51 protein-coding genes, 4 tRNA genes and 1 pseudogene (2 of these 56 running past the window's edge) are annotated in these 56,150 nt (G+C 67.4%); 38 read left to right on the plus strand and 18 right to left on the minus strand.

What is annotated here, in order from left to right; translation table 11 throughout:
• The 9 genes from AC6R2M_RS06860 to AC6R2M_RS06900 all read left to right on the plus strand — a co-directional run.
• Positions 1–175: the final stretch of a phage tail tape measure protein gene (locus AC6R2M_RS06860; RefSeq protein WP_500486773.1), read on the plus strand. The gene continues 2,087 nt to the left of window position 1, outside the view; the window shows 175 of its 2,262 coding nt (coding positions 2,088–2,262); its start codon lies beyond the left edge, outside the window; the stop codon is at positions 173–175.
• Between the two features lie 50 nt (positions 176–225).
• A complete protein-coding gene (locus AC6R2M_RS06865) occupies positions 226–852 on the plus strand; it encodes a hypothetical protein (RefSeq protein WP_500486775.1) in 627 nt (208 codons plus the stop codon).
• Entirely contained in the window at positions 852–1,385 is a 534-nt protein-coding gene (locus AC6R2M_RS06870; protein ID WP_500486777.1) for a hypothetical protein, read from the plus strand. Before AC6R2M_RS06865 ends, AC6R2M_RS06870 begins: the two co-directional genes overlap by 1 nt.
• Before the next feature lie 188 nt (positions 1,386–1,573).
• Positions 1,574–1,963, plus strand: coding sequence for a DUF6950 family protein (locus AC6R2M_RS06875; RefSeq protein ID WP_500486779.1), 390 nt, complete (start codon positions 1,574–1,576; stop codon positions 1,961–1,963).
• The gene (locus tag AC6R2M_RS06880; RefSeq protein ID WP_500486781.1) at positions 1,963–3,990 is read left to right on the plus strand and encodes a phage tail protein; all 2,028 of its coding nucleotides are present in this window, start codon (positions 1,963–1,965) and stop codon (positions 3,988–3,990) included. The genes AC6R2M_RS06875 and AC6R2M_RS06880 overlap by 1 nt, the downstream gene beginning before the upstream one ends.
• The gene (locus AC6R2M_RS06885; protein ID WP_500486783.1) at positions 3,987–4,415 is read left to right on the plus strand and encodes a hypothetical protein; all 429 of its coding nucleotides are present in this window, start codon (positions 3,987–3,989) and stop codon (positions 4,413–4,415) included. Before AC6R2M_RS06880 ends, AC6R2M_RS06885 begins: the two co-directional genes overlap by 4 nt.
• Positions 4,412–4,813, plus strand: coding sequence for a hypothetical protein (locus AC6R2M_RS06890; RefSeq protein WP_500486785.1), 402 nt, complete (start codon positions 4,412–4,414; stop codon positions 4,811–4,813). The genes AC6R2M_RS06885 and AC6R2M_RS06890 overlap by 4 nt, the downstream gene beginning before the upstream one ends.
• A gap of 75 nt (positions 4,814–4,888) precedes the next feature.
• Positions 4,889–7,168: a hypothetical protein gene (locus AC6R2M_RS06895; RefSeq protein ID WP_500486787.1), complete on the plus strand. Its 2,280-nt coding sequence runs from the start codon at positions 4,889–4,891 to the stop codon at positions 7,166–7,168.
• Positions 7,168–7,968, plus strand: coding sequence for a hypothetical protein (locus AC6R2M_RS06900; RefSeq protein ID WP_500486789.1), 801 nt, complete (start codon positions 7,168–7,170; stop codon positions 7,966–7,968). Before AC6R2M_RS06895 ends, AC6R2M_RS06900 begins: the two co-directional genes overlap by 1 nt.
• 8 nt (positions 7,969–7,976) lie before the next feature.
• Here the strand turns inward: AC6R2M_RS06900 and AC6R2M_RS06905 are convergent, their stop codons facing one another.
• On the minus strand, positions 7,977–8,162 hold the full coding sequence (locus AC6R2M_RS06905) for a hypothetical protein (RefSeq protein ID WP_500486791.1): 186 nt from the start codon (positions 8,160–8,162) through the stop codon (positions 7,977–7,979).
• Positions 8,163–8,478: 316 nt separating this feature from the next.
• On the opposite strand from AC6R2M_RS06905, the gene AC6R2M_RS06910 reads away from it, so the two are divergent.
• The 3 genes from AC6R2M_RS06910 to AC6R2M_RS06920 are packed head-to-tail and all read left to right on the plus strand — an operon-like array spanning position 8,479 to position 10,134.
• A complete protein-coding gene (locus AC6R2M_RS06910; RefSeq protein WP_500486793.1) occupies positions 8,479–9,363 on the plus strand; it encodes a lysozyme family protein in 885 nt (294 codons plus the stop codon).
• Positions 9,360–9,809: a hypothetical protein gene (locus AC6R2M_RS06915; protein ID WP_500486795.1), complete on the plus strand. Its 450-nt coding sequence runs from the start codon at positions 9,360–9,362 to the stop codon at positions 9,807–9,809. Before AC6R2M_RS06910 ends, AC6R2M_RS06915 begins: the two co-directional genes overlap by 4 nt.
• On the plus strand, positions 9,787–10,134 hold the full coding sequence (locus tag AC6R2M_RS06920) for a hypothetical protein (RefSeq protein ID WP_500486797.1): 348 nt from the start codon (positions 9,787–9,789) through the stop codon (positions 10,132–10,134). The genes AC6R2M_RS06915 and AC6R2M_RS06920 overlap by 23 nt, the downstream gene beginning before the upstream one ends.
• On the opposite strand, the gene AC6R2M_RS06925 is transcribed toward AC6R2M_RS06920, so the two are convergent.
• On the minus strand, positions 10,097–10,666 hold the full coding sequence (locus tag AC6R2M_RS06925) for a hypothetical protein (RefSeq protein WP_500486799.1): 570 nt from the start codon (positions 10,664–10,666) through the stop codon (positions 10,097–10,099). The two genes, AC6R2M_RS06920 and AC6R2M_RS06925, sit on opposite strands and share 38 nt — an antisense overlap.
• A 72-nt stretch (positions 10,667–10,738) precedes the next feature.
• Here AC6R2M_RS06925 and AC6R2M_RS06930 point away from each other — a divergent pair, with 72 nt between their 5' ends.
• Both AC6R2M_RS06930 and AC6R2M_RS06935 read left to right on the plus strand, forming a co-directional pair.
• Complete coding sequence (locus tag AC6R2M_RS06930; protein WP_500486801.1) at positions 10,739–10,978, plus strand: hypothetical protein; 240 nt, start codon at positions 10,739–10,741, stop codon at positions 10,976–10,978.
• Positions 10,979–11,073: 95 nt separating this feature from the next.
• Positions 11,074–11,601, plus strand: a complete 528-nt coding sequence (locus AC6R2M_RS06935) for a hypothetical protein (RefSeq protein WP_500486803.1) — start codon at positions 11,074–11,076, stop codon at positions 11,599–11,601.
• Between the two features lie 64 nt (positions 11,602–11,665).
• Here AC6R2M_RS06935 and AC6R2M_RS06940 read toward each other — a convergent pair.
• A tRNA-Pro gene (locus AC6R2M_RS06940) sits at positions 11,666–11,742 on the minus strand.
• Between the two features lie 217 nt (positions 11,743–11,959).
• On the opposite strand from AC6R2M_RS06940, the gene AC6R2M_RS06945 reads away from it, so the two are divergent.
• From AC6R2M_RS06945 to AC6R2M_RS06955, 3 genes are all read left to right on the plus strand, one after another.
• Positions 11,960–12,034, plus strand: a tRNA-Gln gene (locus AC6R2M_RS06945).
• Between the two features lie 215 nt (positions 12,035–12,249).
• Complete coding sequence (locus AC6R2M_RS06950; protein WP_500486804.1) at positions 12,250–13,203, plus strand: YqiA/YcfP family alpha/beta fold hydrolase; 954 nt, start codon at positions 12,250–12,252, stop codon at positions 13,201–13,203.
• A 152-nt stretch (positions 13,204–13,355) separates the two neighbouring features.
• Positions 13,356–15,278: a potassium/proton antiporter gene (locus AC6R2M_RS06955; protein ID WP_500486806.1), complete on the plus strand. Its 1,923-nt coding sequence runs from the start codon at positions 13,356–13,358 to the stop codon at positions 15,276–15,278.
• Positions 15,279–15,565: 287 nt separating this feature from the next.
• Here AC6R2M_RS06955 and AC6R2M_RS06960 read toward each other — a convergent pair.
• Positions 15,566–15,640, minus strand: a tRNA-Gly gene (locus AC6R2M_RS06960).
• A 310-nt stretch (positions 15,641–15,950) separates the two neighbouring features.
• Here AC6R2M_RS06960 and AC6R2M_RS06965 point away from each other — a divergent pair.
• A complete protein-coding gene (locus tag AC6R2M_RS06965) occupies positions 15,951–17,672 on the plus strand; it encodes a methyl-accepting chemotaxis protein (protein WP_500486808.1) in 1,722 nt (573 codons plus the stop codon).
• Between the two features lie 419 nt (positions 17,673–18,091).
• On the opposite strand, the gene AC6R2M_RS06970 is transcribed toward AC6R2M_RS06965, so the two are convergent.
• The 9 genes and pseudogenes from AC6R2M_RS06970 to AC6R2M_RS07010 form a co-directional block, all read right to left on the minus strand.
• On the minus strand, positions 18,092–18,823 hold the full coding sequence (locus AC6R2M_RS06970) for an SH3 domain-containing protein (RefSeq protein WP_500486810.1): 732 nt from the start codon (positions 18,821–18,823) through the stop codon (positions 18,092–18,094).
• Between the two features lie 44 nt (positions 18,824–18,867).
• Positions 18,868–19,065 (minus strand): annotated as a pseudogene (gene csgH, locus AC6R2M_RS06975) (curli-like amyloid fiber formation chaperone CsgH); the annotation flags it as partial.
• A gap of 174 nt (positions 19,066–19,239) precedes the next feature.
• Positions 19,240–19,983 (minus strand): hypothetical protein, encoded by a 744-nt coding sequence (locus AC6R2M_RS06980; RefSeq protein ID WP_500486812.1) that lies wholly within the window; start codon positions 19,981–19,983, stop codon positions 19,240–19,242.
• 40 nt (positions 19,984–20,023) lie between these two features.
• Positions 20,024–20,533 carry a hypothetical protein gene (locus tag AC6R2M_RS06985; RefSeq protein ID WP_500486814.1) on the minus strand — a complete coding sequence of 170 codons (510 nt, stop codon included), beginning with the start codon at positions 20,531–20,533 and terminating at the stop codon, positions 20,024–20,026.
• A 78-nt stretch (positions 20,534–20,611) separates the two neighbouring features.
• Positions 20,612–22,174 (minus strand): hypothetical protein, encoded by a 1,563-nt coding sequence (locus AC6R2M_RS06990; RefSeq protein ID WP_500486816.1) that lies wholly within the window; start codon positions 22,172–22,174, stop codon positions 20,612–20,614.
• A 93-nt stretch (positions 22,175–22,267) separates the two neighbouring features.
• A complete protein-coding gene (locus AC6R2M_RS06995; protein WP_500486818.1) occupies positions 22,268–23,587 on the minus strand; it encodes a beta strand repeat-containing protein in 1,320 nt (439 codons plus the stop codon).
• Between the two features lie 740 nt (positions 23,588–24,327).
• Positions 24,328–25,085, minus strand: a protein-coding gene (locus AC6R2M_RS07000) for an IS5 family transposase (RefSeq protein ID WP_500486820.1) whose coding sequence is annotated in 2 segments (ribosomal slippage) — positions 24,328–24,752 and positions 24,752–25,085 — 759 coding nt in all. Because the reading frame shifts where the segments join, the coding sequence is not laid out codon by codon here.
• A gap of 75 nt (positions 25,086–25,160) precedes the next feature.
• A complete protein-coding gene (locus AC6R2M_RS07005) occupies positions 25,161–26,342 on the minus strand; it encodes a CsgG/HfaB family protein (RefSeq protein ID WP_500486822.1) in 1,182 nt (393 codons plus the stop codon).
• Positions 26,343–26,395: 53 nt separating this feature from the next.
• On the minus strand, positions 26,396–26,929 hold the full coding sequence (locus AC6R2M_RS07010) for a curli assembly protein CsgF (RefSeq protein WP_500486824.1): 534 nt from the start codon (positions 26,927–26,929) through the stop codon (positions 26,396–26,398).
• A gap of 376 nt (positions 26,930–27,305) precedes the next feature.
• On the opposite strand from AC6R2M_RS07010, the gene AC6R2M_RS07015 reads away from it, so the two are divergent.
• Positions 27,306–27,381 (plus strand) — tRNA-Val (locus AC6R2M_RS07015).
• Positions 27,382–27,631: 250 nt separating this feature from the next.
• Here the strand turns inward: AC6R2M_RS07015 and AC6R2M_RS07020 are convergent.
• Entirely contained in the window at positions 27,632–28,639 is a 1,008-nt protein-coding gene (locus AC6R2M_RS07020; RefSeq protein WP_500486826.1) for a zinc-dependent alcohol dehydrogenase family protein, read from the minus strand.
• Between the two features lie 160 nt (positions 28,640–28,799).
• Between AC6R2M_RS07020 and AC6R2M_RS07025 the strand changes: the two genes are divergently transcribed.
• Positions 28,800–29,753, plus strand: coding sequence for a DMT family transporter (locus tag AC6R2M_RS07025; protein WP_500486828.1), 954 nt, complete (start codon positions 28,800–28,802; stop codon positions 29,751–29,753).
• 25 nt (positions 29,754–29,778) lie between these two features.
• Here the strand turns inward: AC6R2M_RS07025 and AC6R2M_RS07030 are convergent, their stop codons facing one another.
• The 3 genes from AC6R2M_RS07030 to AC6R2M_RS07040 form a co-directional block, all read right to left on the minus strand.
• Complete coding sequence (locus AC6R2M_RS07030) at positions 29,779–30,600, minus strand: ABC transporter ATP-binding protein (RefSeq protein ID WP_500486830.1); 822 nt, start codon at positions 30,598–30,600, stop codon at positions 29,779–29,781.
• On the minus strand, positions 30,597–31,649 hold the full coding sequence (locus AC6R2M_RS07035; RefSeq protein WP_500486832.1) for a FecCD family ABC transporter permease: 1,053 nt from the start codon (positions 31,647–31,649) through the stop codon (positions 30,597–30,599). Before AC6R2M_RS07035 ends, AC6R2M_RS07030 begins: the two co-directional genes overlap by 4 nt.
• 63 nt (positions 31,650–31,712) lie before the next feature.
• A complete protein-coding gene (locus AC6R2M_RS07040) occupies positions 31,713–32,831 on the minus strand; it encodes an ABC transporter substrate-binding protein (protein WP_500486834.1) in 1,119 nt (372 codons plus the stop codon).
• 431 nt (positions 32,832–33,262) lie between these two features.
• Here AC6R2M_RS07040 and AC6R2M_RS07045 point away from each other — a divergent pair, with 431 nt between their 5' ends.
• The 9 genes from AC6R2M_RS07045 to AC6R2M_RS07085 all read left to right on the plus strand — a co-directional run bounded on the left by AC6R2M_RS07045 (position 33,263) and on the right by AC6R2M_RS07085 (position 46,008).
• Positions 33,263–34,219, plus strand: coding sequence for a Bug family tripartite tricarboxylate transporter substrate binding protein (locus AC6R2M_RS07045; protein WP_500486836.1), 957 nt, complete (start codon positions 33,263–33,265; stop codon positions 34,217–34,219).
• Entirely contained in the window at positions 34,216–34,776 is a 561-nt protein-coding gene (locus tag AC6R2M_RS07050) for a tripartite tricarboxylate transporter TctB family protein (protein WP_500486838.1), read from the plus strand. The genes AC6R2M_RS07045 and AC6R2M_RS07050 overlap by 4 nt, the downstream gene beginning before the upstream one ends.
• A gap of 9 nt (positions 34,777–34,785) precedes the next feature.
• Entirely contained in the window at positions 34,786–36,315 is a 1,530-nt protein-coding gene (locus AC6R2M_RS07055; RefSeq protein ID WP_500486840.1) for a tripartite tricarboxylate transporter permease, read from the plus strand.
• A 68-nt stretch (positions 36,316–36,383) separates the two neighbouring features.
• Complete coding sequence (locus tag AC6R2M_RS07060) at positions 36,384–37,043, plus strand: response regulator transcription factor (protein ID WP_500486842.1); 660 nt, start codon at positions 36,384–36,386, stop codon at positions 37,041–37,043.
• A gap of 17 nt (positions 37,044–37,060) precedes the next feature.
• The gene (locus AC6R2M_RS07065) at positions 37,061–39,568 is read left to right on the plus strand and encodes an extracellular solute-binding protein (RefSeq protein WP_500486844.1); all 2,508 of its coding nucleotides are present in this window, start codon (positions 37,061–37,063) and stop codon (positions 39,566–39,568) included.
• Positions 39,569–39,724: 156 nt separating this feature from the next.
• On the plus strand, positions 39,725–41,773 hold the full coding sequence (locus tag AC6R2M_RS07070; RefSeq protein ID WP_500486846.1) for a GAF domain-containing protein: 2,049 nt from the start codon (positions 39,725–39,727) through the stop codon (positions 41,771–41,773).
• Between the two features lie 16 nt (positions 41,774–41,789).
• Complete coding sequence (locus AC6R2M_RS07075; protein WP_500486848.1) at positions 41,790–42,179, plus strand: response regulator; 390 nt, start codon at positions 41,790–41,792, stop codon at positions 42,177–42,179.
• A gap of 295 nt (positions 42,180–42,474) precedes the next feature.
• The gene (locus AC6R2M_RS07080; protein WP_500486850.1) at positions 42,475–43,971 is read left to right on the plus strand and encodes an ATPase domain-containing protein; all 1,497 of its coding nucleotides are present in this window, start codon (positions 42,475–42,477) and stop codon (positions 43,969–43,971) included.
• A gap of 3 nt (positions 43,972–43,974) precedes the next feature.
• Complete coding sequence (locus AC6R2M_RS07085) at positions 43,975–46,008, plus strand: ATP-binding protein (protein WP_500486852.1); 2,034 nt, start codon at positions 43,975–43,977, stop codon at positions 46,006–46,008.
• Between the two features lie 77 nt (positions 46,009–46,085).
• Here AC6R2M_RS07085 and AC6R2M_RS07090 read toward each other — a convergent pair whose 3' ends face one another.
• Complete coding sequence (locus tag AC6R2M_RS07090; protein ID WP_500486854.1) at positions 46,086–46,769, minus strand: TetR/AcrR family transcriptional regulator; 684 nt, start codon at positions 46,767–46,769, stop codon at positions 46,086–46,088.
• Positions 46,770–46,841: 72 nt separating this feature from the next.
• Between AC6R2M_RS07090 and AC6R2M_RS07095 the strand changes: the two genes are divergently transcribed.
• The 9 genes from AC6R2M_RS07095 to AC6R2M_RS07135 all read left to right on the plus strand — a co-directional run.
• A complete protein-coding gene (locus AC6R2M_RS07095; protein WP_500486855.1) occupies positions 46,842–48,053 on the plus strand; it encodes an HlyD family secretion protein in 1,212 nt (403 codons plus the stop codon).
• Positions 48,054–48,125: 72 nt separating this feature from the next.
• Positions 48,126–49,718, plus strand: coding sequence for a DHA2 family efflux MFS transporter permease subunit (locus tag AC6R2M_RS07100; RefSeq protein ID WP_500486857.1), 1,593 nt, complete (start codon positions 48,126–48,128; stop codon positions 49,716–49,718).
• Between the two features lie 188 nt (positions 49,719–49,906).
• Positions 49,907–50,692: a DUF3100 domain-containing protein gene (locus AC6R2M_RS07105; protein ID WP_500486859.1), complete on the plus strand. Its 786-nt coding sequence runs from the start codon at positions 49,907–49,909 to the stop codon at positions 50,690–50,692.
• Positions 50,693–50,703: 11 nt separating this feature from the next.
• The gene (locus AC6R2M_RS07110) at positions 50,704–51,216 is read left to right on the plus strand and encodes a hypothetical protein (protein WP_500486861.1); all 513 of its coding nucleotides are present in this window, start codon (positions 50,704–50,706) and stop codon (positions 51,214–51,216) included.
• 11 nt (positions 51,217–51,227) lie between these two features.
• Positions 51,228–52,373: an amidohydrolase gene (locus AC6R2M_RS07115; protein WP_500486863.1), complete on the plus strand. Its 1,146-nt coding sequence runs from the start codon at positions 51,228–51,230 to the stop codon at positions 52,371–52,373.
• 14 nt (positions 52,374–52,387) lie between these two features.
• A complete protein-coding gene (locus AC6R2M_RS07120) occupies positions 52,388–53,296 on the plus strand; it encodes a LysR family transcriptional regulator (RefSeq protein ID WP_500486865.1) in 909 nt (302 codons plus the stop codon).
• A gap of 111 nt (positions 53,297–53,407) precedes the next feature.
• Positions 53,408–54,301 (plus strand): NAD(P)-dependent oxidoreductase, encoded by an 894-nt coding sequence (locus tag AC6R2M_RS07125; protein WP_500486868.1) that lies wholly within the window; start codon positions 53,408–53,410, stop codon positions 54,299–54,301.
• A 5-nt stretch (positions 54,302–54,306) separates the two neighbouring features.
• Positions 54,307–55,836: an aldehyde dehydrogenase family protein gene (locus tag AC6R2M_RS07130; protein WP_500487520.1), complete on the plus strand. Its 1,530-nt coding sequence runs from the start codon at positions 54,307–54,309 to the stop codon at positions 55,834–55,836.
• A 36-nt stretch (positions 55,837–55,872) separates the two neighbouring features.
• Positions 55,873–56,150, plus strand: the 5' end (the start) of a protein-coding gene (locus AC6R2M_RS07135) for an LbetaH domain-containing protein (protein ID WP_500486870.1). It continues 469 nt past the right edge of the window; the window shows 278 of its 747 coding nt (coding positions 1–278); it begins with the start codon at positions 55,873–55,875; its stop codon lies off the right edge, out of view.

Genomic DNA, 56,150 nt, shown 5'->3' on the forward strand with positions numbered 1-56,150 from the left:
GGGCGGCGGGTCCGTCGATGTCCGCGTGTCGGTCGATAGGAACGGCAATCTGCAAGCGTTCGTCGAGCGTGTCTCGGGGGATGTTGCATCCCGCACGACCCAAGCCGGCATCGGCCAGTACGACCGAGCGGCGGCTGCGTCGATGCAGGACAAGCGTGGGCGAGGTATCCGCTGATGGCGTCTGCGCTCCCTTCGGAGTTCTTCCCGCGCGACATCGCCTTCCACTTGGAGAACGTCTCCCGGTCGGGCGGTGTCGCCACCAACGGGCAGGAGCGCGTGGTCGCCTCGGATGCCGGGCGTTGGAAGGCTCGCCTCATTCAGTGCCCGGTCTACACGAACGATCAGATCCTCGCTTTCCGCGCCTTCCTCTTCGGAATGCAGGGCAGGGCGGGAACGTGCCTCGTACCGGTCTTCGGTGAGAACCGCCGCGCCAACTGGCCTCGCGATGAGCTTGGCCGCGTGGTGTCGCCAGAGACGGCCCGCCGCAACCGTCTCGACGGGACGCAGTTCGCGGATCCTGCCATCCCGGCTCAGACGCAGATCAGCGCCCGGTTGCTGACGGCTGCGCCTCGGCGAGCCACGACGCTTCAGATCGAGCTGTTGCAGGGCAGTCCGATCCGTCCAGGTCAGTATTTCTCCTTCAACGGACGGCTGCACGTCATCACCGCCGCGCTCGGGGGCGAGGCCTATGCGATCCGTCCGCCGCTCCGTGAGGCTGCCGGGCAGGGCTGGTTCCTGAACCTCTCCGCTCCCGTCTGCGAGATGCGGCTCGCTTCGGATGACAGTGGTGAGCTGGAGCTTCAGCTTGGCCGCTGGGGGTTCGTCGATCTCGAATTCGTCGAGGCGTTCTGATGGCGTTCGACGCGACCTACTACGCGATGCTGGCGCGCTTCGACTTCGCCGAAGGGCCGATGCACCTCTGGGATGGCGTCGGCGTTCTCGACTTCGAGGGCGTCAGCTGGACCGGCGCGGGACAGATGGCCTCGGTCTCGCCGATGTCGCTCGCCGAGGACGACGTCGCGAAGAAGCTGGAGTTCGCTCTGTCCGGCGTGACGCCAGAGATCGTCGCCAAGGCGGAAGAGGCGGAGAGTGTTCGGGGCCGTGACGTCTGGGTCTGGGGCCTGCCGCTCTCGGCCGAGACGCTGCAGCCGATCGGCGGCCGACAGTTCCTGACACACATGCTGATGGACAGCGTCGGCTATTCGGCCAAGGGGCCGGCGGATCGGTCCATCAAGCTCGTCTGCGAGACCGTCTGGACCGCGCGCAACTCGGCGTCCTTCGCCATGTGGAGCGACCGGGATCAACAGGCTCGGTTCCCCGGCGATCGGGGCTTCGAGTTCGTGCCGACTCTCATCAACAAGCGCTCATTCTGGCCGACGTTCTGATTGGAGACGACGATGCTCTTGAGATTGCGAACCGCTATTGGCCGAACGCTTCGTCGTGTTTTCCCCGACGAGCCGGTGAAGGTGACGATCCATGTGGACGGGCAGTCTCGGCTTGAGGATGTGAGGCGCATCGTCAATCAGGCTGTTGCCGAAAGCGAACGGCGAGGGCTGCCTCGGTCTATTCGCTGATGCCACCGGACGACCTCTCCACATTCCTCAAGGCCGCTTCCGAGCGGCCTTTTTCATGGGGCGAACACGATTGCCTTTCGTGGCTCGGCGCCTGGGTTGCCGTTCGTCATGGGACGAACCCGGCCGACCGCTTCACGCGTCGCTACCGGACCGCGCGCGGGGCGCTCCGCATCATTCGACAGCACGGCAGCATGGGCGGCGTCGTCCGAGCGGCAATCGAGCCCATGGGCCTCGTCGAGACGGACGAGCCGCAGGCGGGGGATATCGCCATCGTGAGCGCGCCGGAAGGACTGATCGGGGGAATCGTGGCCGGCAAGTTCATCGCCAATATCGGGCAGCACGGGCTCTTCATGCGCCGGCTTCCCATCGTGACGGCCTGGAGGGTCTGATGGCGCCCGCAATCGGCCTCGTCTTCTTCAACCTCGGGGCGCCGCTCGGCCTCGTGAACGCGGCTGCCGGCGTCGGTCTGGTCGGGAGCCTTCTGTCCACCGTCGCGCCGCTCGCGCTCTCAGTTGGCGCCTCGTACCTTCTGGCAGAGCGTCCGCGCGCCCCGAAGCCTTCTGACGGCCAAGTGGAAGTTCGCCAGGCGATCCCGGCGCGGGTGTTCCACTATGGCCGGGTGAAGGTCTCGGGGCCGCTCTTCTTCTACGAAGCGCGCAACGGAGCGCTTTGCAAAGGGGTCCTGCTTTCCTGCCGCCAGATCGATGCGATCGAGCACGTCTATCTCGACAACCGGATGGTCTCGGTTCGCTCCGATGGCGCGGTCATGTCGGCGCCCTTCGTCAATGGCAACAGCTCGTTCGGTCATTTTTCCGCTGCCCCGGGCACCCCCGATCAGCCAGCCAACGCCTATCTCCGTTCGATCTTCACCGAATGGACTGAGAACCATCGTCTGGCGGGCAATGCCTATTGCGTGGCCGGTTTCGCCACGCCTGATGCGGCAAAGTTTCAGGAGGTCTATCCGAACGGAGAGCCCAGCGTGGCGGTCCAGCTGCGAGGCTCGCTCCTCTACGATCCGCGCGACGGCGCGACGCGGTGGAGCGAGAACGCCGGCCTCGCCATCCTCGACTACCTCACGCACGAGGATGGCTATGCGATCCCGATGGCGCGCCTGGATCTCGACAGCTTCCGCGCCTTCGCCAACCTCTGCGACGAGCGCGTACCGCTCGCTGCCGGCGGGACCGAGGCCCGTTATCGCGTGGCGATGTCCGTCTCGCTCGGGCAGGCGAGGACCGAGGTTCTGGCGCGGCTCCGCGCAGCCTGCGACGCGCAGCTCTACGCCACCCGCGATGGCCGCATTGCGATCCGCGGTGGGCGCTATGAGCAGCCGCGCGTGACGATCGACACCGACGCCGGCCAGGTGCTGGAGTTCAACTTCGAGCCGCCGGACGCCATGAGCCGCTACAACGAGCTCGCGATCCAGTATCTTGAGCCCGCCCTCGGCTATGTCGAGAACGAGGGCACGCCCTGGGTCGATGTCGCGGACTTCGCGCGGACGGGCGTTCTGAAGACGCAGCAACTCGACCTGACGCACGTCCCGAGCCACAGCCAGGCGCGCCGGCTGGCGAAGATTCTGATGGCTCGCGAGAACTGCGACCGGATGGCCGAAGCTTTGGTCGATATCGACGGCCTGAACTGCTTCGGCGAGCGCATCATCCGGTTCCGCAACCCGGAGATCGACATCGATCAGGACTTCTGGCTGGAGGGCGGGCCGGAGTTCGAAGCCTTCACCGTCACGCGGCTGAAAATGCGATCGGCGAACGCGGCGTCGTACCAGTGGAGCCCAGCCGAGGAAGGCCAGTCCACGACGATCCCGCCGGACACGACGCCGGACCTCAATCTGACGCCGCCGCCCTTGACGCTCTCCGAAGCCGCCGGCCCTCGTGTCGTCGCGACGTGGACGCCGAGCCTGGCGCTCAATCGCAACTACGAGGTCCGTATCCGCCCCGCCAGCTCGCCCGAGGGCTGGAGCGCGATGGAGGTGGCCTCGACCCGCGACCGCGCGACGTCGGCCATATTGGCGGGCGGACAGGGCTATGTCGTGCAAATCCGCGTCAGCGCGGGGCCGCAGGCTGTCGGCGGCTGGTCGCAGGACTACACGATCACCGTCACGGCGCAGAACACCGCGGCGCGGCCGGTGGACTTCGACAGCAGCCGCGACGGGGCCAACGTCCTCCTGACGTGGCGCAATCCGAATGTGCAGGGGATCGTCGGCAACCGGCTCTATCGCGCGTCGGGCGCTTCGTCGTCCTTCGCCTCGGCCACGGACATCACCGGTCTCGTCTTCGGCGGGCCGAACCAGGCGATGACCGTGACCGACGCGCCGGGGACCGGGACATGGCGCTACTGGGCCGTCTCCGAACTGTCGGACGGTTCGCGCTCCGCCCCCGCCGGGCCTGAGACGGTGACGATATGAGTACGAGGATCGGCGACTTCCGGGACTACACGCGCCCCGAAACGCGGCTCATGGCGCAGTTCGACGCCAAGCTCGACGCGATGCGCAAGGATCTCGACGCGTCGCTCGCGGCACAGGCCGCGCTCCTGGCGGACGTCGCGGCTCGACCGTCGCTGGTGGACCTCGGCACGGTTTCGATCACGGTCGGCTCCACGCTCGCGGTCACGACAGCCGGGGCGCAGCGCATGGTCGTGCCGTTCGCCGGGGTCCGCCCGACCGATCGGCTCTGGGCTCTGCCCGACGAGTATCTGCCCGTCGGCTACGGCCTGCCGCAGGTGATCTGCAGAAACGCTGGCCAGCTCGAAATCCGCATCGTCGTGCCGACCCTCGCGCTCGGGACCACGAAGGCCATCGCCCTGGCGATCAGCGCAATGAGGAAAGCATGAGCCAGTTTCAGTCAGTGGCACCCTTCACGCGGGTCAGGGTTGACGTGTCGCGGACGCAGGACTGGGTCGATGAGGCGCCGCAGCTTCTCGACTCGGATGGCGCGCCCCTGAGTCTGGTTGACTGCGATCTTCGTATGTTCATCCGCCCCACATACGACCATCAGGTTTCGGTGTTGGAGCTTTCTCGCGCCGGCGGGATCGTCGTCACCGACGAGGCGAACGGCCTCTTTCAATTCGGCGTCACCCGAGAAGCATTGGCCACCATCCCTCTTCTGCCAAACGGCGGGGCGGCAACCTATGACCAGTTCCTGATTCTGGAGCGCTCCGGCGGCGATCGAACGCAGTTCACTGAAATATGGCGCGGTCCATTCGTCATCCACCCCGGCCGCATCGCCTGATCATCTTCTTTCACGCATCGCACGAGCACCCGCAGCGGCCGCCCTTTGAGGCGGCCTTTTTCATGGGCGAACGACATGGCTCTCACTCTCCTTTCTCAAGCCGATTCCCTTAAACTGTCGAGCCGTGGCCCCGCTGGCCGGGCTGGCCGGGATGGCATCGGCTACCTGGGAGCGCGCGAACGTCCGGGAGACGTGATCGAACTCTTCACAACGTCCCTCTCGGGTAAGGCGGAAGATCTGTCGCCGGTCGCAACCGGATCGCGGGTCGTGAACGCAAACGGCGCAGCTCTGCGGGTCCCGAGCCAGTCGGAGCCAATCATCATCGCCAGTCGGCAAGACTTCGCCGTCGAGGAGGGGCAGGTCTATCTCGCACGGTGGGCAGTGACCCGCTCGCAGAACTCGTCCGACCCGTTCGGAGACGCGGTCGAGTTTCGGATTGCGTGGCTCGACGCGAACAAGGCGTTCATCTCGACCGCACTGGCAGACAAGCGCGCGCTCATCGTCGCGGACGGGCGCTATGCGTTCCAAGCGACATTCAGTCGAGATCAGCCGGCAGACATCACGGCGCCGGCTGGGGCTCGCTACATGCGGCCCTACATCCGCCTTCTCGGTGGCAACGGCGTTACCGATGTGGAGGTGATCGACCGTGGCGAGAGTTCGGGGCTTCCGGGTCCGAAGGGCAACACGGGCGATGTGACGCCGGCGGCGCAAGCTGCGCGTGATGATGCCGTTTTTGCAGCCTTCCAGACAGACGCAATTCGCCAGCAAACGGACGCGATTCGCCAGCAGGCGGCGTCGGATGTGGTCGAAGCGAGGAACGCAGCAACCGACGCTTGGGCGAACGCCGGTGCTGCCTCCTACCGTCTGGCGTCGGACATCCCAGCCTCGTCGGCTCCCGGCACGCGCTTTCGCGTCTGGGGTGATAGCGCAGCGCTGAACGGGTCATGGCACGCGGACGCGACCGGCTCGCCGGTTCGAGACAACCCACAGCTCGCTAATCAGAAGGATGTCAGCGACCTTAAGGACAACGTCGGTAGCTTCGTCAGTAGCCCGTATCTCGGCTTTTACGACATTGACGACTACGTGACCTTGGATCGCGTCGGCAACGTGATGAGCTCGGCGGCGGACGCCGGACGTTTCGTCAGCAGCCCTTATCTCAACTTCTCCGACGCATCACCCTACGAGATCGTTGATCGCTATGGGCGCCTGCTCATCTCGGGCGGGGAGACCATTGTTGCTCCTCCCGCATCCACCGGGACCCTTTTCGTCCAGTACCGAGCTGCTACGAAATCGCTATGGGTGTCCTGGCAGCATTCCGCGGACGTCATGTTCCGCACCCTCTGGTGCCCCAACGGCGCCAACGCGCTGTTCAACTTCCGCTCGATCGCGTGGGCACCTGGGACGGACCCGACAAGTGCCGTCTGGACGACGATTCAGGAAGTCCAGACCGACTACATCCCACCGATCACACACGAGGCGACCAGCGGCGCTGTAACGCCCAACGTCGTGACGACCGGAGGCAATCACGTCGGCGCGGAAGGTCAGACGACGGCCACGATGGCGGCCTGCGACTTCTTCCTCGACGACGCACGAAAGCTCACGTCGGATTTCACTGGCTGGGCTTCGAGCGTCACCGTGCGCTGGCGCAACATGCTGATGGCCGGCAATACGGTTGTCGAGCGTCGCATCACCACGCGACAGGATGTCTCGGCCCGGTTCACTCCTCGTGCCGTCGAGGTTTTGTCCAAGGTGACCGCGCTGGAGCCGATCCAAATCCGCCGCGAGGGTGGAACGCAGATGGTCGGGGCTGGCTGGCAGGACAGCTACCACTTTTGGGGCGGCACCCAGAAGGGAAGCGTAGCCGGCGATAGCGGGACCCAGAACGGTGGGACGAAGACGCAGGCGCCGGACCAGTGGGCTTGCGTCCTGAAGAGCTCTGTTCACGGGTACGCGGCCGCGTGGATTGATCGCGACTACGGCGCCGGGATGGACTTGGTCCAGCCGGGGGACACGCCGTCTACGAAGAACGGTGGATCCTACAAGTTCTATAACTGGACCGTGAAGGCGGAAACCGCGCCGTACCAGATGGCCGCTGGCGAGACCTACTCCTGGCGAGGCGGTTACGCCTATGCCCCGCCGAGTATCGTCGATGGCCTCGACGGCGGGTTCTTGTTCGATCAGGCGGGTCGGCGTCGGCTGGCGCTTGCCAATTCGCAGGACGTCTTGAGTGGATCGGTCCGGCTGCCCCTCGGCCTTATGACGACAGATTTCGAGACGATCGGCGGGCTCGACGAACTCGGCTCGCCCGTCTCCTTCCCCACCTACACCGCCACCGCCTTCAAGGAGCTGACCTGATGAAGCGCCTGCACATCCAGAACATCGATGCCTCGGACGCCCTCTCGGGAGCTATCCAGATCCCCAGCGCGCCCGCTCTGGCGGTGGCTGGGCTCCTGAACAAGCAGGGCAAAAGCCTCGTGGAAGCATGGTTTGAGGGCCGCGCAAGCGCCTTCAGCAGCGCGATGGATCGCACCCGCAATCTGGCGAAAGGGATCGCACAAGGTCAGTACGATCGCGCCGACATCGTCCCCAACTTTCCTGCCGTTCATCAGATCGAGACGATCCAGGGTGTCCCGGCGCTTCGCACGGCCTATGGGCGGTACGATTTCGTGCGCGAGGGTTCGACTGATTGGACCGTCGCAGCCGTGGTGCGCTTGGGCGACATCACCACCAGTCAAAACACGAGCCTGTTCGGAGGCCGCGCCAACTCGACGGGGTGGGTAAACCTCCCCACTTTGAACGTCAGAGGCGACGGTACGATCCGCGTCTTCGGTGGGCCATCCGCGACGAACCTTCTGGCACAGCTGAGCGGGGCGATGCCGGACATCCGGACCCAGCTCTACCGCATCCTCGTCTCGCAGAGCGTGAGAAATGGCGTCACGATCCGCGTGAATGGCCTGCCGGGGACATCTTCGGCTACAACTTCACCAAAGGTGCAGAGCAGCGGGCGTGAGATCACGTTCCTCGGGTCTGACACGGTGAGTGCTGCTTGGAATGGATGGATGCGCGGCGCTCTCTTGCTGAACGACGACATCAGCGACAACGCTGCGGCTCTCACGACCGTCGAACAGTACCTCGCGAGCCTTCTGGTTGCGTGAGCGGCGGACTAACGGATCGCGGCCCACCACTCAGCTTCCGTGCGCTCCTCGGTAGTCATCTCGCGCGACTGCCATTCCCCGGCGTGCCAGCGATGCATCCGCATGTCATTGCCGTGCTGGCGCCAATCTGAGTGGCGCGAGTAGAGCAAGATCGCGAAGAGGTCGCGCAATCGCATATCGATCTCCCAGTTCATATCCGGGAGTTCGAAAGTCCTTCTGCTGAGGGACCGCTCACGCCTTTAAGCCGGGGCTCTGGACATACGCAGAGAGCCTCCCGGACACGAACGGGCAAAGGCGGCTCCCGCGAAGGAGCCGCCTGAATGTAGTACGACCGGCCGGTCGTCAGCAGAAGGGGTTTCGAACTCCCATCAGCCCGGAAACCGAAGCTGACGCTTCATCCCTAAAGTGCAATCCGGATGGGCGCAACTACTGCGCGTAGGCGGCAACGTACCTGATCGCTCACAGGCGCCAGCGGGGCGCCTTTTTCATGTCCACCACCAGGAGACACCGATGGACCCGACCGTTCCGGTTGGCGCCGCGCGCCTGCTCGACTTCATACGCGACACGGAGGTGGGGACCGAGGCCCGCTCCGGCTACGACGTCATCTTCGGCTTCAACCAGAATCGCCTCCCGAAGCCCGTCACGTCCATGACGATCGACGAGGTGCTGGGGAGCCAGGCGTCGTGGTCGAAGCGGTTCGGCTCGTCTGCCACCGGCGGCTACCAGTTCATGCGGGCGACGCTCGCCGGGCTGAAGACCGAGCTCCGTCTTCTTGGCCGACAGATACTCGACCCGAACCTGCAGGATCGCCTCGGCTTCCACCTTCTGAAGCGGCGCGGCTACGAGCGGTTCGTTTCCGGCCAGATCGACCGGACGGAGTTCGGCAGGCGCCTGGCGCAGGAGTGGGCGTCGTTCCCGGTCCTCGTCGCGACGAAGGGCGCGCACCGGCAGCTCTCGCGCGGCCAGAGCTACTATGCCGGCGACGGGCTCAACAAGGCGCTGGTCCCGCCCGAGCGTGTGGAAGCCATCCTCGACGAAGTGCTGGAGCTTGCGAAGGCAAGCGCGGCCGCGCCGATCGCGAAGCCCGAGGCGGAAGAAGCCGCCGATCCCATCATCACCCCGGAGCCCGACATGACCGACAAGCCGCTCACCCCGATCGAGCAAATGAACAAGCCGGTGGCTGGGGCAGTGATCGGCTCGGCCGTCACCATGCCGGCGGGTGCAGTCGTCGCCATCCTGATGTCGTCCGCCGGCTGGCTGCCGGAGGCGTGGATGGAGGGGACGCCGGCGATCGCCTTCGGCATCGCAACGGGCTGGGTCTGCACGCAGGTCGGCAACTTCATCGGCGCCTACCGCGCCCGCGACAAGCGGTTCACGGCGGAGGTTTCGGGATGATCTTCGTCCAGCTCGTCCACCACTTCCGTGTCCGCCGGTTCGAATGGTTCATGGCGCTGGCCCTGTTCTCGATCGGCGTCATGCTCCACGATCCGGCCGACACCTTCGAGCGCTCGCCCTCCTACAGTCTCCTCGCGCATTGGGCTTCCGAGGAGACATGGGCGTGGCTCCTGATGCTGACGGGCCTCGTGCGCGTCTTCGTCCTGATCCTGAACGGCGTCTTCTTCCGCAAGGCGGCAGAGATCCGCGCCGTACTCGGCGTATGGTCGTTCTCGGTCGCGTCCATGATGGCGATCGGCTTCCACTCCGCGCCGGTCGAGGGTTCGGTTCTCGCCTCCCTCATGACGCTTATGGCGATGTTCGAGCTTTCGAACATCTGGACTGCTTCCCTTGATGCTCATGACCGCAGGCAGGCCCAAAAGCATGGTTCCGACGATTCCCGCTGACGCGCCCGCCTGGGTGCCGCACCTCTACTGGATCGTCTTCGCGGTCGTCGCGGCGGTCTTCGCGGTCCTGACGCCCCGTCTGCGCGCCGCGCTCGCGACGGCAGCCCCGCCGCCTGTCGATACGTCCGTTCGCGTTCAGGGGGCGATTCTGGGCGCCGGCCTCGATGGGACGAAGATCGCGCACGAGCTCGACCGGATCGCCGACGCGCTGGAGGGCATCCAGTCCGCCGTCCAGTCGCTTGCGAAGGCGGAAGAGAGCGGACAGGCGCGAACGCTTGAGGCGATCGTCAAGAAGCTGGAGCGGTTGGATCGCGTGGAGCGATGAGCGCCCGCGCCGGAAGGTTCGGCGTCTCCTCCTTCACCGCGCGCGGGTCCTGCCACGCATCGCCGAACCACTCGCGCATTTCCTCCGGGCTGGCCCACTGCCGTTTCCCGCGTCGCCGCTCTTCCGCCAGCCAGCGCCGCCAACCGGCCGCGTCGGTGACCGAGACCGGACGGACATGTTCGCCTCGGGCGACCGCCAGGGCGTGGTCCAGCTCGACTGTGTGCGGCAGCCGCAGGGCGGCCCGGAGGCTCACCTCCCGATCGGTCGGCATGGCGAAGCGAGGCGCCGACTGGACGAAGGCGGGAAAGGCCGCTTCCAGCGCGCGGGCAGCGTCGCGCGGTGACGGAGCTTCGCCCGCCGAGTCGGGTCCGGCGATCGGCGCGAGGAGGATCCTCCAGGCCCAATAGGACAGGCCGGACCCGTGCGTCTGCACCGGCGTGATCTGGCCGACCCGAAACTCTCCCTCGAACGCGTCATAGACCTCGACGCCCCAGTTCTGCCGACGTCGCCAGCGGAAGCGGAAGCCTTCCATGTCGCACCTCGCCGCGCTTGCCGAATCTCTTCATCGTTCTCTATCTGTTCTCAAGCGGAAAGGGGCGAGACGATGGCGAAGCGGACCGAGCATTTTTATCAGATCAGCCGCATCATCCGGCCCGGCGACGTGGTCCGGGCGGAGCTCGCCTACCTCTATAATTTGCCGCTTGCGCACGAGGTCTTCGTCCTCTGCGCCGAGCAGTTTCCCCAGCACGAAATCTATATGACGCACGGCGCCCGCGTGATCCGGCAGCATCCAGAAGGATGCTGGGAGCGCTGGTATGACGAGATGATGGGGCGAATCGACTGACGGCGCCACTGGCCGTTGATCCTCGTTAGCGGTACAGCAATATTCGCGTAGCACTTTAGCGATGCGAATAGCTGCTGAAGCGAGCGAGGAATGCGATGGCTTCGAACGAGAACAAGGCCGTGACGCTGGCGGCGGCCCGGAACGATTTCGCCCGCAAGCTGCAGGCCGCTCTGTCAGCTTTGGGCTGGAGCCAGAACGATCTGGTGGAGCGGTCGAAGAAGATTGCCGAGAGCGACAAGGCCGCACTGCAGGCCTACGACGTGTCCAACTACATCCGGGGCCGCTCGCTGCCGCGACCGGAGAAGCTGGAGACGATCGCGAAGATCCTTCGTACGACGGCTGAAGAGCTCTTGCCGAACCGAGGCGTGTCGCCGGCGCGCAGCCCGTCGCCGATGGAGATGCGCCAAGGCGAGGACGGGAACGTCTGGCTGCGCCTAGAGCGCACCATGAGCTACACGACCGCGCTGGCGATCATGAAGCTGCTGGCAGACGAGGATGGGGCGACGGTCGTCGTCCAGTCGCAGACGAAAGGCGACAGCGGGCCCGATGTCGTGATCGAGGATTCGCGGGGAGGGCGCACGTCGCTCGACTTCAAGCGCGGCCGGAAAATCGACCTCGACTGACCCGTTTCCGGGCGCGTTTCCGGGCGCAGATATTGCGTCCGGTTCGCTAAGTGATTGGAGGGCTTGGTCGGAGTGGCAGGATTCGAACCTGCGACCCCCTCGTCCCGAACGAGGTGCGCTACCAGGCTGCGCTACACTCCGAAGCCGCGGTCCGTATAGCGGCAGTGTTCGGGCGGAGCAAGGGCCTTTGCGCGCATTCCGTAGGATCCGCTTCGAGCGAACGTTCGCGGGGCTCGTTCGCCCTGGCCGGCGTCTGTTCCGGGCACATGCCGCGGCCGAGGCGTCGGCTCGGCGGGTGGGTGCAGTGCGTTGCACGCCCGCCGCCGAGCGGCTATACGAGCGGCCACCTGCACGGCCTTGGGGCGTAGCCAAGCGGTAAGGCAGCGGTTTTTGGTACCGCCATTCCCTGGTTCGAATCCAGGCGCCCCAGCCAATGCGATCCTCGAAGGCCTTCGAGTTCTGCCGCGCCGGCTCGAAGCGGGTCGATGCCCGACCGAGGTCATGGACGGGACGGCGAAGTCTCCGAGCGATCGTCGATTCTTCGGGGCGATGGTCGAAGGCTCGTCGACGTCTGGCTCGTCTCGCTTCCGCAAGCATTCGTCCCGTCATAGGGTGGGGGCGGTAGGGGTGAGTTGGCAGGTCGACGGCGTGAACACGGAAAAGGCTGTGAGCGAAGCATCGCGGCAGAACGATACCATCGTCCCACATGCGGAAGGGCTGGTCGCGGCGGAAGCCGGCATTCTCCCGGGCATCCCGCATTGGCTGGCCCCGGATATCGACGGCCTGCGCGTCCTTCCCGGGAAGAACACCTACAGGACGACGGTGGACGATGTTCCCTTCGATGTCTTTCTGGACAGAAAGGGACGAAGCAGGTTGATCGTCCTTCTGCCCGGAGCGACCAGTCGAGCGAAGGGGCACATCGACTTTCAACGTCACGCATGGTCGCGGGACTTTCCCGAACACGATGTCCTGTCCGTCAGCGACCCCAGCGTGAAGGCAGAGAACGACCTCAAGCTCGGGTGGTTTCAGCACGAGGAGAAGCGGTATGGCCTCCCGGCGCTCGCCAGTCTGATCCGATGCGTTTCGGAGCGGGGGAATTATAGTCCCGAGGAGATCGTTCTGTTCGGCTCGTCGGGCGGCGGTTTCGCCGCCCTTCAACTGTCGAGATTTCTACCGGATGCGACCGCCATCGCGATCAATCCTCAGATCAATCTGGCGAACTACTTTCGTTCCTTCTACGACAAGATGATCGCAAGTTGCTATCCGGGTCGCTCCGCCGCGTCGGTGGTGTCCGATTATCCCGATCGGATATCGGTCGATATCGAGCTCGATCAGCGACGGGCTCCGGTCTACATCTTCCAGAATGTCCACGATCATCTGCATTTGAACAAGCATCTGCGTCCGTTCGTGGGGACCTTCGACGAGGGGGAGGTGGCCAGCTTCCAAGGCGCGCTCGATGCCGCCGCCGCAACCCGGAAGCTCAACGTCATCTACTATGACGACGAGGCGTCGGGCCATTCTCCGCCTTCGAAAGAGCAGACGCTGGCGATGATCGAACCGATCGTGATGGCGGGACCTCCGGCCGGACGCGCGCAAAAGTAGCCCTTCGGCTGCGGTCCGGTCGGCGCGAACTCCGCGGGCGGGCCAAGCGAGCTCCACCGCGACAGAGCGCGCGCGGCGGATGGCCACGGGCGCGTTCCGGCCTATATCGTCCGGTGCGCACCCCACAATCGAAGCCTCCTTCAAGAGACTTGATGTTCGACTGGTTGTTTCCCCTCATTCTGATCGGATCCGGCCTCGTCGTCGCGTCCGTGTTCACCAGCCTGATCGCCTTCCGCTTCGGCGCTCCGGTGCTTCTGGTTCTGCTCGGCCTCGGCCTTCTGGTGGGGGAGGACGGGCTCGGCCTCCAGTTCAGCGACGCGAGCACGGCCTATGCGGTCGGGAGCCTCGCGCTCGCGATCATCCTGTTCGATTCGGGCTTCGGCACCAGCCTGCGCGCCTTTCGCGAGGCGGCCGCGCCTGCGCTGACGCTCGCGACGGTCGGCGTTCTTCTGACGACCGGCCTCGTCGGCGTCGCGGCGAGCGTCCTGTTCGGCTTCACGCTGGCGGAGGGCCTGCTTCTCGGCGCGCTCGTCTCCTCGACGGACGCGGCGGCCGTCTTCTTCCTGCTTCGCGTCGGCGGCGTGCATATCCGCGACCGGGTGCGCTCCACGCTGGAGGTGGAATCGGGGTCCAACGACCCGATGGCGATCTTCCTCACCATCATGCTGCTGGAGGTCGTGGCGGCGGGCGCCCCGCTCGGCTCCATCGGAATGGATCTCGTCGTCGGCTTCGTCATGCAGATGGGCATCGGCCTCGTCGCCGGGCTGATCGGCGGCTGGCTCACCGTGCAGATGGTCAACCGCGTCTCGCTCGAAGGCGCGCTCTATCCGATCGTCGTCACGGCCTTCTCGCTCTGCATCTTCGCGCTGACAGGCATTCTGGGCGGCAGCGGTTTCCTCGCCGTCTACGCGGCGGGCCTCTATGCCGGAAATCGACGGCTGCAAGGCGCGGCCAGCCTTCGCCGTTTCCAGACGGCGCTGACCTGGCTCGCGCAGATCACGATGTTCGTCCTGCTCGGCCTTCTGGCGACGCCCTCCGCCTTCCCGTCGGTGGCGCTTTCGGCGATCGGGCTGGCGCTGTTCCTGATCTTTCTGGCGCGGCCGCTCGCCATCTGGCTCTGTCTTCTGCCCTTCTCCTTCCGGCGGTCGGAGACGGCCTTCGTGTCCTGGGTGGGCCTGCGCGGCGCCGTCTCGATCCTTCTGGCGATCCTGCCGCTGGCGCAGGGGCTCCCGAACGGGGACGTCCTGTTCAACACGGCCTTCATCGTGGTTCTGGTGTCGCTGCTTCTCCAGGGCTCCACCATCGCGCCCGTGGCCCGGCGGCTGGGGTTGATCGTGCCGAAGGCGATCGGGCCGGTGGAGAAGATCGAGCTGGAACTGCCGGGAACGGGCCGCCACGAGATGATCGTCTACCGCGTCGTGCCCGACAGCGCCGTCCTGCAGGGCGAGCGGCTGCCGCGCTGGGCGCGTCCCTCGCTCGTGGTACGCGACGGGCAGTCCATCCGCTATCAGTATGCAGGGCGGCTGCAGGCCGGGGACTATGTCTACATCCTTACGCCGCCGCGCTTCACCAAGCTCCTCGACCGGCTGTTCGCCAGCCCGGTGCGGCTCGATGCCAACGATCACGACTTCTTCGGCGAGTTCGTCATCGACCCAGCCAAGCGGATGGAAAGCCTGGAGAAGACCTACGAGCTGAAATTGTCTCGAACCGAGCGGGCATTGCCGGTTCGCGACTTCATCCTGTCCCGCCTGGGCGACAGCGCGGAGGTGGGGGACCGCGTCGCCATCGGCGACGCCGACCTGATCGTCCGGGAGGTGGACGGAAACGGCATGATCACATCCGTCGGCCTGACGCCCGGAACGCCCGAACCCTACAACCTGCCGATCTTCCTGAACGGTCGCGAGACGCTCGCCATGGTCCGGCGCATGCTGTCCGGGGCGCGGGGCGGCCGGAAGCCGGTGGAGGAGCGGCGGGTGGAGGTCGATGGCGGCGCCGAGGCTCCGGCGGGCGATGCCCCCGAGAGCGATCCGCCTCCGGAAGCCCCGGGAGAGGGGGACCCGAAGGCGACCGGATAGAGCGCCGTGCGTCCGTTCGGACGCACGAAGGTCGCTCTAACTCTTTGAATTGACGCATCAGGCTTTCCGAAAATCAATTCCGATTTTCGGGCCGATGCTGTACGGCGCGACGGCCTGTCGGCCGTTCCGCTCGCCGGGCGCGCGTCGGCCGAACGGCCGAACCGGGTCACCCAGGCCGAAACCTCAGAGCGAGGATGCGGGACGGCTTCGTCTGCCCGAATGGCGGCGAAGAGCCGTCGACGCTCGTCGAATGAACCGAAAGGGGCGGGAACACGACCGGAAGGGACTGGAGCGGACGATGGGATTCGAACCCACGACATTCTGCTTGGAAGGCAGAAGCTCTACCCCTGAGCTACGTCCGCGCCGACGCCGCGAAACATCCGCCGCGCATGATCCGTCTCATATCTCGGTGGACGGATCGAGGCAAGCTCGCGCGTCGGCGAGCGTTGCATACGACCGCCCCGCGCTGTGGCGAATTGCCGCGCGCTTCCGGTCGGCTCCCCCGAACACGCGGAATTGGAGGCCATTCGAAGCGTTTCGAGGAAATACCGGCCCACCGGCCGGGCACGCCGAGATAAGTGTGAGCAATATTATTTATATGATTTTCACGCGCCCCGCGCATGGCTGGCCGACTTTTTCACGCCATCTCTGGCGCCATCGGGAACACCCATCATGCGCAGCCTCTTCGCGACGAGTTCCGATCGGATTCTCTCGGCGCTCGACGCCTCCACGGCCATCATCGAGTTCGAGATCGACGGGACCGTGATCCGGGCCAATCAGAACTTCTGCGGCCTCATGGGCTACACGCCGGAGGAGATCGTCGGCCAGAAGCACCGGATGTTCCTCGATCCCGTTTATGCCGCCTCGCCGGACTACGAGGCGTTCTGGAACAGTCTTCGGGACGGCCAGTTCGTCAGCGACGATCTGCGCCGGATCGCGAAGGGCGGACGGGAAGTCTACATTCGCGGCAACTACAACCCCATCCTGAACCGGCGGGGCGACGTCGTGAAGATCGTCAAATTCGCCAACGACATCACGGCCGCCAAGCAGGCGCAGCTCGTGGACGCTTCGAAGATCGAGGCCATCGACAGGGCGCAGGCGACGATCGAGTTCTCGGTGGACGGGACGATCCTGACCGCCAATCCGAACTTTCTCAACGCCCTCGGATACGAGCTGAGCGACATCGTCGGACGTCACCATCGCATCTTCGTCGATCCCGCCTACGCCGCGTCCCCGGACTATGAGGAGATGTGGAAGCGCCTCAGGGCCGGGGAGTTCGTGGCTGACGAGTTCAAGCGCATCGCCAAGAATGGGCAGGATGTCTACATCCAGGCCTCCTACAACCCGGTCTTCGGCTTCGACGGGCGCGTCCTGAAGATCGTCAAGTTCGCCGTCGACGTCACGGCGCGCGTGAACGCGGTGCGCCGGCTCGGAGACGCGCTGGGGCGGCTCGCGGGCGGCGATCTTTGCAGCGAAATCTCCGAGCCCTTCATTCCGACCCTCGACCAGGTTCGACAGGACTTCAACCGCTCGTCGGAACGGCTCGGCTCGGCCATGCAGACGGTCCGCGTGAACGCGGACTACATTCTGGCGGGCGCCGACCAGATCCGGACGGCTTCGAACGATCTGGCGACCCGAAGCGAGCAGCAGGCCGCCGCCATCGTGCAGACGTCCGCGGCGCTTTCGGAACTGACGGGCAACGTGCAGCAATCCACCCGGCATGCCGAGGAGGCGGGGGAGATCGTCGCGGGAACGAAGCAGGAAGCCGAGGTGTCAGGGACCATCGTGTCGCGAGCGGTCGATGCGATGGGGCGGATCCAGGCCTCCTCCGAGCAGATCGGGAAGATCATCGGCGTCATCGACGAGATCGCCTTCCAGACCAATCTCCTGGCCTTGAACGCGGGCGTCGAGGCGGCGCGGGCGGGCGACGCGGGTCGCGGCTTCGCCGTCGTGGCGCAGGAGGTGCGCGGGCTGGCGCAGCGTTCGGCGGAGGCGGCCAAGGAGATCAAGAACCTCGTCTCGACCTCGCGCGGGCAGGTCCGCGAAGGCGTGGAACTGGTGGACGAAGCCGGCCAGGCGCTTCATCGCATCGTGGACAAGGTGGCCGAGGCCAATCACCGCGTCCTTTCCATCGTCCAGACGGCGCGGTCGCAGGCGAGCGGAATCCAGGAGATCAACGTTGCGGTGGGCACGCTGGAGCAGGGCATCCAGCGCAACGCCGCTCTCGTCGAAGAAACGACGGCCGCGTGCAACGAGCTTTCGGGCGAAGCGCGGGCACTGAACGGCCTGCTGACGCAGTTCAAGGTGCCGCAGGCGAACGCGAGTTCATCGACCGGCGCGCCTGTTGGCGGCGGCGTCCACGATCTCCAGACCCGTCTCGCCCGCTCGCTCTGACGCCCGCGCCGGTCGGAGCTCGAGGCACGGGGCCGACCGTGCGGCACATAGAGCGCCGTGCGTCCGTTCGGACGCACAAAGGTCGCTCCATCTCTTTGAACCTGCGCATCAGGCTTTCCGAAAATCGACGCCGATTTTTGGGGCCGATGCTGGAGGCTTCGATATCGCCCCGGGCTTTGCGGAGTGCGAGGCGTCGAAGCCTCGCCCTTCGTGTTCGACGGGAAGCCGGGCAGGGGAGGAGGCCTTCGTCAGGCGCGGGACGAAGGCCATGGGAGCGCGCGTCGCGCCCATATCGTGCCGATGCGCGAAGACGAACGGCCTTCTCGCGCCGGCGCTCCGCGAACCCCTTACCGGGCTCCTGCTTCGCGGCGCCCACCCGTCCCGCGCGCGGAAGGGGCGGCGCTCTCAAAGAAGCCGTCTCAACGCTCCGAGCAGCCGGGCTTGTAGGTGAGGACGGGCCAGCGATCGGCGCGCACCGCCTGCTGCCGGATCCAGCCCGTGAAGTTGGAGACCGTCGCACGGCACCAATTGCCGTCGGAGGCGGTGGTGCACTCCTGCACGACGACGCAGGTGTTGGCCGGAATCGTCGCCACGACGGGCGCGTCGGGGCGGGCTTCGCCACGGGCGTTCAGGGCGACCAGAACCGCCGCCCGCGCGGTCTCGTCCACCCCTTTGCGCAGCGGCGCCTCCTTGTCGGCCGCGCTGGCGCAGGAGGCGGTGTAGCCGTAGTAGACGCAGCCGTCATTTGCCGTGGCCGAAGCGGCGGATCGCGCCGCCTCGGCGGGCAGGCGCTCGAACACGACCGTTCCGCCGGCGGCGAGCTCTCCGCTCATCCTGTTCTGATTGCCGCCCAGCCGCGCGAGCACGTCGTCACCGCCGCCGATGAGACCCAGCTGATTGTCGACGATGCCCCAACGCTCGACCTCGGCGAGGGCGCCGCCGCAGCGCGTGGCCTCCAGGCGGTAGCCTTTCTCCACCGGATCGGTGCGCAGCGAAAGGCGGCAACTGCCGCCGGCCGAAAGCGCGGGGTCGAGCGTCTGCCAGTCGCCGGAGAAGGCCCGGACGAAATCCGCCTCGCTTTGCGCGGCCGCCGGTGCGGCCAACGCCGTGACGAGCGCGACGGCCGCGCAGATCGATAGCCTGATGGTCATGCTTGCCCCCAAATTTGCTCGGCGAACCCCTCCGCCGCCCGAAACTACTGCCCGACCGAGAGCCGGCTGCGAGCGACTTCCCGGCCATCGGCCGAGAGGACGAGTTCGGCCGCCAGAACGTCCTGCGGGTCGATCGAGAGGCCGACGGTCGCCACCGTCGCGCTCTCGCCTTCGCCGAGTTCGAACGCGCCCCCCTGGCTCGTCGAGCTTCGGCCCGAGGTGCCGCTCTTCTCGATCTTGAGCTGCGCCTCGTAGAGCCCCCCGTGAGGGCGAGGGCCTTCCCGGTCAGCCTGACGGTCGCCGTGTCCCGCTCCACCTCGATCGTCGCGATCGCCGCCGGCGGTCCGTCTGCGGCCATGCCCGCGAAGGGGCTCATGCCGGCGATCACCGCCGCCACCGGGACGAGGCGGCGCATGCTACTGCGCCCCGCCGATGGCGGTCTGCGTGATGGTGACCGTCGCGCCGTTCGAGATCACGCTCGTGCCCGGCCCCCCGACGAAGGCCTGCCCGACACCGTCCTGATACAGCGAGACGCTCGTGCCGGCCCCATCGACGGTCAGATTGGACGTGAGGCCCGATCCGACCTGACTGACCAGTCCGGTCGCGCCCGCGCCCGTGACGCCGAGCGTGGCGTTGTTTCCGGTCCCGTCCTGCAGGATCGTGCCGCCCAGAGCGGCCGGGGCGACGGTGAGGTTCGCGACATTGCCGTTGCCCATCTGGCCGACCAGCGCCTCACCCGCGCCGGCCAGGTTCACCGTCGCGGCGTTTCCGGTTCCGCCTGTCCCCGAATCCTGGAGCAGCCCGACGAACCCGTCCCATCCCGTGATCGTGACGGATGCGGTGTTGTTGTCGCCCCGCTGGCGGGCGGGCGACCCCGGCTGCGCCACGGCGGACAGGGTGTTGACCGTGACGGCTTGCACGGCGTCCTCGTCCCCGCGCGGTTCCTCGACCTGAAGGAAGCTCCGCGACGTCGGCTGCGTGAGCGTCAGTCCGCCGACGGTGCTTCCGCCGGCCTGCGACTGATCCACGGTGATTGTGTTGCCGGTTCCCGGACGCGACGGATCGCCCTGCTGGATGGAGAGCGTGTTGCTCTGCGCCGCTGCCGAACCGACGGTCAGCCCGGCGGCTATGAGGGTTGCGGGGACCAGAAAGCGCATCATGGAATCTCCCGTAACGGCATGTCAGACGGAGGCCGATCCTCTACCAGGATCTTTGCGTAATGGAAACTATATTGCCTTGCCCGACCTGTGAAAAGGCCGCGACGTTGCTCATGCCGGTCTGGCTGACGGCGGCCTGGTTCCGGCTGCCGGCGACCGAGCCGCTGACGCTGTTGGACGAGCCGGACTGCACCGCGGCGAGGAGATTGTCCGACCCGGTCACCGAGAAGGACATCGAGTTGCCTTCGCCCGATTGGGAGAGCGACCCCCATGGCAGGCCGGAGAGGAGGGGCGCCGGCACCAGCGCACCGGCAGCGCCCCCGCCGTTCCGGTCGCCCGAGACCGAGACCGCGATCGTATTTTGCGACGATGCCACGGCCGGTGAGGCCTGGGCGATCGAAAGCGTGTTGTGGGACCCGCCGAACTCCACCGTCGCGAGGTTGGTCGCACGGTCCAGAGTCTGGAGCGTGAGGACGTTTCCGGTGGGATTGGCGTGAACTGCGTGTGGAAGTATCGCTCCGGACAGAACGAGAAGGGCAAGCAGGCTGCGCATGGAACGCTCCAGTCATCTTCGATGAGTGGAGGTTACGCAGGGACAGATTAGCGCAATTCTTACCGGAGGTTTCCATCTCTAGTCTTGTTGAATCGAGCTGTAATTGCCATCGCCAATTTGAATCGATTCCGCGAAATGGCCGGTTCCGATCTGGTCGATCGACGAGCGGTTGGAACTTCCGACCACGGTGATCGACGCCGTATGTCCGAGCCCCGTCTGGGCGAGGGAAAGCCGGTTCAGATCGCCCAGCACGTCGATGTCGGCCCGGTGCCCCTGTCCCGCCTGAGACAGGCCGGCACCCAAGGTCCGGGCGCTCCCTGAGAGGGGGCGGTGGGCCTCGTTGTTGTTGCCCGTGATCCGCACGTCCATGCGGTTGTCGGCACCCTGCTGGGCGATTGCGACGCGATTGATGTCGCCGATCGTGGAGACGAGCGCGGTGTTGCCGGCGGCGGAAACGGCCGCGCCGCGCCGCGCACTGCTCGTCTGGACGATGTCGGCGGTGTTCCCGTCGCCATCCTGACGCAGCGCCATGCGGTTCTCGTCGCCGAGCATGGTGACGGTGGCTCCGTTTCCGAAGCCGCTCTGGGCCGCGGCGAAGCCGTTTCCGTCCGCCCGGCCGTCCGCTTGCGCGCCGATCGTCAGAGTGAAGGAATTGTCGTCGCCGAACTGCTCGACGGAGGCGGCGAAACTGGCGAAGGCGACGCTGTCGCCGCTCATGGCGGCGAAGCCGCCGATCCCTTCGCTGCCATTGTCGTCGCCCGCGATCGTGATGCGCGCGACGTTTCCCTCGCCTTCGACGAGCCCGCCGAGGCCCGCCTGGACGATCTGATCGACGAAGTTCGCGTCGCCGTCGATGCGAAGATCGACCTCGTTGACGCTTCCGCTCTGAACGACGTTGCCGACGGCGTTCAGGGCGCCGGAGAGACGAAGCCTCGCCCGGTTCGCCGCGCCCTGCTGGTCGGCGATGCGCAGCGCGTTCTCCGATCCGTCCTGAGTGAGGACGATATCGTTGCCGGCACCCACCTGCCGCAATTGTTCGACCGCCTGCCGCGCGCCCGTCTGGGTGACGTCGAGCCTGTTCTCATCGCCGGTCGTGTCGCGAACGGAATGGGCCTGGACGATCTCGCTGATCGAATGGAAGCCGGGACCGGTGGAGACCGCTGGCCCTTCGCTGCCTTCGGCGTAGGAGCCGCCGATCTGGGTGATGGTGGCGCGGTTCGTCGGCCCCTGGAGGCCCGACCCGGCGCTCTGGTCGATCGCGCCGACGAGATTGGCGCCTCCCTCGCGCGCGGTTCTTTGCGTGATCTGGAGGACGTTGGCGTCGCCGCGCTGGAAGAGGCCGGTCGCGACGCCGCTTTCCCCGGTCAGAAGGCCGGCCTGACCGATCATGTTAATGCGGCCGATGCCGTTGCTTTCGCCGACCTGCAGGATCTCGACCTGATTGCGGTCGCCGAGCTGGTTCAGGCGGAGGTCCGCGCTGGCGCCGCCGACGAGGTTGTTCGCACCCGTCTGGTCGATGGTGATGACGTTCGTGTCACCGGTCTGGCCAAGGAACACGTCGTTGGACTGGGCATGGGCCGACCCGGCCGCGACACCGGCGCCCAGGAGAAGCGGCCAGAGCGTGGAATGGCGTTTCAGCATCGGTCGTCTCCTTCAGGAGTGACGAGGAGCCTGCGGGCGGGGAGGAAAGACGGTCGGCCGGGCGGAAAGCCCGGCCGACCAGACCGATCGTGATCAGAGCATGGGCAGGGCGACGGAGCCCTGCGTCACCGTCGAGTTGTTGCCGTTGCCGATCTGCGTGACGGTCGCCGTGTTCGAGTTCGAGAGCTGCGAGATGGAGCTCACGTTCGAATTGCCGGTCTGCAGCAGCGTCGCGCTGTTGGAGTCGGCGGTCTGGTTGATCGACGAACGGTTGTTGTTTCCGGACTGGGTCGAGCCCACGGTGTTTCCATCGCCGCTCTGAAGGAACGTGCTGATGTTGCCGTAGCCGGACGAGCTGAACGTCGCGGAATTCAGATCACCGATCTGCACGCCGGCGACGTCGCTGAAGTTTCCGTTCAACGTGCCGAGGATCGAGTTTCCGCTGCCTTCCTGGCTGAAGCCGAAATCGTTCTCGTTGCCGGTGATGGTCACCGCCAAGCCGTTCTGGCTGCCGCGTTGGCTGATGGTGGAAAGCGCCATACCATTCGCGGAGCTGAAGGCCTGCGTTTGGGCGAACCCGCCGAGCAGGCCGTTCCTGTTGCCGTCGATCGTCAGCGTCAGCTGGTTGTTGACGCCGGGCGCCCCGCTCAGCCCGTCCTGGGTGGCGGAGGTCAGGATGTTGTCGTTGCCCGTCTGGCTGACGGACAGGACGTTCGCCGTGCCGTTCTGCCCGACACTCGTGATGTCGGTGTTGAGCGCACCGCCGATGCGGTTGTTCGAGCCGTTCTGGATGATGGTGGCGGTGTTCTCAACGCCCCCGGTGTTGTTCTGGCGGACGACGCGAACAACGTTGGCGCCGCCGTCCTGGTCCACGGTCAGAGCGTTCGTCGTTGCCGACGCGCCGGAAAGGCTGGTCTGCTGCAGCGTGTCGAGACGGTTGGAGGTTCCGGTTTGGTCGATGCTGGCGGTGTTGCGGTCGCCGGTCTGGTCGATTCCGGTGCGCTGGTAGCCGGTCGTATTGAAGCGGCCATCCTGCGTGATCGTCAGGACGTTCCGATCGCCGGTCTGCGTCGCGAAATTGGCTTCGCCGTCCCGGCCGACATTGTTGGCGCCGCGGCCGCGCTGCCGCACGTCGGCGTTGTTGTTGTTGCCGACCTGAAGCAGCCGCGACGTGTTGCCGTTCGTGGTGGAGTCGTGGGACGCCTGATCGACGGTCGCTGCATTGGAGCCACCACGCTGAATGTTGGTGGCGATGTTGCCGACCGACTGAGCGGCGGCCGCGCCGGACAGCATTGCGAGAGCCGTGGCGGCGAGAAGAGCCGTCTTGAAAGTCGTCATGTCATTTCCCCCTTGGGTGTACTGTGCCGCCCCGTCTTCGAGTGCCGGCAAGACTTGGTGAATCCTGTCCCGCACCGAGGCGCAGGCATGCCTTCGGCGGTGCGCTGGAATGCGCGATCCGCGAAACGGAACCCCGGACTGCAACCGCGGTCGATTTCGAGCGCAGAGGGCCGTTCACGCAAAAGACGCGCGTTCTGCCCTGCTGATCGGTGATGTGGATGTCTGGCGCGGCACGACCTCTAGGGCCGACGGACAGGGTCCGTCGTGAGATCGCTCCGCATTTCGCACCTTGGTTGAGCCGGATGAAGGTCCGTTCTCAGAAGTCCGTAGGCTTTACCCCCGCCTCTTCGAACCTCTTAACGAAGGGTTTACTCTTCCGCCTTCCGTTCAGTCAACGAGTTTTGCGCGATGTAGTTCATTTCGGAACACTAGGATTAACGCGGGTTTTGCTTGTACGGAGATAGTAATGGAAGCAAATGTAATTCGTAAGGGCATCTTATAAAAATTCGTCATTCGGGATATTTCTCTCCCGCAGGGGTAGAACTAACACGTCCTCTGATTGCTCAATAATAAGGGCGACGAACGAATCGGAGCGCCTGCCTTGAAGGACTATTCCGCTGCGGAATCCCGTCGCGTATCCTGTGGGGAGCTCCGGCGGCCCGGTCCTGTGCAATCGAGCGATTTTCCAAGGCCACGGGCTGGCTCCGCGAGGTCGCGGAGAGATGCCCAAACGAAAAGGCCGGCGCTTTCGCGGCCGGCCTTTTGTCCGATTCTTCAGTTGCCGTAAGGCGGGGTCGCTTTCCTAGGTAGGGGACTCACCCAAGCCATTGAGTGACCGTCGCGATCAGCGCGATGGCGGCCAGATAGTTGATGGCGAGGCGGTCGTATCGGGTTGCGATGCGCTTCCAGTTCTTCAGCCTGCCGAACATGCGCTCGATGGTGTTGCGACGGCGATAGGCCTTGCGGTTCAGCGGATAGGCGATATCGCGGGCAGCCCGCCCCGGAATGACTGGCTCGATCTCATGTTGGAGGAGCCAGGTCCGCAGCTTGTCGGCATCATAGGCTTTATCTGCGATCAGGCGCTTCATCGGTCTCATGGCCTCCAGAAGCGGAAGAGCCATGGAGATGTCGGCGATGTTGCCGGGCGTCAGGGCAAGGGCGACGATCCGGCCACCAGCATCGGCCAGACAATGGATTTTCGTCGTTCGGCCGCCGCGCGAGACGCCGACCGCTTGCGCAAACTCCCCCCTTTTCCGCCGGATGCTGAGCGGTGTGCTTTGACATGCGTGCTGTCGAGGCAAAGCTCATCGGGGACAGCACCTCCGGCTGCGACCTTGGCGAAGATCCGCTGCCAGACGCCGCGTCGTGCCCAGCGGGTGTAACGGTTGTAGATCGTCTTGGCCGGTCCGTACTCTGGCGGCACATCTCGCCAGCGGCCGCCGGTCTTCAGGATATGAAGGATTCCCGAGATGACCCGCCGGTCATCGACCCGCGGCTTGCCGGGTTGGTTCTTCGGCAGGTGCGGCTCCAACTTCGCCCACGCCTCGTCCGACAGCCAGAACAGATCGCGCATGATCGCCTCCATCCAAGGAACCCAATGCCGAATGGAATCTGCCAATCTTGGCAATATCTTGGTTGGGTCCCCAACCTAAAGGCTTGCGACCGAGTTCGAGCCGCCGATCGCGCCGAGCGAAGGCTCGTCCGGCCCCGGAGCGGGCGGGAGCTGCGGGGGAGCGGCGTCGGCCGGCACCGCGCCGACGCCGGGCACCTGGCGCACGCCCGACTGTCCGGCCGGCTGTGGAGCCGCGCGGGGCGCCGGTTGCGTGTTGGCGGTCACCGGGCCCGGTGCGAGCCGCGACGAGACCGTGACGGGGCGCGGCGCCGCCGGAACCGTCTCGGTGATCGTTGCCGCGTCGCGCGTGCGCGGGGGAGGCGGGAACGCCGCCTCGCTCGTGAGGAAATCGCCGTATTTGGCGGCGCGGTAGGCCGCGACATACCGTGCCCCGGCCTCCGCGTCCGCGAAGTTCCAGAGGTTCAGCTCCGCGCCCTCGACGATGAGGGAGGCGACCGCCTGTTCGAAGGCCGACTGGACCGCGATCTGCTTCGGCTCGTTGTAGGTAACGCCGGCCTCGCCCTCGAGCAGTTCGTCGAGGCGCACGAAGCGGAACGTGCCGCCCTGCAGGGCGTAGGACGCGACGGACTTGCGCGTGGTGACGCTGGTCAGAACCTCGCCGGTCTTGGTGGAAACCGCCCGCAGCGTGACGGTCACGACGTCGTGCATGTACCGCGTGTCGGCGCCGATGCCGAGCAGGCGAGCGCCCACGCCGCCCGTCGCGATATTGGTGTCGTAGCCGATGATGCCGCCTTCGATGATGATGCTGGCATGGAGCAGCGGCGGCAGGATGCGCGCGTCGATCGTGTTCTCGTTGTTGTAGATGCGGCGCATCTCCGTGAGGATCTGGCGCTCGCGCAGGAGGTTCTCCAACTCCTTGCGCTCCAGAACCGTGAACCAGCGACGCTCGCCGGCGTCCTGCAGCGCCTTGATGAGGATCGCGGAGCCGCCCTGCGTGATCGCGCGCGACAGGGACTGGACGTTGTCGCGCTCCTTGAACTGGCCGGTCAGGTCCTCGATCTCGTAGACCGCGACCACCGTCTTCGCCTTCGGCGGCGGAATGCGGCGCAGCTCGTTGTTGGGTTGCGTGACGGGCGCGACCACGGGCGCGGCGTCGAGGACCGACGCCGTCGTCACGCAGCCGGCGAGGGCCGCCGCGCATGCGCCGAGAGCCAGAGCGCGCACCATGTTGCTGCGGAGCGAACGCTTCGCCTTCATCGGTTTTCCCCTCGTTGGGCCGGCATCCCCCCGGATCCGGCCTCAAGCGAACTTCAGTTGATCGTCAGCGGGCTCAGCGGCGAACCGTTCAGCGCGCCGAGGGACGAGGCCCCCGTGGTGGCCGCCGCCGTCGTCGGAGTGACCACGAGCTGCGGGACCACGATGTCCGTGACAGTCCCGTCGGCGGCGTTGGTGATCCGCAGGCGGATGGATCCGACCGTGCGTTCGAAGGTCACGGTCGTATCGCCGAACTGGACCGTGCCGGAATCCTGCGGGTTCTCCCCGAAGATCGCGTCGGTCACCTGTCCGGCGAGGGCCGAAAGCAGCCGCCCCTGGAGCTGGCGGATGAAGAGATCGGCGTCCGAGGTGCCGGGGGTGCCGGGCGATCCGGGCGTGGCCGTCGCCGGCGGCACGAAATCGCTCGCCGTTGCCGTCCGCTGCGCGTTGGCCGTGCCCAGAAGATGGGCCGAATTGAGCGGGTTTCCTCCGAAGGAGGGGTTGACCGGCGTGTAGACGAGGTCGCCCGCCGACGCGACGCGGCCGAGTGCGAGCAGGCCGACCAGGGCGAACGGCGCGATCATCTTCATTTGGCCACAGAGCCTCCTTCTTTCCGCCTTCCCCTATAGTCCAGAGAATTGATGTATAGCAATGCCTTCTAGATATGTTTGACGATGCAAAGGGTCCCGTAGCGTCATTTCGGTCACGATGACTGGTTCTTCCCTCGCGGAATCAGGCTCTTGGTCCTGCGCAGGCCAGTCGTTGCGGCGAGGGATTCGTGCGGTCGAAACGGTCTTTGCTGCGCTGGCCGGCCGCTCCCGGCGATCGTCCGGCTCCATTCGGAGCTCGTGTCTCACGAACCCGAACGCGGGGAGGGGGCGGTCTCGCGACGAGCGCTCCGCTTGCAGAGGTCGGTGCCCTGCGCTCTTGCGGGAAGGCCCTGCAATCGCTAGGAAACCGCCGGTCGGGCGATTAGCTCAGTTGGTAGAGCGCCTCGTTTACACCGAGGATGTCGGCAGTTCGAGCCTGTCATCGCCCACCATTCCAACCCGAGCCCTGGCATCAAAACCGTTCGTCGGTCTCGGCCGCGCGCGGCTTCGGCGTGGCCGATCGGATCGGCGTTGCAGCATCGGGCCGAAGATCGGACGCGATTTTCGGGAGGCCCGATGCGCAGTTGCAAAGAGAAGGAGCGGCCTTCGTGCGTCGGATGGGACGCACGGGGCTCCGGGCGCGGGCGAGGGACGGCGACCGCATGGCCGCCGCCCGCAACGGTTCACCCGGCGCTCACCGCGCTACCATTCGATGCCGATCTTGCCGAAATGGCTCGCGCCCTCCTCGTGCCGGAAGGCGTCGGCGAGATCGTCCAGTGAGAAGCGCCGATCGATCACGGGGCGCACCGCGTTCGCCCCCAGCGCGCGGACGAAGTCCTGCTGCTGGCGCCGGCTTCCCACGATCAGCCCCTGGACGCGCGCCTGCTTGGCCATGAGCACGGCGGTCGGCACCTCTCCGGAAAAGCCCGTCAGCACGCCGATGAGCGAGATATGGCCGCCGATCCGCACCGCCTCGACGGACTGGGCGAGCGTTCCCGGTCCCCCGACTTCCACGACGTGATCGACGCCGGATCCTCCGGTCCAGTCCCGGACCGCGCGTCCCCATTCCGGATCGGCGCGATAGTTCAGGGTGAAGTCCGCGCCGAGCGTTCGCGCACGCTCCAGCTTCTCGTCGGACGAGGAGGTGATGGCGACGCGGGCGCCGAACATCTTCGCGATCTGGAGGGCCCAGATCGAGACGCCGCCCGTGCCGAGCAGGAGCACCGTGTCCCCCGCCTTCAGGCCGCCGTCCGCCACGAGTGCGCGCCATGCGGTGAGCCCGGCGGTCGTGATGGCAGCGGCCTCCACCGCGTCATAGCCCTTCGGAGCATGGGTGAAGGCCGTTGCCGGCAGCACCGCGAACTCGCGGGCAAAGCCGTCGATGCCGTCGCCCGGCGTGCGCGCGAAGTCTCCTGTCGTCGGCGCGCCGTCCTGCCAGTCCGGAAAGAAGCAGGACACGACGCTGTCGCCGGGCGCGAATTCGCGCACGCCCTCGCCGACGCTTTCGACGATGCCCGCCCCGTCGGCCAGAAGGATGCGTCCGTCCGCCGCCTTCATCTTGCCGGTGGCCACCGACAGGTCATGGTAGTTCAGCGATCCTCCATGCAGCGCGACGCGGATTTCGCCGGCCCCGGGCTGGCCCGGATCGGGTCTGTCCTCCCTGACGATCCGCTCCAGTCCGCCGGGCGCTCGCAGTGCCATCGTCTTCATCGTGGTGTCTCCATCTCTTCCGTCCGGTGAGGGACGCCGCGCCGGACATAGGCATAGGCGGGCTCGGCCGCGAGGGCGGGCAGGGGGCGAGATGGAAATGCCCCCGCGCGTGTCCGGGCGGCCTACCGTCACGGTCCAGGAATGGGTATGGCGACGGTCGATGACGATCGGTTCGACCCCCGAAAGCGATTCCGCGCCGAAGGCGCCTCTCTCGGCAGAGGCGGTCGGCGTCGCCCTGCGCATCGGCTCGACGGTCGCCTTCGCCGCGATGGGCGGCTGCATCAAGGCGCTGGGGGACAGCGTGCCGCTCGGGGAGATCGTCTTCTTCCGATCGGCCGTCGCCCTGCTGCCGCTCGTCCTCTTCCTGCACTGGACGGACGCCTTCCCGGCGGGGCTCGCGACGCGCCGTCCGTTCGGACATGTGGCGCGCTCGCTCATGGGCGCCTGCGCCATGTTCACGTCCTTCGCGACGATCCGGTTCCTGCCGCTCGCGGAGGCCACGCTCCTGTCCTACCTCGCGCCCGTCATGCTCGTCCTCTTGAGCTGGATGCTGATCGGCGAGACCCTCACATGGCGCCGGATTCTCGGTGTTGCCTTCGGGCTGGGCGGCGGCGCCGCATTCTGCCTGCCGGCCTTTTCCGGCAATCTGACGGACGGCATGCTGATCGGCTTCGCCATGGGGCTCCTGACGGCGCTTCTGACGGCAGGCGCCCTTCTCCAGGTCCGGCGCCTGACGCTGGCCGGCGAGAAGCCCGGCGCGATCGCCTTCTGGTTCGCCGTCGTCTCCGCTCTGGCCGGCCTGTCCACGCTGCCCTGGGGCTGGGTCTTGCCCGATCCGCATCAAGCCGCGCTGCTCGTCGGCGCAGGGCTTGCCGGCGGCGCCGCCCATATCCTGATGACGCTGTCCTTCCGCCATGCCGAGGCGGCGGCTCTCGCGCCCTTCGAATATCTGTCGATCCTGTGGGCGATGGTCGTCGGAATGGTCTTCTTCGCCGAGATCCCGAACTGGACCTTCCTTCTGGCCGCGCCCCTCATCCTGGCCGGGTCGGTCATCGCTCTGCCGAAAGGCGCGATCAAGCTCGGGCGCAGGCGCGCGCCGGCGGCGGGCGTCTGAAGCGCATTCGGCCTAGAAGGCGGGCCTACTCCGCCGCGATCCGTTCGCTGGAGACGGGCAAGGCGACGCTTCGTCCGACCGGCTGCACGACCGGCGCGCCCCGGCTGTCGTGCAGGACCTCCACCTCGACCCCATAGACCGAGCCGATCAGCTCGGCGGTCACGAGGCTGCGCGGCGGGCCGGCCGCATGCAGCGTTCCGCCTGCGACGACGAGAAGATTGTCGGCATACCGGCAGGCGAGGTTGAGGTCGTGCAGCACCACGATGGTCACCTGATCCTTCGAGCGGGTTTCCCGGCGCACGACGTCGAGAAGGGCGATCTGATGCTTCAGGTCGAGCGCGCTCACCGGCTCGTCGAGGAGCAGGCCGAGGGAGTCGCGCATCAGCACCTGCGCGAACATCGCCAACTGCCGCTGGCCGCCGCTGAGCGAGCCGATGGCGCAGTTGGCCAGATGTGCGATGCCCACGGCGTCCAGCCTCGTCATCGCGGCTTCGAGCGTTTCGTCGTCGATGTGGAACTGCAGGCGCCCCAGGCGCCCGAGCACCACGACCTCCAGAACCGTCATCGCCAGATCCGAGGCATTGTCCTGCGGCATGTAGGCGAGGGCGTCCCGCCATGCCTTCCGGAATTTCGGCGTCGGCCGTAAGGTGTCCATCCGATGGCCGCCGAGCTCGATCGTGCCGGCGCACAGCGCCAGATCGCCGAAGAGCGCGCGCAGGAGCGTCGTCTTGCCCGCGCCGTTCGGGCCGATCACCGCGTGGATCCGGCCCGGCTCGAGAACCGTGCTCACGTCGCGCAGCACCATCGTGTCGCCGCGCGAGACGCAGACGTCGTCGAGCCGGATCATCGCACGGCCCCGCGCGGCGCGAAGATCAGCCAGAGCAGGAACGGCACGCCGACGATGGCCGTCACGATTCCAACGGGGAAGAGCGCCCCCGGCACGATCGACTTCGACAGGACCGAGGCGGCGGACAGGATGAGCGCGCCGCACAGCATGGACAGAGGCAGCAGGAAGCGCTGGTCCTCGCCGACGCTCATGCGGGCCATGTGCGGCGCCACGAGGCCGACGAAGCCGATCACGCCGACGAAGCTCGTGGCGGTCGCGGTCATGATCGCGACGAGGATCAGAACCTTCATGCGCAGGAGCCGCACGTCAACGCCAAGGCTCGTCGCCCGCGTCTCGCCCATGCGCAGGGCCGCCAGCTTCCAGGAATCGCTGAGCAGGATCAGGGAACAGCCGAGCGTCACGACGGTCGTCAGCCAGAAGGTCGGCCAGGTGGCCTTGGTCAGGCTGCCGAAGAGCCAGAACAGGATCTGCTGCGACAGCTCCGGCGAGGAGAGGAACTGGACGAGCGACAGAAGCGACTGGAACAGGAAGAGAAGGGCGATGCCGCCGAGGATGATCGTGTCGCCGCGCATCCGCCGCATGGAGGCGAGCGCGAACAGGAACAGGGCCGACAGCATGGAGAAGACGAAGGCGCCGAGGGGGACCGCGATCATGGCGCTGAGCCCGAAGCCGCCGAACGACAGGACGAGCGCGGCGCCGAAGCCTGCGGCGGCCGCCATGCCGAGCGTGTAGGGACTGGCCATCGGGTTGTCGAGAATGGTCTGCATCTGCGCTCCGCCGGCCCCGAGCGCGGCGCCGACGCTGAGCGCCATCAGAGCCATCGGCAGGCGAAGGTCCCAGACGATCGTGTCGGTCATGGCCCCGCGCTCGCCCAGATGCGTCAGCGAACGCAAAACTTCGGTCAGCGGCAGAAGCGACGGGCCGGTCGCGACGTCCAGCACGAAGCTCCCCGCGGCGACGAGCCCGAAGATCGCGATGGCGCGCCAGCGCCGACGCTCGCGGCGGCGGTGCTCGGCGATGGCCTCGGCGTGGGTCGATACGGCGGTCATGGCGGGTCCGGCGGACGGAGCGGGGAGCGGGGCCGAGACGTCGTCCCGGGCCCCTTCGGATTCTCAGTCGTCGACGGAGATTGCGAAGGTTCCCTCGGGCATTACGGGGAGATACTTCGCGTAGTAGTCGAAGTAGTTGGCGACCGGATCGACGTCCGCGAAGGCGTCCGGATAGAGCTGCTTGGCGATGAACTGGATCATCGCGAAATCCGACAGGGTCCGCGAGGCGCCCTGGTAGACCCCGTAGAGACGCCCGTCGCGGATCGCGGGAAGCTCGGCCCAGCCCGCACGGGTCTCGAACGCCTTCAGCTTCTCGTGCGCCTCGTCGGAGCTCACGCCCTGGCCCATCGCCATCGCGGTCGGGTTGGCGTTATCCTCGCGGCCGGAGATGAAGATCGCCTCGGGCTGGGCGGCCAGAACCTGCTCGGGATTGATGACGCCCCACCATTCGACGAAGGGCGCGGCGATGTTGTCGCCGCCCGCCGCGGTCGCCATCGCGCCCCACATGTTCTTGCCGTAGGTGAAGGAATGCTCCGAGGGGCCCTTGTTGCCGAACTCCATGTAGACCCTCGGCTTGGGCTGGCCGCTCGAAGCGATGCGCTCGTCGATGTCCTTCATCGCGTCCTCGTAGAAGGTCGCGAGCTCCTCGCCGCGCTCTTCCTGGCCGGTGATCGTGCCGAGCACGCGCGTGGACGCCGCGTGGCGCTCGACCGTCTGCGCGTTGTAGTCGACGACCGCGACCGGGATGCCGGCCTGTTCGATGCGTTCGGCGTCGAGGCCGAGCGCCTTGTACTGCCAGTCGGCGAGGACGACCATGTCGGGCTCGAGCGACAGCACCTTCTCGACCGAGAAGGTCTGCTCGTCGATCTCGCCGACATCGGCGATGTCGGCGATCGACGGACGATGGGCGACGTGCATGGCCCAGTTGGCGGGGACCTTTCCGACCCAGGCCTGTCGCGACAGGCCGACCACGTCGTCGAAGGCGTCTTCGCCGCCGACGGCCATGTAGTCCTCGAAATAGAAGCCCAGGACGACGCGCTTGGCCGGCAGATCGGCGGTGACCTCGCGGCCGATCACGTCGGTGAAGGTCCGCGGCTCGGCATGGGCGAGCGCGGACGCCGCCAAGAGAAGGAAGGGCGCAGCGAAGGTCGCGGACGCGATACGCCGGAGGGACTGGCTCACGTGTGTCTCCAGAAGGTCGTCATGGGCGGCGGGACCCATACTGCCGGCGAATACTGGATACAAGAAGTATAGTTTAGAACCATGGTAAGCTGAGCCGCTCCGTGCTCTGCACAGGGCGCGCGGCGGCTGTCGCATGAGGCACGTCCCGCGACGGCGAGAGACGGCGGGACGGGAGGCGTGGGAGGCGTCCGCGTCGTCGCGACGGCCTTTCCGGGCGGCTGACAGGTTTGTGACAGCATAACCCGTCTAGAAATCTCCGACCGGCCGGGCAGGGGCCGGATCGCACGGCGCTTCGGGAGGATGCGCGCTGGCAACGCCGCGAACGGCCGGGAAGCGCATCGGCGCACGGCGGCGGCTCAGCTTCACTCTCCCCTCGCGTCTGCAGCCCCGACCGGGCCGAGACCCTGCATGTTTTGGGAGAGAAAAACCGCATGTCCTTCACACGATCGAGCATTCTCGTCGCAGCGCTCCTCGCCTCGACCAGCGCGTTCGCGCAGATGTCCGAGCTGCGGATCATGGCTCCGGCGGCCCCCGGCGGCGGCTGGGACCAGACGGCGCGCGCCATCCAGGCGACGCTTCAGGCCGACGGCCTCGTCCAGAACATCCAGGTCGAGAACGTCGCGGGCGCGGCCGGCACGATCGGCCTCCAGCAGTTCGTGAACCGCACGGACGGCGACGGCAACGCCGCGATCGTCGGCGGCTACGTGATGGTCGGCGGCATCATCACCAACGAATCCCCGGTCACGCTCGCGGACGTCACGCCGATCGCCCGTCTGACGGGCGAGTATGTCGTCGTGGTCGCTCCGGCCGATTCCGAGATCGACAACGCCGAGGAACTCGCCGCGCTTCTGAAGGAGGATCCGGGCCAGGTGTCCTGGGGCGGCGGTTCGGCGGGCGGCGTCGATCACATCGCGGCCGGTCGCTTCGCGCAGGTCGTCGGTGCCGATCCGGCCGAGATCAACTACATTCCCTATTCGGGCGGCGGCGAGGCCCTGGCGGCTCTTCTCGGCAACCAGGTCGATGTCGGTGTCTCGGGCTATGGCGAGTTCGCCGCGCAGATCGAGTCGGGCGACCTCAAGGTGATCGGCATCACCGCGCCCGAGACCCAGGACTACGCTCCGAACGCCCCGACCTTCGCCGACCAGGGCTATGACCTGACGATCCAGAACTGGCGCATGATCGCCGGCGGCCCGAACCTGTCGGACGAGCAGCGCGAGACGCTGACCTCGACCATCCGTCAGATGGCCGAGTCCGAGCGCTGGCAGCAGGAACTCCAGACCCGCGGCTGGGTCGACACCTATCTCGACGGCGAGGAGTTCCAGACCTACCTGAACCAGGAGATCGAGAACACGACGGCCATCCTGTCCGAGCTCGGTATCACCCAGTGAGCGAGCAGCCGGACACGCGGCTGACGGAAGAGAGCGGGGGCGGGGCAGCCCGCCCCCTCTCGTCCGACGGCCTCCACCACCGCGTCGGGATCGATATCGGCGGGCTCCTCATCGCAGCCTCGCTCGTCCTTCTCGCCTTCCTCATCTTCTCCGACGCCTCGACCTATCCCGTCCGGCGCGCCTCGGCCCATTTCGGCCCGGCCATCTTCCCGATGATCGTCGCCGCCGGGCTCCTGATCCTCGGCGGTCTCACCGTCGTCATGGCGGTCAGGGGAGGCTTCCCGGAGCGCGAGGTCATCTCCTTCGTCGCCCCGGCCTGGATCACGGGCGGGCTTCTGGCGCAGGTCCTGCTGATCGCCTACGGGGGCGGCTTCGTGCTCGCCGCGGCCGCGCTGTTCGCGGCGACCGCCCGCGGCTTCGGCCACCGCAACTTCCTCGTCAGCTTCCCGGCCGGGATCGGCGTCGCGGTCTTCCTCTACATCCTCTTCCAGCGGCTGCTTGGCCTGGCGCTTCCCGCCGGCCCGATCGAGGCCGCCATCAACGCGCTGTTCCGGTAGGCGGGCCCGATGGAAACCTTCTCGCTTCTCTACGAAGGTCTGCTGGTCGCCACGCAGCCGCACAATCTCTTCTTCGCGCTGGTCGGCGTGCTTCTGGGAACGGCGGTCGGCGTCATGCCGGGCATCGGCCCGGCGCTCACCGTGGCGCTGCTTCTGCCGGTTTCGCTGTCCTTCGGGGCCACGGGCTCGCTCATCATGTTCGCCGGCATCTACTATGGCGGCATGTATGGCGGGGCGATCTCATCGATCCTCCTGAACACGCCCGGCGAAACCGCCTCGATCATGACGGCGGTCGAGGGCAACCGCATGGCCCGGTCCGGCCGGGGCGGACAGGCGCTGGCGGCCTCCGCCATCGGCTCCTTCTTCGGCGGCACCGTCGGGACGATCGGCATCGCGCTGATCGCCCCCCTGATGGTCTGGGTGGCCCTGCGCTTCGGTCCGGCCGAGTATTTCGCGCTGATGACGCTGGCCTTCCTCACGGTCTCGGCGGCCTTCGGCGGCTCGGTGGTGCGCGGTCTGACCTCGCTCTTCATCGGCCTGTCCATCGGCCTCGTGGGCATCGACAGCCTCACCGGCCAGTCGCGCATGTCCTTCGGCTTCGCCGAACTGCGCGATTCGATCGGCATCGCCATCGTGGCCGTGGGTCTCTTCGCGATCGGCGAGACCCTCTTCGTCGCCTCGCAGAAGATCGACATCGACGAGACGGTCGAGAAGGTGAGGGGCTCGGTGTGGATGTCGCGCGCCGACTTCCGGCGCGTCCTCGGCCCCTATCTGCGCGGTTCCGGCCTCGGCTTCCTGTTCGGCCCGCTGCCGACGGGCGGCGCCGAAATCCCGACCTTCCTGTCCTATTCCTACGAGAAGCGGACCTCCAAGGGGGTCGGCAGGCAGGAGTTCGACAACGGCAAGGGCGCGATCGAGGGCGTCGCCGGGCCGGAGGCGGCCAACAACGCGTCGGCCGCGGGAACGCTGATCCCGCTCCTGACGCTCGGCCTGCCGACCTCGGCGACGGCGGCGATGATGCTCGCCGGCTTCCAGCAGTACGGGCTGCAGCCCGGCCCGCTGCTTTTCACCAACAACCCGGCGATCGTCTGGGGCCTGGTGGCGAGCCTCTTCATCGCCAACCTCATGCTGCTCGTCCTGAACCTGCCCTTCGTCGGGCTCTGGGTGAAGCTTCTGGAGATCCCCCGGCACTGGCTGTACGCGGGCATCCTGACCTTCGCCACGCTCGGCATCATCGGAGCGACCGGCTCGACCTTCGCGCTGATCCTGCTGCTTCTCTTCGGCCTCATGGGCTTCGTGATGCGGCGCTTCGGCTACCCGCTGGCGCCGGTCCTCGTCGCGACGATCCTCGGACCGCTCGCCGAGGAGCAGCTTCGCCGCGGCCTGATGATCAACCGGGGCGACTGGAGCTTCCTGTTCCAGTCCTGGATCGCCCTCGTCATCTACGCCATCGCGATCGCCTCGATCCTGGGTCCGGTCGTCTGGCGGATGATGCAGCCGAAGGGGGCCAACACCTCCTTCGCGATGGACGGCGACTGACATGCGAAGGGGCGGGCGCTTGCGTCCGCCCCTTCTTCTGCCAATGTGGCCGCATGCGGCTGCTTTTGGTGGAAGACAACGAAGATCTGGGTGACGCGATGGCGCGCCATCTCTCCCGCTCGGGCCATTCCGTCGAATGGGTCCGGACCGGAGAGCTCGCGCTGGAGGCGACCGCCGGCGAGCGATTCGATGCCGCGGCCGTCGATCTGACGCTTCCCGGCCGGGACGGGGTCTCCATCATAGAGGAATGGCGGCGGAGCAAGGTGTCCATGCCGATTCTCGTCGTGACCGCCCGCTCCGAGATCGACGACAAGATCGGCATCCTTGACCGCGGCGCCGACGACTATCTGGTGAAGCCGTTCGACCTGCGCGAGATGGAGGCGCGAATTCGCGCGCTCCTGCGCAGGCAGGCCGGCCAGACGACGAGCGTGACGGTCGCGGGCGACGTGGCGCTCGATACCGGCGCGCAGACCGTGATCGTGGCGGGACGGCGGGTGGAGCTCGGCCGCCGCGAGTTCCGGCTTCTGGAAATTTTCCTGACGAGATTGGGCACGGTGATGCCCAAGGAACGGCTGATGTCGCAGCTCTTCTCCCATGACGACGAGGTCCTGACCAACGCGCTCGAGCTCTACGTCTCGCGCCTGCGCCGCAAGCTCTCCGGGTCCGACCTCGAGATCGTGACCGTGCGCGGCGTCGGCTATGGAGCCCGGCTGCGGGACATGGCCTGAACGGGACCGCCGGCCGCATGGACGAGGCTCTTCCCCGCCCGGTTCGACCCGTCCGACCCGGCGGGTTCTCGATCCGCCGGCGCATCCTGCTCGCGGCGATCACCCTGCTCCTCGCCTCGTCGCTCGTCCTCGTCTGGTTCATCGGCGACTACGCGGAGCGATCGGCCGACCGCGCCTTCGACCGACTGCTCGGCGCTTCGGCGCTGACGATCGCGGGGGCCGTGCAGGCCGAGCGCGGAACCGTGACGGTCGAACTGCCGATCACCTCCTTCGCCATGTTCTCCGGCGCCGATCGCGTCTTCTACTCCGTCAGCGATCCGCATGGCCGCTTCGTGACCGGCTACGAGGATCTGGCGGACGCCCTCCCGGCGGCGGACGAGGGCGAAGCCGTCTTCTCCGACATCGACTACCGGGGCGAGGTGATCCGCGTCTCGACCGTCGGGCGGCTCCTGTCCACGCCCGACGGAACGGGCTGGGTCACGGTCCGGGTCGCCGAGACGCAGAGCGAGCGCCGGACGCTGGCCAACGAGATCTTCAACAACGCCATCGTGCCGGTCATCGCCCTGACGCTTCTCGCGATCGCGCTCGTTTGGGTGGTGCTCGGACGCGCCTTCGCGCCGCTTTCAGGGTTGGAGGCCCATCTGATCGGCCGCGAGCCGGAGAATCTGGCGCCGGTCGATCTTCCGGTCCCGGTGGAGGTGGGGCACCTCGTCGCAGCGCTGAACGGCTTCATGGAGCGCCTGCGGACCGCGCGCCAGCGGCTCGAGGCGCTCGTCACCGAAGCGGCGCACGAGGTGCGCACGCCGCTCGCCTCGCTCCGCGCGCAGGCGGAAATCGCGAGGGACGAGACCGACCCGGACGCGCTGCGCATGCGGATCGAACGCATTCATTCCGGCGCCGTCCACGCCAGCCAGCTCGTCTCCCAGCTGCTGATGGACGCGACGATCTCGCATCGCCTGGAGGTCCGCGAACCCCTGGCCGCCGCCTTGCCCGACCTTCTGGAGGACGTGGCGAGCCGTCTCGACCCCGATCTGGAAGACCGGCTCTTCATCGATCTCGACGCCGCGCTGGAGGACGGGTTCGTCATGGGAGACCCCGTGGTCCTGCGCGAGATGCTGCGCAATCTCGTCGACAATGCCATGAGCTACACCCCCGGCCCCGTCGAACTCGGCGCGCGGCGCGACGGGGAGGGCGTCGTCATCGAAGTGGCCGACCGCGGCCCCGGCATCCCCGACGACGAGAAGCCGGCCGTCCTGGCGCGCTTCCGGCGCGGCAGCTCCTCGGCCGGCAAGCCCGGCTCCGGCCTCGGCCTGTCGATCGTGGACCGGATCGCGCGCTCGCTCGGCGGCACGCTCGCGCTCGAAGACCGCCCGGGCGGCGGACTGATCGTGCGTGTGCGGCTTCCGCTCGCCGGCCGCTCTTCGAAATCTGTGCAGGCGGCGAGGTCGCTCGGCCTCTTCGCCGTTCTCGTCCTGCCCTGCCTCCTTCTGGGCGCGGGTCCCTCCTTCGCGACCACCACGCTTTACGACGCTCAAGGGCTGGAGCCCTTTCGGCGCCTGACGATCGTGGGCACCACGGACACGCCCCTGATGGCGCCTCTGGTGGCCGCGTTCCAGGAGGCTTATCCGGGCATCGAGGTCGAATATGCGGAGGGGGAGACGCTGCCGATCTATCAGGACTATCTGGCCGGCACCCTCGAACCCAGGCCCGACATCCTGATGAGCTCGGCGGCCGACCTTCAGATCAAGCTCGCCAATGACGGCTACGCGCTCCGCCATCCGTCGGCCTATCTCGGCTCGCTTCCCGCCTGGGCGAGCTGGCGCGACGAGGTGTTCGGCTTCACCTACGAGCCGGCGGTCATCGTCTACGACCCGTCCGCCTTCGCGCCGGGCGAGGTGCCGCGAACGCGCATTGCCCTCGCCGAGCTTCTGGAGAGCGAACCGGAGCGCTTCCGCGGACGCGTCGCGACCTACGACATCGCGCAGAGCGGCGTCGGATATCTTCTGGCGGCGCAGGACGGGACGATCTCCTCGACGAACTGGCGTCTGGCGGCCGCCTTCGGCCGCACCGGCATCCATCTCAGCGGATCGAGCCCGCAGATGCTGACCATGATCGAGCAGGGCGAACTCGCGATCGGCTACAACATCCTGGGGTCCTATGCCTTTGCCCGGCAGGCCGCGGGGGCGGATATCGGCATCGTGGTGCCGGACGACTACGTGCTGGTCCTCACCCGCACGATGCTGATTCCCGAGGACGCGGCGAATGCCGATCTGGCGCGCGCCTTCGTCGATTTCACGCTTTCGCCGGGCGGTCAGGCGGTGTTGGCCGGCACGTCCGCTCTCGGCTCGATCGTGCCCGGGACGAGCGGTCCCTTCTCCAGCGAACGGATCGCGGCCTTCGGTCTGGGCGCGGTCCAGCCCGTCGCGCTCGGCCCCTCTCTCCTCGTCTCGCTCGACCCGTTGCGCCGGGACCGGTTCCTGCAGACCTGGACCGAGATCGTCGCGCCGGGCGCCGCGCGTCCCTAGACCCTCTCGGACCATGGTTTCCCGAGCCGCCGTATGTCTTTGAATTTGCGCTTCAGGCTTCCCGAAAATCGATTCCGATTTTCGGGCCGATGCTGTAGACACAGGCGCACTGCCTGTTTCGACAGCTCGTGCGCTGAACACTGAAAGAACCAGAAGTTGTCAAACGGCAGGCCGGAGAGCGAGAGCGTCCAGGAGGCGGCGGCAGCGAGCGCTGTCGTCGATCCGGAGCGTCTTGCAGCGCTCAGGGCGCTGAACATTCTCGACACGCCGGCCGATCCGAGCTTCGATAGCATCGTCGAGGTCGCGAGCGAGGTGTGCGAAGCGCCGACCGCCCTCGTCAGCCTGATCGACAGCGACCGCCAGTGGTTCAAGGCCCGCGTCGGCTTCCTGCCGAGCCAGACGACGCTGGACCGCTCGGTCTGCGCGCACACCCTTCCGCGCTCCGACATTCTGGTGATCTGCGATCTGACGGCCGATTCCCGGACCTCGCGAAATCCGCTCGTCACCGGGCCGGAGGGGATCCGCTTCTATGCGGGCGCTCCGCTGATCACCACCGACGGGCACCATCTGGGCGCGCTGTGCGTCATCGACACCAAGCCGCGCCCCGACGGGCTGACCCACAGGCAGGCGAACGTCCTGCGCCAGCTGGCCCGTCAGGCGGTCTCGCAGATCGAGCTGCGTCGCCTGCTCGCGCAACGCGACGATATGGTCGAGCATCTGCGCGCGGCGAGGGACGAGGCGGCGGAGGATCGCCGCCGCTTCTCGCTGCTCTTCGACAACGCGCCGAGCTTCATCGCGCTGAAGCGCGGCCCGAACCACATCTACGAGAAGGTCAACGACGCCTACCGGACGATCATCGGCGAGCGGGACGTTCTCGGAAAGTCCGTCATCGAGGTCCTTCCCGAGGCGGTCGAGCAAGGCTTCGTCGATATCCTCGACGAGGTGTACCGGACGGGCGAGCCCTATTCGGCGAAGGCGGTGAAGTGGGTGCCACGCGGTGAGCCGGGCAAGCCGCAGGTCGAACGCTTCCTGGACTTCGTCTACCAGCCGCTGCTCGAGAACGGCGAGATCGCCGGCATCTTCACGATCGGCTACGACGTCACCGACCGCGTCCTCCAGGCGCGTCGCGATCAGGCGCTGGCCGATCTCGGCGAACACATGCGTGCTCTCGCCCATCCAGAGGACGTGACCCGCAGGGCGGCGCAGATCCTGGCCGAGGCGCTGCAGGCGACGCGGGCCGGCGTCGGGACCGTGGACGCAACGAGCGAAAGCGTGCTGATGCACCCGAACTGGTGCGCGCCCGGCGCGACGCCGGTCGAAGGCGTCTTCCATTTCCGGGACTACGGCTCGTTCATCGACGATCTGAAGCTCGGCCGCACGGTCATCGTGGAGGATCCGGCCACCGATCCGAGAACGAAGGGCGGGGCGGCGGCGCTCGAGGCGCTGGGAATCCGTGTCCTTCTCAACATTCCCGTGATCGATCGGGACCGGTTCGTTCTCGTCGCCTTCGTCCACTTCTCCCAGCCGCGCACGCTGTCGGCCGAAGAGATCCTCTTCGTGCAGCAGGTGGCGGACCGCACGCAGGCGACCCTCTCGCGCCTCGATGCGGAGGAGCAGCAGCGGACCCTCAACCAGGAACTGGCCCACCGCATGAAGAACTCGCTCGCGATGGTCCAGGCCATCGCGACGCAGACCATGCGGCAGGCGCGCACCATGGAGGAGGGGCGCGAGGTCATGTCGCAGCGTCTGGCCGCCCTGGGGCGCGCGCAGGACATCCTGACCGGGGCTGATTTCGAGAACAGCGACCTGCGCGCGGTGGTGGACGCGGCCATCGCGCCGCATCAGGGACCGCAGATCGCGATCGACGACGACGGGGCCCCCATCCGTCTGACCTCGCAGCAGGCGCTCGGCCTGTCGCTGGCCATCCACGAACTGGCGACCAACGCGGCCAAATACGGCGCTCTGTCGCAAGACGAGGGGACGGTGACGATGTCCTGGGCGCAGAGGGGCGGAGTCTTCCAGTTCGAATGGATCGAAACGGGCGGGCCGCCCGTTACAAAGCCGGAACGCAAGGGCTTCGGCTCGAGACTGATCGAGAGGATCGTCGCTTCCTATTTCGAGGGCGAAGGCTACATCGATTTTCAACCGGCGGGCATCCGCTTCACGTTGACCGGCACCTCGGGCCCATCCGGAGGCAAGGCGTAAGAGGGATTCTCGGCGCATGGCACAGTCCTTCGACCCGGCCTCCTGGGCCGTTCTCGTCGTCGAAGACGATGCCCTGCTTCGAACCGAGGCGGTCGATCTCTGCGAGGAGGCCGGCTTCACCGTCTACGAGGCCCGCGATGCCGATCAGGCGATCCGCCGGCTCGAACGCCATTCCGAGATCCGCGTGCTTTTCACCGATATCGACATGCCGGGATCGATGGACGGGTTGAAGCTCGCCCGTGCCGTCCGCGATCGCTGGCCGCCGGTGGAGATCATCGTGACCTCCGGCCGCGTCAGTCCGGCCGAGGAGGAGATGCCGGAACGCGGCGTCTTCTTCGCCAAGCCCTATCCGCCGAAAGGCATCGTGGACCTTCTCTCCAGCATCGCGGCGCAGATTCGCGGCTGAGCCGAAACGAGGGGGAGGCGTTCGGCCGGCCCGTTCCGTTCCGTTCCGTTCGGCACCTCGCGTCGGCCTTTGGCGCGGCATCGGCCCGGGTGCCCGTGCGGGCGCGCCGACGCATTCGATCGCCTGCCGAACTTTCGGTCGGCAAACGATTTGCCGTCCCGCAGGAGTTCCGCAACGCGCGGCCTGCTGCTGTATTCGCTCGAAAAGAGGTTGTAGAAATCGAGAAGCCGACGATTCCGGATCTCGGTCTGTTGCCGGTCGCCTAGACGCCGGCGCGAGCGGAAGGTCAGTCGGGATGACGAAGGTCGAGTTGAAGCAGGCGAAGACAGGCATTGCAGGGCTCGACGACATCCTCGCCGGTGGGCTGACCGAGGGGCGGGTCTTCCTTCTCGAAGGCAGTCCCGGAACCGGCAAGACGACCATCGCGCTCAATTTCCTCCTGGAAGGGGCGGCGACGGGGGAAACCGGGCTCTACATCACCCTGTCGGAAACCGAGTCGGAGCTGCGAGCCGGCGCGGCCTCGCACGGCTGGGACCTCGGCCCCGCGATCACGGTCTTCGAACTCACCCCGCCCGAGAGCCTGCTCAGTGCCGACCAGGAGCAAAGCCTCCTCTATTCGTCGGACCTCGAACTCGGCGAGACGATCCGGATCATTCAGGAGGCGGTGGAGCGGGTGAAGCCCCAGCGCATCGTCCTCGACAGCCTCTCCGAGATCCGGCTGCTGGCGCAGGGCTCGCTCCGCTACCGGCGCCAGATCCTGGCGCTGAAGCACTATTTCGCGCGAGCCGGCGGAACGGTGCTGCTCCTCGACGACCTGACGGCGGAGAAGACGGACAAGACGGTTCACAGCGTCGTCCACGGCGTCGTCCACTTGCAGGAGCTCGCGCCCGAATACGGCGCCGAGCGCCGCCGCGTGCGCATCACCAAATATCGCGGTGTGGCCTATCGCGGCGGCTATCACGACATGCGGATCTCGACCGGCGGCGTGGAGGTCTATCCCCGGCTGATCGCGCTGGAGCATCGCACCGGTTTCGATCGGACCCAGGCGTCCAGCGGCGTCGCGGAGATCGACGCGCTCCTGGGCGGCGGCGTCGAACAGGGTTCGAGCACGCTCGTGCTCGGTCCGGCGGGCGCCGGGAAGTCGATCGTCGGCATGCAGTTCGCCATGGCGGCGATCGCGCGCGGCGAAAAGGCGGCCGTCTTCGTCTTCGACGAGGAACTCGGCCTCATGATCGACCGCATGCTGTCGCTCGGCTTCGACGTGCAGCGCGAGATGGATCGTGGAATGCTGCATGTCGAGCAGATCGACGCCGCCGAAATCTCCCCCGGGGAATTCGCGCACCGGGTGCGCTACAGCACCTCGCAGGCGAAGGCCAAGGTCGTCGTCATCGACAGTCTGAACGGCTATCAGGCCGCGATGCCGGAGGAGAACTCGCTCGTCCTGCACATGCACGAGCTGCTCCAGTTCCTCAACCGGCAGGGAACGACGACGATCCTGACCGTCGCGCAGCACGGTCTGGTCGGCGACATGAACTCCCCGGTCGATGTCACCTACCTCGCCGATACGGTCATCCTGCTGCGCTATTTCGAGGCGCTGGGGCGGATGCGCCGCGCTCTCTCGGTCGTCAAGAAGCGGGCGGGCCTGCACGAGGACACGATCCGGGAATACAGGATCAGCGAGAAGGGGCTGACGGTCGGCGAGCCGCTCCAGCAGTTCCAGGGCGTGCTTCGCGGTGTGCCGAGTTTCGTGGGGCCGGACGCCGACACTTTGATGTCCGATGCCAAAGTCTGACCGATGCCGAGTTCCGTTGTCGATCCGCATGCTCTGATCCTAACGCCGCTGGGACGCGACGCGGACGTTGCCCGCGCGCTTCTGAGCGAAGCCGGCATCGAGGGCAGGGCGATCGCCGACGTTGATGCTCTGGCGGGCAGCCTTGCCGACAACGTCCTGTTCGCGGTCGTGGGCGAAGAGGCTCTGCGGACCGCCGACCTGAAACGTCTTTCGGACTGGGTGCAGGCCCAGCCCTCCTGGTCGGACCTCGCCTTCGTGCTCCTGACCCGCAGGGGCGGCGGCCCGGAGCGCAACCCGGCGGCGGCCCGTGTCTCGGAGGTTCTCGGCAACGTCACCTTCGTCGAGCGACCCTTCCATCCGACGACCTTTCTCAGCGTCGCCAAGACCGCGCTGAAGGGGCGGCGGCGGCAGTACGAGAGCCGCTCGACGCTCGATCAGCTTCGCGAGAGCGAGGAGCGTCTGCAGACCGCGCTCGTCGCCGGGCGTCTCGGGTCCTGGGAGCTCGACTTCGAGCGGCGCGAGCTGACGACCTCCCCCGCCTGCCGGGTGATCTTCGGCCGCAAGCCGGACGCGACACTGTCCTACTCCGACGTCGTGGACAGTATCCATCCGGACGACCGCGAGTGCGCGCGCGCCGTCGTGAAGCGCACGATCGAGACGGGCGAGGATTCCGTCCTCGAATACCGGACGATCTGGCCGGACGGGTCCAGCCACTGGGTGGAGGTTCGGGCGCGTCTTCTGCGCCGGCGCGGCGAGGTCCGCATGGTCGGCGTCGTGTCCGACATCACGGCGCGCAAGAGCGCCGAAGAGCAGATGCGGATCCAGAACGAGACGCTGGAAGGGCGGGTGGTCGCCCGCACGCAGGAGCTGGAGCGCGCGCATCGCGCGACGCTGGAGCAGATGTCGCAGCGCGAGCTGGCGGAGGGCAAGCTGCGTCAGGCGCAGAAGATGGAGATGATCGGCCAGCTGACCGGCGGCGTCGCCCACGACTTCAACAATCTCCTGATGGCGGTGATCGGTAATCTCGACCTTCTGCGCAAGCATCTGAGCGACGATCCGCGCGCGCTGCGCCTCATCGACGGCGCCCAGCAGGGCGCCAAGCGTGGCGCTTCGCTGACGCAGCGGCTTCTCGCCTTCGCGCGAAGGCAGGACCTCAGCCTTGTCGTCGCCGATCTCGCCGACCTCGTTCGCGGCATCACGCCCCTGATCGAGCGCACGATCGGCACCTCCGCCGAGCTGAGATTCGAATTGCCCGACGCCCCCGCGCGGGCCGAGCTCGACGTCAACCAGGTCGAGCTGGCGCTCCTCAATCTCGTGGTGAACGCCCGCGACGCCATGCCGACGGGCGGGACGCTCTCGATCCGGGTCGACCGCATCGACGCGCCGGGCGGGACGGGGGCGGGCGTCGTGCGCCTGATCGTGACCGACACCGGGCACGGCATGGACGCGGCGACCCTGGAGAAGGCGACCGAGCCCTTCTTCTCCACCAAGGGTGTCGGCAAGGGCACCGGTCTCGGGCTTTCGATGATCGACGGCCTCGTCGAGCAGCTGGGCGGGCAGTTCGAGCTGTCGAGCGTCGTCGGCCGCGGCACCACGGCCGAGCTGCGGTTCCCGGCCACCGACAAGGCGACGGCCGCGGCGATGGAGCCCGTCTCGCAAGGAGTGCCCCAGCCCGCCAACGGCGGCCTGCGCATCCTCATGGTGGACGACGACGCACTGATCGCCATGAGCAGCGTCGACATGCTGGAGGATCTCGGCCACGAGGTGCTGGAGGCCAATTCGGGGGAGGCGGCGCTGCGCCATCTGGAAGCCGGCGAACCGTTCGACCTGATGATCACCGACTTTTCGATGCCCAAGATGAACGGCGCCCAGCTGGCCCGCGCGGCCCGGGCGTTGCGGCCCGACCTGCCCATCATTCTGGCGACGGGTTACGCGGACCTTCCCTCAGGCGAGGAGGTCGATCTTCCGCGGTTGGCGAAGCCCTACGATCAACGGCAGCTTTCCGCGCAGATCGAGGCGGTCCGAGCCCGGAGTTAGGGCGCCGTGCGGCCGTTCGGACGCACTGTTCCGCGACAGCGGAAGGGTTCGTCATCGGCGAGCCGGCGGACAAGGCGTCAGGGCTTCGGCCCGTATCCGGCCATGAAGAGGCCGACGGCGGCTTCCACGATGCGGGCGATCTCCGCTTCGTCCGGCTGCGGCGCCTCGTCGTCGAAGAAGCGGCGGCGCAACACGCCCGCCGTCGATAGCTCGATGAACTGCGCGGCAGCAAGCGACACGTCGTCGATCCGCAGCGCGCCCGCGGCGACCGAACGCTCCAGATAGCGTGCGAGAACCGCGTGGCCGCGCGCCGGCCCGTGCCGGTAGAAGTCCCGCCCCAGCTCCGGCATGCGGCTGGCGACCGCGATCACAGTGCGCTTGGCGTGCATGGCACCCGAGGAGAGGGTGAACTGCGCGAGCTTGGTGCCGTATCGGCGCAGCGTCTCGGCCGGGTGATCGGCATCGCCGAACAGCGCCTCGATCTCCGCGAAATAGCGTTCGCGTTCTTCGGAGATGAGCGCCTGGAAGAGCTCCTCCTTCGACCGGAAATACACATACAGCGTCGATTTGGAGACGCCCGCCTCCCGCGTCACGTCGTTCATCGACGCTGTGTCGAAGCCCGTGCGCACGAAGATCCGCCGCGCGCCTTCGAGGATCTGCCGCCGCTTCGCGTTGTCTTCGGGCGGCCGGGCTTCCGACCCGACGCCTCCATCGGAGCATTCGCCGGGCGTCGTGGATTCTTCTTCGACGGTTCTGTCCATGGGGTTGAAGTGCGGCTTGGACGGGCGTAAGTCAAGATCGAACCGAACAGTTCGGTTCGATTGAGGTTCACCATGTCGTCAGCATCGTCCGAAAACCAGCTCAACGCTTCCCAGAAGGGTCCGAAGCTCGAACTCGTCTCGCGCGCGGAGGCGCCCGTTCCGCCCCCGGCGGACGCGGTGGAGGTGAAGGCCGGGGCGCCGAAGGAGGAGCGGAAGAGGGGCGGCGGCCTTCGCCGCCTGCTGATCGTGCTCGTCGCGGCCGCCGCGCTCGGCGGCGCCGCCTGGTACGGTCATTCCTGGTGGACGGACGGGCGTTTCCTCGTCTCGACCGACGACGCCTATGTGGGCGCCGACATGGCGGTGCTGTCGCCGAAGGTGACGGGCTACGTCCAGAGCGTTCCGGTGTCGGACAACCAGCCGGTGAAGGCAGGTGATCCCATCGTCGTCATCGATCCGGGCGACTACGAGCTGGCGCTGCGCTCGGCGCAGGCCAAGATCGACACGCAGGACGCCTCCATCGAACGCATCCGCGCCCAGCGCGCGGCGGCGGCCGAGCAGGTGTCGGAGGCCGAGGCCAACCGCGCGGTCGCGCAGGCGGCCGTCGATCAGGCCGCGCTCGACCTCGACCGCGTGGCGGCTCTGGTGCGTTCGGGCACGAGCGCCCAGGCGCCGCTCGATCAGGCCCGCTCCGCCAAGGCCGAGGCCGATGCGCGGCTGGCCGGCGCCAATGCGTCCGTCGCGGCCGCCAACGCCAACGTGACCGTTCTGGAGGCGCAGGTCCGGGAAGCGGAAAGCGCGCTGCCCGGCCTGCAGGTCGCGCTGGATCAGGCCGCTCGCGACCTCGACTTCACGACCGTGCGCGCGCCCTATGACGGTGTCGTCGGCAACATGTCGGTCCAGCCGGGCGACCTCGTCTCGCCGAGCCGCCGCCTTGCCGCCGTCGTGCCTCTCGACGCGGTCTATGTGGACGCGAACTTCAAGGAGACGCAGCTCCACGAGATCGCGATCGGCGAGGAGGTGCGCATCGAGGTCGACGCGCTGCCGGGCGTGGAGATCCGTGGCACGGTCGCCTCGCTCGCGCCCGCCTCCGGCTCGGTCTTCTCGCTGCTGCCGGCGGACAATGCGACCGGCAACTTCACCAAGATCGTCCAGCGCGTTCCGGTCCGCATCGCCATCGACCCGAGCGATGCCCATGCCGGGTCCCTGCGGCCGGGCCTTTCCGCGACGGTCTCGGTCGATACGCGGACAGCGCCGGACCCGTCCCGGACCCTCGCCGCCAACTGATCGTCGGGCGCGCCGCTTCGGACCGCCGAGCGACGCGACGGCGCGCCATCTTCCAGATCGGACGACACCGCCATGTCCGCCACCGCCGCCGCCCCTCTCCCTGCCGCCGCCCGCTCGGGCGGGGGAGGCGAGGACGCCATTCCGACCCGCCGCATCCTCGCCTTCATGGCGATGGTGTTCGGGATGTTCATGGCGATCCTCGACATCCAGATCGTCTCGGCTTCGCTGGCCGAGATCCAGGCCGGCCTTTCCGCTTCGAGCGACGAGATCGCCTGGGTCCAGACCGCCTATCTCATCGCCGAAGTGATCATGATCCCGCTGTCCGGCTTCCTCGCCCGGATGCTGTCGACGCGGGTTCTCTTCACCCTCGCCGCCGGCGGCTTCACGGCCGCTTCGGCCCTGTGCGCGACCGCGACGAACATCGACCAGATGATCTTCTACCGCGCGCTCCAGGGGTTCATCGGCGGCGGCATGATCCCGTCCGTCTTCGCGGCGGCCTTCACCATCTTCCCGCCGTCGAAGCGCTCGGTCGTCTCGCCGATGATCGGGCTCGTGGCGACGCTCGCGCCGACCATCGGCCCGACGGTCGGCGGCTATCTGAGCGATGCCCTGTCCTGGCACTGGCTCTTCCTCATCAACGTGCCCTTCGGCGTCGTCGTCACGCTCGTGGTCTGGAACCTCGTCGATTTCGACAAGCCCGATCTGTCGCTGTTCTCGAAGTTCGACTGGTTCGGCCTTCTGGGCATGGCCGCCTTTCTCGGCTCGCTTGAATACGTTCTCGAAGAAGGTCCGCTAGACGACTGGTACGACAGCGAAATCATCACCGGAATGACGATCGTCATGGCCGGCGGGGCGCTGCTGTTTCTCTACCGGGCCTTCACCGCGAAGGAGCCGATCGTCGATCTGACCGCCTTCAAGAACCGCAACTTCGCCTTCGGGTCGCTCTTCTCCTTCATCATGGGCGTCGGCCTTTACGGGCTGACCTATCTCTACCCGGTCTATCTCGGACGCATCCGGGGCTACGACGCGCTGATGATCGGCGAGACCATGTTCGTCTCGGGTCTCGCGATGTTCGCGACGGCTCCGATCGCCGGGCGTCTGTCGGCCAAGGCCGACCCGCGCGTCATGATGTTCGCGGGCTTCGCGGCCTTCGGTCTCGGCACATGGCTCATGACCGGGCTGACGCACGACTGGGACTTCTACGAGCTCCTGATTCCGCAGATCCTGCGCGGCTTCGGGCTCATGATGGCGATGGTCCCGATCAACAACATCGCGCTCGGAACGCTCCCGCCGGACAAGCTGAAGGGCGCGTCGGGCCTCTACAACCTCACCCGGAACCTGGGTGGCGCGGTCGGCCTCGCCGTCATCAACACGATGATCAACGACCGAACGGCGCTGCATTACGACCGGCTGGCCGAGCGGATCACGTGGGGGACGCAGGTCGCCGAGGACCGCATCGCCTCGATCGCCGCCAATCTGTCGGCGTCGGGGATCGACGGCGAGACGGCCGCCATCGCGCAGCTGACGCAGCTCGTCCGGCGCGAGGCGAGCGTGATGGCTTTCGCGGACGTCTTCCTGCTTCTGACCGTGCTGTTCGTCGCCCTGTGCGCGCTCACCGCCTTCATCGCCAAGCCGAAGGGGGCCGCGCCGGCCGACGCACACTGACGCGCGCGGGCCTTGGACCGCCTTCGCGGTCGAAGTGTTGCGCCCAGCGCAACGCATTGTTGCGGCCATGAACCCTTCATGAACGCACGGTCGCCGGTAGGCTGCCCAAAATTCAGTCCGGGACGGGCTGGGGACGGTTTGTAGGCAGTCTGGAGGTGGAAGTGAACAGGGTGTTTTCCCGCGATGCGTTGGCGCTGCACGCAGTCGCGCTCGTCATCGTGGTCATTGCCGATTCGATCGGCCTGATCCGCATTCCGATCGGCATCGCGACCATCATCCTCCTGCCGATCCTCTACGCCTTCGCGCTCGGGATCATCCTGAACCCCGCGCTGACGAAGCCGATGCGCAGCATCCTCTCGCATCGCTCGGTCCAGATCTCGGGCACGATGATCGCCATCGCGATCATGCCCTTCATCGCGCGCTTCGGGACGACGGTCGGTCCGCAGATCGAGGCGATCGTCGCCGCGGGGCCGGCGCTGATCCTTCAGGAGCTGGGCAATCTGGGAACGATCCTCATCGCCTTCCCGGTGGCCGTCTTCCTTCTGAAGATGGGCCGGGAATCGATCGGCGCGTCCTACTCGATTGACCGGGAGCCGAATCTGGCGCTGATCGCGGAGAAGTACGGCCTCAACAGCCCCGAGGGCGCCGGCGCGATGGGCGTCTACGCGACGGGCACGCTGATCGGCACCTTCATCTTCGCCATCATGCCGCCGCTGATCCATTCGCTCGGGATCTTCGACGTCCGCGCGATCGCCATGTCCTGCGGCGTCGGATCCGGCTCGATGCTCGCCGCCTGCACCGGGGCGCTCGCCGCCGTGGCGCCGGACCAGGAGCAGCTGATCCTGGCGCTGGCCGCCGCCAGCAACATCCTCACCTACGCGACGGGCCTCTATGTCGGCATCTTCGTCGCCCTGCCGCTGACCGAATGGCTGTACCGCAAGGCGCGGCCGAACGATCCCGCGAACCCCGCCTGAGGACCCCGAACATGTCGCAGACCCATCGCGCCAAGACCGAACTCGGCGACCTCGTGGCAGGGGAGGACGCCAACGCCCTGTCGCTCGCGGACAAGACCGCGATGCTCGTCATCGCCTGTGTCCTGGGGCTCGTCGCCAACTGGGTGGCCACCGGCGTGTCGCCGCTCGCGGCCCTGCCGGGCATGGCGATCCTCTTCGCCGCCTCGCTCGGCGGGCTGGTTCTGGCGAAGGTGATTCCGCTGAACCTGCCGGCCGTCGCCTGGGTGTCGCTGCTCGCCATCGTGATCACCATTCCCGGTCTTCCGGGTGCGGAATGGGTGGTCGAACAGGTCGCGGCGCTCAACTTCCTGGCACTGGCCACGCCCGCACTCGCCTATGGTGGCCTCGCCCTGACGCAGAAGGAGTTCGCGATCGCGCGGTCTTCGGGATGGAAGATCGTGATCGTCGCGATCTGCGTTATGTTCGGCACCTTCCTGGGGTCCGTCGTGATCGCCGATCTGATGCTGCGCCTTTCCGGGAACTGAGGGTCATTCCGATGTCGCAGGACGCGTTCTACGAAGAGGCGAGGCAGTGGCGCCTCGATCTCCACCGCCATCCAGAGCTCGCCTTCCAGGAGCACCGGACGGCGGACTTCGTCGCCCGCAAGATGGCCGAGTACGGCCTCACGGTGCGGCAGGGCCTCGGGCGCACCGGGGTCGTGGGAACGCTCTCGCGCGGCACCTCGCGTCGCGCGGTCGCTCTGCGGGCGGACATGGACGCGCTGCCGATCGTCGAGGAGACCGGGGCCGCGCACGCCTCGACCCATCCCGGAATCATGCATGCCTGCGGACATGACGGGCACACCGTCATGCTGCTGGCCGCCGCGCGGCAGGCGGCGCTGCGCGACGACATCGACGGAACGGTCCACTTCGTCTTCCAGCCGGCCGAGGAGGTCGAAGGCGGCGCGCAGGAGATGGTGGAGGACGGTCTCTTCAGGGACCACCGGGTCGATTCCGTCTATGCCTTCCACAACTGGCCGGCGCTGAAGCCGGGAGCGATCGTCGCGCGCGACGGCGCGATGATGGCGGCCTTCGCCATCTTCGACATCGCGGTGACGGGTCGCGGCGCCCATGGGGCGATGCCGCACGAGGGGGCGGACCCGATGGTCGCCGCCGCCCAGATCATCTCATCGCTCCAGGCCATCTGCGCCCGCAACGTCTCTCCCTTGCGCTCGGCCGTCCTGTCGGTGACGCGCATCGAGGGCGGCCACGCCTACAATGTCATTCCCGAGACCGTGCGCCTCGCCGGGACGGCGCGCTGGTTCGAGCCCGAGATCGGCGACATCCTGGAGAGGCGCCTGCGCGAGACCGCCTCGTCGCTCGCGCAGGGTTTCGGCTGCCGGACCGAGATCGAATACCAGCGGCTCTATCCGGCGACGGTGAACGATCCGGCCTCGGCCGCGCTGCTGCGCGGGGCGGCGACGGGCGTCGGGCTCGACGTCGTCGAAAGCGATCCGAGCATGGCGTCGGAAGACTTCTCCTTCATGCTGACGCAGAAGCCGGGCGCCTATCTCTGGCTCGGCGCCGGGCGCGAGGGCGAGAATCCGGGGCTTCATTCGCCCCGCTTCGACTTCAACGATGCGGTGATCCCGGACGGTGTTCGGCTCTGGAACGAGACGATCACCCGAGCTTTGGCGGCCTGAGGCCAGAGGGCCGGATGGACTTCATCGAGGCCAAGGCGCTCCGCCACTTTCTCGCGGTCGTGCGCTTCGGCTCGATCCGGGGCGCGGCCGACAAGCTCGGCCTCGCGCCGTCCGTCGTCAGCCGCCAGATCACCGATCTTGAGCAGCGGCTCGGCCTTTCCGTCTTCGAGCGGACCGCGCGCGGCGTGGTCCTGACGGAAGCCGGCGAACTCCTCCTCCAGCACGGCCGGCACGTCTCCGAGGAACAGGCGCTTCTCGAGGAGCAGTTCGTGCGGCTGCGCGGGCAGGGGAGCGGCCATGTCCGCATCGTCTGCGGCGAGGGCTTCGTCGGCGATCTGATCGAGAACGGACTGAAGAGCTTCGCCGCGATCTATCCCGACGTCCGCCATTCCCTGACGCTCGGCAATACGGACGCCATCCAGAACGCGGTGACTGGCGGAGAGGCCGATATCGGCATCGCCTACAATCCGCCGATCGACGTGCGCGCGCGGGCCCTGGCGATCCGGCGCCAGCCGCTGTGCCTTGTCGCGCCGCCCGGCGATGCGCTTCTGGAGCGATCGGAGGTCCGGCTCGCGGACTGTCTGGACAGGCCGCTCGCGCTTCTGACAGCCGGCCACGGCGTCCGCCAGCTCGTCGGCGGACTGGCCGCACAGGAGAGTCTGGCGCTCGCGCCGGTGCTCGAAACATCGTCGATCCAGGCGCTCTGCCGCTTCGCCGTCGCGGGGCTGGGCGTCACCTTCCTGCCGGCCTTCGCGGTGGCGCGGGAGGCCGCGACCGGTCTGGTCGGCGCCCGCGAGCTCGCCGATCCCACGCTGCGGGAGGCCGGCGCCCATCTGATCGTGCGCTCGCACCGTCGGCTTCCCAAATCGGTGGAGCGTCTTGCGACCTGTCTGTCGCAGACGATGCAGGCTTTCAGGGACTGAGCCTTCATCGGCGTTGCGCGACGCGCAACCCTTCGTCGCTCGCCAGCGCGCTTCCGGCCGATGCCCCCGCGCGCCATTCTCGAACGCCAGACAGATCGGAGAGCAGCAAGCATGAGTGACGGCGCATCGCCCGTAGTCGGCGTGGTGGGACTGGGTGCGATGGGACTCGGAATGGCCTCGACGCTCGCCGCCAAGGGATTCCGCGTTTTCGGCTTCGACCTGTCGGCGGAGCGCCGGACCAAGGCCGGCGAGGCCGGCGTCGAGCCGGTCGAGACGCTCGACGCCGTGTTCGGCGGCACGAGCCATCTCGTCTTCTCGCTGCCGACCGCCGCCGACGTCTCCTCCGTCCTGGAGCCCCGGATCGGGCGGCTGGGCGCGGAGCGCCGCGTCGTCGTCATCGACACCTCCACCTCCGAGCCCGAGGTCAGCCGCGCTCTGGCTCGGCGGCTGGACGAGGCCGGCCACGGCTTCCTCGACGCCCCCGTCTCGGGCGGACCGGCGGGCGCGGCCGCGGGCAAGCTCGCCATGATGATCGGCGGGGCGGACGGCGATCTCGCCCTCGCGCGGCCCGTCATCGAGGCGATGGCCGCGAAGATCCTGCATGTGGGACCGAGCGGCGCGGGCAACGTCGCCAAGCTCGTCAACAACCTCCTCGTCGCCGCGCACATGCTCACGACGGGCGAGGGGCTGCGGCTCGCCGAGGCGGCGGGCGTCGATCCGGAGGCCGTCCTTCGTGCGGTGAACGCGGCGTCGGGCAAGAGCTTCCTGTCCGAGGTGCACTTCCCGACCTGGATCATGTCGGACCGCTTCGACAGCGGCTTCTCCATGGGGCTGATGCGCAAGGACGTGCGGCTGGCCGGCGAGATGGCGGACGCCTTCGGCGTCGAGATGCCGCTGTCCTCGCGCGTGCGCGAGCTGTGGAAGGAAAGCGCCGAGCGCCTTCCGGACGCCGAGGATTTCACCCGCATGGGCGCCTTCAAGGCGAGCGAGGAGACCGGACGATGAACGACATGACCCTGCATGCCGGCCAGGCCGAGCGCATCGAGGCGCTGCGCGCGCAGCTTCTGGGAACCGCGACCATCGGCAGCTTTGTCGGCGGAGAGATCGTGGCCGGCGACGGCGAGAACCTCGACCTCGTGGACCCCGCGACGGGCCGTGTCTTCGCGTCCTATGCCGATGCCGGCCCGAGCGCCGTCGATGCGGCGATGGAGGCCGCCGAGCGGGCCCAGGCCGAATGGTTCGCGCTGACCGCTTCGGCGCGCGGACGCATCATGTTCGAGATCGGCCGGCTGGTGCGCCAGAACGCCGACGCCATCGCCGAACTGGAGTGCCGTTCCGCCGGCCGGCCCCTGCGCGACATGAAGGGCGAGGCGCTGCGCGTCGCCGAAATGTTCGAATACTACGCCGGCTGGTGCGACAAGCTGCACGGGGAGGTCATCCCGGTTCCGACCAGCCACCTGAACTACACGCGCGCCGAGCCGCACGGCGTCGTCGTTCAGATCACGCCCTGGAACGCGCCGCTCTTCACCGGTGGCTGGCAGATCGCCCCGGCCATCGCGGCCGGCAACGGCGTCGTCATCAAGCCGTCCGAGCTGACCCCGCTTTCGACGCTCGTCCTCGGGCGCCTCGTGGAAGAGGCAGGAGCCCCGCGCGGCCTCGTCAACGTGCTGGCCGGCGCCGGCAAGACGGCCGGCGCGCTCGCGGTCGGACATCCGAAGACCCAGCTCGTCGTCTTCGTCGGTTCGGCGGAGGCCGGTGCCTCCATCGCCGCCAATGCCGCGAGGAACGTCGTGCCCTGCATTCTGGAACTGGGCGGCAAGTCCGCGAACATCGTCTTCGAGGATGCCGATCTCGACCGGGCGCTTCTCGGCGCGCAGTCCGCGATCTTTTCCGGCGCGGGCCAGAGCTGCGTCGCCGGCTCCCGTCTTCTGGTCCAGCGCTCCGTCCACGAACGCTTCGTGCAGCGTTACGCCGATGCGGCGGCTCGCATCCCGATCGGCTCTCCGCTCGACCCGAGCGTTCAGATCGGCCCGATCAACAACGAGCGCCAGTGGTCGAAGATCGACGCGATGGTGCGGGCGGCGGGCGGCGAGGGCGCGCGCGTCGCGGCCGGCGGCGGGCGGCCGCAGGGGCTTTCGGGCGAAGGCTTCTTCTTCGCGCCGACCATCCTCGACAACGTCGCGCCCACCATGGAGATTGCTCGGGAAGAGGTGTTCGGCCCGGTGGTCGGCGTCACGCCCTTCGACACGGAGGAGGAGGCGGTCGCGCTCGCCAATGGCACCCCCTATGGCCTCGCCGGCGCCGTCTGGACGCAGGATGTCGGCCGGGCGCACCGCGTTGCCGCGGCGGTTCGTGCCGGCACCTTCTGGATCAACGGCTACAAGACGATCAACGTCATGTCGCCCTTCGGCGGCTTCGGTCGCTCCGGCTACGGCCGCTCCTCGGGCCGCGAGGCGCTGATGGCTTATACGCGGACGAAGAGCGTCTGGGTCGAAACGGCACGCGAACCGGCCGTCGCCTTCGGCTATTCTCCGTCGTGACCGTCGGCGAGGGCTGACGGTCACCGGGAGGGGCGGATGGTGAGCCTGATCGAAAGCTTCCGCGACTTCGCCTCGCGCGCTCCGACCGCGCTGGCGCTCGCAGGCGTCTCACCCGCGATCGGCGGCGAGGCGGAGCTGTTGGCCGCAATCCTCGCCGGGCGGATGCCGGACGGGCGGCGCGGCGATCTCGTCCGGACGCTGGCCCGGACGCACTTCGAGAGCGACGCCGCTTCGCTCGGCGCCGCCCTTCGCGACGTCGCCGCGACCTCGACGAAGGACGTGTCGCCCGGCGGGCCGGCGGCGACTCTCCTGTC

It is taken from the genome of Aureimonas sp. CAS, assembly GCF_059838215.1.

What these genes read in the sequence shown, in the direction of transcription:
- AC6R2M_RS06895 (WP_500486787.1), top strand. Translation starts at nt 4,889, where the DNA reads ATGGCTCTCACTCTCCTTTCTCAAGCCGATTCCCTTAAACTGTCGAGC.
- AC6R2M_RS06910 (WP_500486793.1), top strand. Translation starts at nt 8,479, where the DNA reads ATGGACCCGACCGTTCCGGTTGGCGCCGCGCGCCTGCTCGACTTCATA.
- AC6R2M_RS06905 (WP_500486791.1), bottom strand. Translation starts at nt 8,162, where the DNA reads ATGAACTGGGAGATCGATATGCGATTGCGCGACCTCTTCGCGATCTTG.
- AC6R2M_RS07035 (WP_500486832.1), bottom strand. Translation starts at nt 31,649, where the DNA reads ATGACCGCCGTATCGACCCACGCCGAGGCCATCGCCGAGCACCGCCGC.
- AC6R2M_RS06920 (WP_500486797.1), top strand. Translation starts at nt 9,787, where the DNA reads ATGGTTCCGACGATTCCCGCTGACGCGCCCGCCTGGGTGCCGCACCTC.
- AC6R2M_RS06915 (WP_500486795.1), top strand. Translation starts at nt 9,360, where the DNA reads ATGATCTTCGTCCAGCTCGTCCACCACTTCCGTGTCCGCCGGTTCGAA.
- AC6R2M_RS06875 (WP_500486779.1), top strand. Translation starts at nt 1,574, where the DNA reads ATGCCACCGGACGACCTCTCCACATTCCTCAAGGCCGCTTCCGAGCGG.
- AC6R2M_RS06880 (WP_500486781.1), top strand. Translation starts at nt 1,963, where the DNA reads ATGGCGCCCGCAATCGGCCTCGTCTTCTTCAACCTCGGGGCGCCGCTC.
- AC6R2M_RS06990 (WP_500486816.1), bottom strand. Translation starts at nt 22,174, where the DNA reads ATGCTGAAACGCCATTCCACGCTCTGGCCGCTTCTCCTGGGCGCCGGT.
- AC6R2M_RS07010 (WP_500486824.1), bottom strand. Translation starts at nt 26,929, where the DNA reads ATGAAGATGATCGCGCCGTTCGCCCTGGTCGGCCTGCTCGCACTCGGC.
- AC6R2M_RS06930 (WP_500486801.1), top strand. Translation starts at nt 10,739, where the DNA reads ATGGCGAAGCGGACCGAGCATTTTTATCAGATCAGCCGCATCATCCGG.
- AC6R2M_RS06935 (WP_500486803.1), top strand. Translation starts at nt 11,074, where the DNA reads ATGGCTTCGAACGAGAACAAGGCCGTGACGCTGGCGGCGGCCCGGAAC.
- AC6R2M_RS07090 (WP_500486854.1), bottom strand. Translation starts at nt 46,769, where the DNA reads ATGGACAGAACCGTCGAAGAAGAATCCACGACGCCCGGCGAATGCTCC.
- AC6R2M_RS07110 (WP_500486861.1), top strand. Translation starts at nt 50,704, where the DNA reads ATGTCGCAGACCCATCGCGCCAAGACCGAACTCGGCGACCTCGTGGCA.
- AC6R2M_RS07030 (WP_500486830.1), bottom strand. Translation starts at nt 30,600, where the DNA reads ATGATCCGGCTCGACGACGTCTGCGTCTCGCGCGGCGACACGATGGTG.
- AC6R2M_RS06955 (WP_500486806.1), top strand. Translation starts at nt 13,356, where the DNA reads ATGTTCGACTGGTTGTTTCCCCTCATTCTGATCGGATCCGGCCTCGTC.
- AC6R2M_RS07025 (WP_500486828.1), top strand. Translation starts at nt 28,800, where the DNA reads ATGACGATCGGTTCGACCCCCGAAAGCGATTCCGCGCCGAAGGCGCCT.
- AC6R2M_RS06985 (WP_500486814.1), bottom strand. Translation starts at nt 20,533, where the DNA reads ATGCGCAGCCTGCTTGCCCTTCTCGTTCTGTCCGGAGCGATACTTCCA.
- AC6R2M_RS07120 (WP_500486865.1), top strand. Translation starts at nt 52,388, where the DNA reads ATGGACTTCATCGAGGCCAAGGCGCTCCGCCACTTTCTCGCGGTCGTG.
- AC6R2M_RS07055 (WP_500486840.1), top strand. Translation starts at nt 34,786, where the DNA reads ATGGAAACCTTCTCGCTTCTCTACGAAGGTCTGCTGGTCGCCACGCAG.
- AC6R2M_RS06870 (WP_500486777.1), top strand. Translation starts at nt 852, where the DNA reads ATGGCGTTCGACGCGACCTACTACGCGATGCTGGCGCGCTTCGACTTC.
- AC6R2M_RS07005 (WP_500486822.1), bottom strand. Translation starts at nt 26,342, where the DNA reads ATGAAGGCGAAGCGTTCGCTCCGCAGCAACATGGTGCGCGCTCTGGCT.
- AC6R2M_RS07115 (WP_500486863.1), top strand. Translation starts at nt 51,228, where the DNA reads ATGTCGCAGGACGCGTTCTACGAAGAGGCGAGGCAGTGGCGCCTCGAT.
- AC6R2M_RS07130 (WP_500487520.1), top strand. Translation starts at nt 54,307, where the DNA reads ATGACCCTGCATGCCGGCCAGGCCGAGCGCATCGAGGCGCTGCGCGCG.
- AC6R2M_RS07085 (WP_500486852.1), top strand. Translation starts at nt 43,975, where the DNA reads ATGCCGAGTTCCGTTGTCGATCCGCATGCTCTGATCCTAACGCCGCTG.
- AC6R2M_RS07020 (WP_500486826.1), bottom strand. Translation starts at nt 28,639, where the DNA reads ATGAAGACGATGGCACTGCGAGCGCCCGGCGGACTGGAGCGGATCGTC.
- AC6R2M_RS07065 (WP_500486844.1), top strand. Translation starts at nt 37,061, where the DNA reads ATGGACGAGGCTCTTCCCCGCCCGGTTCGACCCGTCCGACCCGGCGGG.
- AC6R2M_RS06885 (WP_500486783.1), top strand. Translation starts at nt 3,987, where the DNA reads ATGAGTACGAGGATCGGCGACTTCCGGGACTACACGCGCCCCGAAACG.
- AC6R2M_RS07125 (WP_500486868.1), top strand. Translation starts at nt 53,408, where the DNA reads ATGAGTGACGGCGCATCGCCCGTAGTCGGCGTGGTGGGACTGGGTGCG.
- AC6R2M_RS06925 (WP_500486799.1), bottom strand. Translation starts at nt 10,666, where the DNA reads ATGGAAGGCTTCCGCTTCCGCTGGCGACGTCGGCAGAACTGGGGCGTC.
- AC6R2M_RS06965 (WP_500486808.1), top strand. Translation starts at nt 15,951, where the DNA reads ATGCGCAGCCTCTTCGCGACGAGTTCCGATCGGATTCTCTCGGCGCTC.
- AC6R2M_RS06970 (WP_500486810.1), bottom strand. Translation starts at nt 18,823, where the DNA reads ATGACCATCAGGCTATCGATCTGCGCGGCCGTCGCGCTCGTCACGGCG.
- AC6R2M_RS07080 (WP_500486850.1), top strand. Translation starts at nt 42,475, where the DNA reads ATGACGAAGGTCGAGTTGAAGCAGGCGAAGACAGGCATTGCAGGGCTC.
- AC6R2M_RS07100 (WP_500486857.1), top strand. Translation starts at nt 48,126, where the DNA reads ATGTCCGCCACCGCCGCCGCCCCTCTCCCTGCCGCCGCCCGCTCGGGC.
- AC6R2M_RS07095 (WP_500486855.1), top strand. Translation starts at nt 46,842, where the DNA reads ATGTCGTCAGCATCGTCCGAAAACCAGCTCAACGCTTCCCAGAAGGGT.
- AC6R2M_RS06890 (WP_500486785.1), top strand. Translation starts at nt 4,412, where the DNA reads ATGAGCCAGTTTCAGTCAGTGGCACCCTTCACGCGGGTCAGGGTTGAC.
- AC6R2M_RS07075 (WP_500486848.1), top strand. Translation starts at nt 41,790, where the DNA reads ATGGCACAGTCCTTCGACCCGGCCTCCTGGGCCGTTCTCGTCGTCGAA.
- AC6R2M_RS06900 (WP_500486789.1), top strand. Translation starts at nt 7,168, where the DNA reads ATGAAGCGCCTGCACATCCAGAACATCGATGCCTCGGACGCCCTCTCG.
- AC6R2M_RS06980 (WP_500486812.1), bottom strand. Translation starts at nt 19,983, where the DNA reads ATGATGCGCTTTCTGGTCCCCGCAACCCTCATAGCCGCCGGGCTGACC.
- AC6R2M_RS07045 (WP_500486836.1), top strand. Translation starts at nt 33,263, where the DNA reads ATGTCCTTCACACGATCGAGCATTCTCGTCGCAGCGCTCCTCGCCTCG.